The organism is Faecalicatena sp. (assembly GCF_058819085.1).
On record NZ_JBZUUL010000018.1, the window covers coordinates 57,672 to 115,342 of the forward strand.

Below are 57,671 nucleotides of genomic sequence, written 5' to 3' on the forward strand. Positions count from 1 at the left end.
TTTCCCCAAAATGATTCTGATAGAAAAATCTCACCGACAAGCGTGCCGCATTAGGAGCAAGTCCAAGGAGATAGAATCTTTGCTCCGGATTAATTTGGATCCCTTCTATGTCGATACTGCGGCCTGTCTGCAGGTTAGAAAAGACCCCTTTTAACATCTCCTGATTATCTTCTGCTGGTTCCATGGAATCCATGAACAGCCTCTGGTACATCTCTTCTCCATCTTCCGCCCAGAATACAATCGTCGTATCCCCCAGCGTGAAAACATATTCCCGGTTAGACAGTAAATAGTTCAATGCTGTCGTATAAGCAAACATTGCATATTTCCCTACCGGGGCATTGTAGCTCTGCCCCTTCCCATAAGACTCAAAAGCCGGAGCATTAAACGATACCAGAGCTGCTCCGCTGGACTGTGCCCCCTGAACCCCTTTGATCGCAGTATGGATCCTGGATATTTCCGTTTTACTGCCAGTGACAAGGCAGACTGCCCCCGCCTCACCGCCTTGTGTCTGCAGGCTTTTCTCCCATATTTCACGTATCGCATGATCCTCATGGGCAAATCGAGCCCCCACATTGAAGATCAGATTTCCTCCTGCCGTGATGTCTTCCCACTTTTCGAGAATCTCTTCATTTTCTTTGGCCTGTGAAGGATCCCACTTCAAAAAGAAATTTTTAACAGCCAAGGCTGCCTCACTATGTACTGTTTCCAGCAATTCGCAATGCTTCTTTTTTGCTGCCTGAAAACACTCCGTGATACGTCTGCCTGTCCCATCCTTGTCGATTCCCAGTATATACTTTGAATTGTCACACAGAAAATTGGCAGCTACTCCCGATGAGCGGGATACCATCTGCGGGACTTCGATCAGCTGTGGTGTCCATGCAGTCTTTTTACCCCGCTGTACTTCCTGTTTCAGCGAAATAACGCCCAACAGATTCCCCTCAACATCAAGATCCAATGCATAGGAGACCTTTGCCTGACACCATCCTTGTCTCGACACTTTACCCTGTTCTGCCAAGGTCTCATAGTGCTTTACCAAAGCATTCAGTATCATCGAACCACCTCACAGTCTCTCAAATCCAATACACCCCCGCGCATGACTGCCCTAAAAAACATAGGCTGTATATTCTCTGGATCTGAGTAATCCATATCATATAGCATGAAGCCTAAATCCTTTTCTTCCACCTTGTCATAAGCGCCATGCGGCTCTTCTTCGCAAAGGCAGAAATTTACCGGGAATTCACGGCAGCCAAAATAGGGTGTGTGATAGCATTCCCCACGCTTTAACCGCCTCATAATAATGTCCTTGAATTTTCCCGGGTTGTCAGTCTCATTGGCTTTGTCCGTCATCTCGAAGTGGGCCTCAATGACATACTCAACATCTTTTAACAATAGTGAGGCTCTCTGCACGATATCCTCTTTACTGCTGATGAAAAGTTCCTTTTTAGCACCATTGTAGACCGATAATGCATTGTTTGCAGAGATCTTGCTTTTCACCTCATTTCTGCGGATCGATGTAAACTGTATTGGTTTCAATACATGGATACAGTCAATCTTCCAGCACATGCCCGGATGCCAGTAGATAGCTTCCAAAATCCCCCGCGCTGCAGAGGGTGTCATCACATCGTAGCTGCAGCGTTCTACCTTCATTTCGGGTCTGCTAAAAAGGGCATAATCCCCCCAGACCTTGACTTTAACTCCGATTCCCATTTCTGATCTCATCTCCTTTCTTCGCTCTTGATTCTTATGAATTCAAAACATTTTAAAACCACAGATCACTTCCCAGTTCTACATCGATCCGCAGTCCAGTTTCCTCTGAATAATCTTCACAGCTTCGCAAGACGAAAAATTCCTCTTTCAATTCTTCCGATACTTCTGTAACCATCCCTGCACTATACAATTTTTGAAAAAGATTGTCATACACATTCACACAGTATTGCGAGGCTTCCCGCATCAGGTCCTTTGCAGCCCCTTTATATTTCAGCTCTTCCGCTATTTCTACTGCACGCGCATCTCTTGGGATCAGAATCGTCTTTGCAGCCTGCTCAATCAGCTTGAATTCTTGTCCAACCTTGGCAAATGCAAATCTCCCTTTTTGAAATTCTCCCAGTATATTCTTCCTGTCGAGGGCTTCCCCTTTAAAGCGGTAGAGTCCTGCAAAATATGCCTCTATAGCATCAAGTGACGATAGATCTTCATATTTCCTGATGATCTGTTTTGCTGTATCTATCTGCTGCTCCTGTCCCGGAATCCTCTGCGCATCCTCCATTTGAAAGATATAAGTAAAGCTGTCTGAGAGATCCCTTTTTCCTTCCCTGTTGCATCGTCCTGCTGCCTGGATCATAGAATCCACTCCGGCGAGCTGTCTGTATACCGTCTGAAAATCTAAGTCGACCCCCGCCTCCACCAGGCTGGTAGCGATCACAATACATTTCGTCCCTGATTTCAACCCTTCCCGTATAGCAGCCAGCCTCGCTTTCCGATGTTTGGGATACATAAAAGTCGAAAGATGATAAACCCCTTCGCCTTTTAATTCCTCATACACCTTTCTCACGCCTTTTTTCGTATTTAAGATACACAATGCCTGGTTTTCAACTTTTAGCCGTTCCAAAAGCTCTTCTTCTGAGATTCTCCCTAAATCTTTTAGCGTGGATCTCTTGAAAAAGTGGAACTGCTCTTCCATACGAGGACACAATTCCAGGCAGTCCATATCCGGTGAGAAAAAAGCCCTGAGTGATGGCTGTGTTGCAGTACATAACACAATACTGCTCTGATAGTGCCGTATCAATTCTTCCATGGCCGCAATACATGGCTTTAAATAATCATTGGGCAGCATCTGGGCTTCATCAAAAATAATAATGCTATTCGCAATGTTATGCAGTTTCCTGCATTTGGATGATTTATTGGAAAACAGCGACTCAAAAAACTGTACATTTGTTGTTACCACTATCGGTAAATCCCAATTTTCAGCTGCCAGCTGTTTAGGCTTGAGTTCTTCCGAGCTTCCATAGTCTATATTGCTGTGATGTTCCAATACATTGTTCTCCCCTAGAATGTCACAAAAAACTTTCGCATTCTGCTCAATAATGCTGGTATAAGGAATCACATAAATAATACGCTTCATTCCATGCACTGCCGCATGATTCAATGCAAACGCCAGTGATGCAGCTGTTTTCCCGCCTCCGGTAGGAACGGTCAGACGAAACAGGCCCTTTTTCTCACTTCCCTTTTTTATACAACTCTTAAGGATCTCCGTTCTTCGCCCGTTGATCGTATCTCTGTCTTCATTCACAAGCCAGCCGGATATGTAACGATTTAGTTTCTCCAAAAGTACAGGAATCTCCTCACCCGCTGTTCTTTCTGTTTCTCCATCCCTCATAAATCCTTCCGTATCAAGATAATCCGCATCTACAAGGCAGGAATATAACATGCGAATCAAAAAACTCATGGCAAAACTAGGATCTTTTCTGTCAGCTGTCCGGAAAAACGGAGTCTTCAACAAAGGAATCGTGATCTCTTCTTTATATGCTTGATAAGGTTCCACCTTCTTTTTCATTCTGCCCATAAAGGTTCCCCGCACTCCAGTATCCACACTTGTGCCTGTATCCGAAAGACCGGCATGATGACCGGCAATGCAATAAGCCAGCGCTGTGTAAAAACCGCCTTTTTCTTTCCCTAATTCCTGACATAATTGGGCTCCTGCCGTGGCATGATCCACTTTTGCCTCATTACCTCTGATACGGTTTTGAAATCTTTCCGAGTATTTTCCTATATCATGAAGCATACCGCAGCAATATCCCCAGTCTCCATAACAGAATTCTGATGCGAATTCCCCGGCTAATTTTGCCACACCTTCTAAATGTTCTTTTACACTTTGTTCCCGCAGACCGTCTTCACTGATATGTGCCACATATTTCATTTGCTTTTCATTTCTTTCATTTTCATGTGATTATGATACCTCAAACACGCTATTTTTCCGCTTTTACACTTTCTATAATTATACCTCAAATCCTTGCTTTTGGATACTGGATTCCTCATTTAAAACAGAATACCTTAAAACAAAATATCTCCCTGAAACAGCCAGCATCAGAAAAATGTATATAAAGAAAACGGCTGATTAACAGTTTTTCCTCTGTTACTCAGCCGTCTGATTTTGGAGCAATTATTTTGTTTCTTTTCCTAGTCGTACATGTTCCATTTTCTTCGCTAGATCCTGACTCATGTGATCAAAGAGATAATTCCGATCTTCCGGGATCTGCCCCAGGAATTCACTTCGAATCTCTTTCATCATCAGTTCTACCTCTTCTTTTAATCCCAGTGCAGAAAGGCGCTGCGCTCCCTGCCCTAAGATGATCACCTGTTCCAGTGCATCGGAGGTGGCCACAGTAACCTGATATTTCCTGTTCATCCTGCGCACAGTCTTCTCGATGTACTGATCCGCGGTCTCCGCCTCTTTTGTGTAGACCACGTAAATATTGTGGTACTTTAGGACCTCTCCCGGATTTCCCTCTACCTTATATGCATCAAAGACCAGAATGAGGGTACATTTTCTATACCCCTGATAATTACACAGGATGTCCATCAGCTTATCTCTGGCACTCTCGATATTGATCTGGGCCAGTTCCTTTAACTCCTCCCATGCGAAAATAATATTATATCCGTCTACGAGCAGGTACTCCTCCTGCTTTCGCTTCTCATTCTGCCGCTCTGCCCATTTCGGATCCGGAGTCCCCTTTTCCTTTGCATGCACGGTTACCGGAGTGGAGCTTACATTTCTCCTGACCGGATCCGGAGTCTTTCTATAGATCGCATCCAGCTCCTTTTCCGTCAATTCGATCCGGGAGGATGACTGGCTTTGCAAAGGTATATAGGCAGTCTCCCTGGTCTCATCTCCAGACTTCCATGCATGCTCAAGATGCATGTATTCCTCCACCTGGTCCCACTTAACTACGAATCCGGCACCGTGTGCACAAAAAACAGAACCGGTCGGATTCTCAAGATCCGCTTCCGAATCATATCCCACAGCCTCAATGATCTCCTCCTGGTTATGGCAGGGCTCATATCCTTTTAAGCTGCAGAACAAACGCCCGTGGCCGCCGGTATAGGAGAGAAATTCGCTCTGGTATCCTCTCATTTCTGATACCGGAGCGCTCCCCTTTAGAACAGACATTTCCCCGTCAGTCTCAGGATGCTCGAACTGACCATGCATTTTCTGGATATCCGCCATGGCTCTGCCGATATTGGCAGAAGGTACCTCGATCCGAAATTCATACCATGGCTCTAAAAGGATGCTCTTCGCCTTCTTTAAGCCCTGGCGCACAGCGCGGTATGTTGCCTGTCTGAAATCCCCGCCCTCCGTATGCTTGAGATGGGACTTTCCGGCGATCAGTGTCATCTTCATATCAGTAATCGCAGAACCTGTGAGAACTCCTTTATGCTCTTTTTCCTCCAGATGTGTCAGAATCAGCCGCTGCCAATTCCGATCCAGAACATCTTCACTGCAGTCTGAGAAAAATTGAAGGCCTGTCCCCCGCTCTCCCGGTTCCAGCAGCAGATGGACCTCCGCATAATGGCGCAGTGGTTCAAAGTGTCCAACACCTTCTACTGCCTCCTCGATCGTTTCCTTATATACGATATTTCCGGCGCCAAATTCAACTGCCACGCCAAATCTCTTGAAAATGATATCTCTCAGTATCTCGATCTGTACCTCTCCCATCAGCTGTGCATGAATCTCCCCTAACTGCTCTTCCCATACGATATGGAGCTGAGGCTCTTCCTCCTCCAGCTGCCTTAGCTTCAACAGCATGCTGTGCACATCACAGTCCGACGGCAGCTGGATCTGATAGGTCAGAACCGGCTCAAGGAGAAACATGTCTGTGGCTTTTTCAATCCCGATCCCCTGCCCCGGATAGGTGGTGCTAAGCCCTGTCACCGCACAGACGCCTCCTGCTTCGACCTCCTGTGCCAGCTCATACTTCGCACCGGAATAGATACGGATCTGGTTGATCTTTTCCTCCATCCCCGGAAGCATATCCTTCACATGAAGACATCCGCCCGTCACTTTTAGATAGGTCAATCTGTTTCCCTGATCATCCCTTGCAATTTTATAAACCTTTGCCCCGAATGTTTCTGGATATTCCCGGCAGTCCGTAAACTCTCTCAGTCCATTAAGGAGCTCTTTTACACCATCCAGACGCAGTGCAGAGCCAAAGTAGCAGGGAAATACCTTACGGTCTTTAATCGCACTTATCACAGAATTTTTCTTAACCCTTCCTGTCTCAAGGTACTCTTCCAGCATCTCTTCCTCACAGACAGCCAGATTCTCAAGCCATTCACCGCTCATAAATCCCGGAGGATTCGAACCTTCTGCCTGGCCCTGACTATTTAAAGTTTCCAGACTATCTACATCTTTCAGACTCTCTGCATTTTCCAAACTCTCTGAATATTGAAGACAGGTTGCTTCTCTAAAGTCTATGCATCCGTCACTTAATCGTTTCTTTAGTTCTTTTAGAGTTACTTCTCGGTCAGTCCCATCCTGATCCATCTTATTAATGAACAGGAAGACCGGGATCTCATACTGCTTAAGTAAACGCCAGAGCGTAGCAGTGTGTCCCTGTACTCCATCGGCACCGCTGATCACAAGAACCGCATAATCCAATACCTGCAGTGTCCGTTCCATCTCTGCTGAAAAGTCTACGTGTCCCGGTGTGTCTAGCAGAGTAATGTCAAGATCCTTCCAGGAAAGAACCGCCTGTTTCGAGAAAATCGTGATTCCTCTGGCCCGCTCTAACTCAAATGTATCTAAGAAAGCATCCTGGTGATCTACCCTGCCAAGTTTACGGATGCTGCCGCTTGTATACAGCATACTTTCGGATAATGTTGTTTTACCTGCATCCACGTGGGCCAGTAGACCAACGCTGATATGTTTTGAAAGTCCCTTTTTATAGATTTTATTTTCAGACGCATTTTCCATGAAAATACCCCTTTCTGCGCTATAATTATACATTCGTAATCATAGCACAAAAAGGGGGATAAGTCGATAAGTATTGTTTCATACCCAACTCTAACAAGGGGGCTTATGATAGATAATACCGACACGAAAACATTTCTTTAATTATCTGCCTTCTATCAGCTCTTTGGCCTTCTGTACCACAGCTTCCCCATTCATTCTTCCATAATCCTTCATATCAATTACAGCTACAGGCACATCTCCTGCGATTTTGCAGATATTCTCCTTCTCAAAACGGATCTGTGGTCCTAAAAGTATACAGTCAGCATTTGGCACGATACTTTCTGCCATAGGTATGCCTACTGCCTGGATCGTACACTCGAATCCATCCTTTAAAGCCGCCTTTTTCATCTTTTCAACCATCATGCTCGTCGATAATCCTGCTGCACAAATCAAATATATATTTTTCATTACTTTTGCCTCCTGTATAATTCTATTATCTCTTTTGAAAGGTCTACGAACGTTATACTATTCATCAAATGATCCTGAGCGTGGATCAGAAGCATACTAAACTGAGTTTGTTCTCCATTTGCCTCCTGCACCAATAGTTCTGTCTGTGCATTATGCGCCTTTAATTGTAATTGTTTTGCTTCATTTAGCTTTTCCTCCGCTGCATCCAATTGTCCCTTTTTAGCTAACTGGATCGATTCAAAGGCCAGAGATTTTGCCTCACCTGAGTTTACGATTATATTTAATAAATTTTCTTCATTGTTTTCCATTACTGTATACGCTCCTATTCATCACCCTCTAATATAAACCTTTTATACCAGAATCCACTTTTCTTGATGCTTCGTTTTAATGTATTATAATTTACTCCTATTAAGCCATATCTCTTCTGGTAGCCGTTTGTCCAGGAAAGCAGATCAATGGCTGACCAGACATAATAAGCAGAGATATCATAGCCCTCGCCACAGAGCTGTTCGATAATCTTAATATGCTGACGCATATACGAGATCCTTTCATCATCCTGGAACTGCCCTGATTCGTCGACCTGATCGTCAAAACCAATCCCATTTTCTGCTATGATAATCTCGATCTTTCCATAATCATTATAGATTCGTTCCAGTAGATTTGCAACTCCCTCAGGATAAATTTCCCAACCCCACTTTGTGTATTTTCCATCCGGTACTCTGACAAAAGAGTAATTTTCTTCTATGTTTTTACTGGTTAGGTCCTTCGCCTCAACAACCCTGCGCATATAATAGTTCACACCAAGATAATCTCCTGTGTTTTCTTCCATCAGACGGTAATCAGATTCCCGGAGCTTAGGTGAATCAAATGTTTTCTGGCAGTATTCCAGCATCTTCTCAGGATAATGTCCTGTCAATGCAGGGCTTAAATACCAGTCTGACAGGAAATCATATGCAATCTCTCTTGCTTTCAGATTATCCGGCGTCTCTTTAAGAACGTCAACTGGCATCGGATTGAGGACGATTCCTATCTTCCCCTCCATTCCCATTTCCCTAAACAGTTTTATCGCTGACGCACTTGCCAGATTATAGTGGTGTGATACCTGCAGTGCATGTGCATAATTCTTTTCCTGTGGCGGATGAGTTCCCTGAATATATCCTTCTATCACTTCGGAAGCAGGCTCGTTAATCGTGCCCCAAATCCGCACCCTCCCCCGGAAATGTTCAAACAGTATCCTGCAGTATTGAAGATAATCATCAATCACCTCTGGATTCAGCCACCCGCCTTTTTTCAAAAGCGGAAGCGGCAGATCCCAATGATATATGGTCAGATACGGTTCTATTCCATAGCCGTTCAGTGTATCCACAATAAAATCATAAAATTCCAGCCCTTTCGGGTTTATCTCTCCTGTTCCCTTAGGAAGGATTCTGGACCACGAAACAGAGAATCTATATGTTTGGAGACCAATCTCATGCATTAGTTTTAAGTCCTCTGCAACATGGTGATAATGGTCTACTGCAACAGAGCCATCGTATCCCAGGGCATTGATTTCATAATATTCGTCCCAAGAATTTTTCCCTTTGCCATCGCAAAATGCCGCACCTTCTACCTGATAGGCAGCTGTTGCTGCCCCCCATAATATATGTCTGTGAATTTCTTCCTTTGTCATATTTATGCATCTGCCTCCATCTCTTCTTTTTCCTCAAGGATCAGCTGTTTCTCATAAGATTTAAAGAATGGGAACCAGATAATAAGGTCAACTATAATTAATAGAAGTACCCATATGAATGCCTTAAAATCCATTGTTGAAATGGCCGCACCGATGGGGGCTGGCGTAGTCCACGGAACATATGTGAAAGTTTTTCCTATGATATCCACATACATAATCAGATAGGTCAGCAGCCCATTCACAGTCTGAGCCAAAATAAACGGGATAGCCAATGTAGGATTCAGAACAATTGGGGTTCCAAAGATCAGCGGCTCATTAATATTAAAGATCGACGGCACAATTGCAAGCCTTCCCAGTGTCTTTAGCTGTTTTGACCTACTTCTGAGCATCAGAATATTCAAACCGATCGTTGCACCTGCACCTCCCAGTATCATAAAAAATGCCCTGAATGGCTCAGTATAGATATACTCTGGTGAAAGCCCCTGAGTAACAAGTGCTGCATTAGCAGTCAGGTTCCCTAACTCGAAGGCACCTACGACCCCGCTGACGATCGATGAACCATGTAGACCTACTATCCACAATACCTGCGTAACAACGGAAATTAAAATGATTCCAAACGGTGAGTCCACTGCAACTACCAGTGGTTTAAATATTGATTTGATCAATTCCGGGATCAGAAGCCCTCCGCTCATGTTTTGTATCAAAAGACTGATAAGAAAAATCCCTACGGCATTTACGATCAGTGGAATGATTGATGCAAAAGATGCTTTTACCGGCGCTGGAACCGCATCCGGCATTTTAATAAACATTCCTCTTTCATGCATGATCCTGGTCACTTCTGTCGTAAGCAGGCCCAGAATGATTGCTGTAAATATCCCTTCTGCCCCGAGAAAACCTGTAGGTATTAGCACTGACTGATCCGCAAGAATCTGTTCCCCTGTCATCTTGGCCGTTATTCCTGAAGACATTACACCTAAATCGGAAGGTGCAGAGGTGATCATGAAGCATACCGCCGAAACAATCATACTTCCCACTGGATCCATTTTATAGGATTTAGCAAGTGAATGTGCGATCGCCAGACATATAAACATAGCCATCAGCCCCATGGATGCACGGTAGAGCAATTCAATCTGCATTCCATTTGCTATCGCCCATTTTTTCCATGCAATCAAAAATTGGAACAGAATATTTGTAGGTTTCATAGTATCCAGGTTTACCGGAGGTGATGTTACTATCAAGGTCATGCCTCCCAGAAGTGCCAGCGGCGTCGCCGCAACCATTCCGTCCCTGACAGCCTTTAGATGCCTCTGCTGGGATACTTTATTTCCCAGTGGAATCAGCTTTGAGTCTAAAAACTCCTCAAATCTACTTACTTTTGCAGTACTCATTTCTTTTCCTCCTCTTTTCCGTTTACATTCCCTGTAATTTTAACAACAATCGTACCAAATCTCTCGAGAGATCGGTAAAGTCCCTCCTGATTGTCTACCTTGATGCACATCCTCCCGCTTTCAGACTGGTATGTACAGTGATCTTGTATCCCGAGAATACTGATACTTTCTATTTCGCCCTTCGGCAATGTTAGACAAAGCTCTCCTGTTTCTGCTCTATTGAGAAAAACATATCTATTTCTTTCTCTGAAAGTTGATGGGTAATCATTTTCCTCTGACAGATACGGTTTGGTATTATAAATCGCTTCCCCACAGACTGCCAGCCAGGTTCCGATTTCTTTGAGTCGTTCCACCTCATGAATAGGGATTGTTCCATCAGACATTGGCCCAATATTCAGTAATAGATTTCCTCCTTTGCTCACCACACGGACCAATTCCCTAATCAATTCTTTGGAGGTACAGTAGTCCTCCAATCTTTCAGCCCGGTTATACCCGTAAGATTTTCCTACTCCTCTGCTTTCTTCAAAAGGATGATCGTCAACCTGTTTATCCTGGTATTCTGTGGAATAATAGTCCCCATGATGTCCAGGCATTTCTTTATAGAACCGGTCATTTACAACCACTTTATCTTTTACAGGGGATTCTTTATAAAGCCAGCTCAAAAACGGGCGAACCTGGCTTTCCTCTTCAGTCAGATCCCATTCACCGCCATCAGCATAAATCACTGCCGGTTCATATTTCATAACAAGCTCCCTTAGCTGCGGTTTCAGTATCTCTTTTAGATATGTTTCTTTAGACAGCCCGTATTTCTTCACATCCTTTTCTGGAATAAAATATCCACCGTTGCATCGATGGGACGGAACACTCTCCCAGTCAATGATGGAATAGTATATTCCAAACTCAAGTCCCTTTTTCACAACTGCGTCTCTCAACTCTCCGGTCACATCCCTCCCCGGTCCTGTTTCGATCGAATTCCATTGGGTTTTGTGTGGATTTTCCGTGGACCACATGCAATATCCGTCATGATGTTTGGTCGTAAGAACCACATATTTTGCTCCACTATCCCGAATCAACTCAGCCAGATAATCCGGGTCGAATAACTCTGCACGGAACCATTTAGCAAAATCTCTGTACTCCGTCTGTTCTCCATACATATTACAATGGTAATTATCCCCCTGATTTTTATGATTGCCATATACAGAAGCATAATACCATTCGGCATAGGAGCCAAATTGTTCATCATTCACAGAGCGATATGCCGGTACGCTGTATGGTCCCCAATGTATAAATACACCGAACTTAGCGTTTTGAAACCATTCCGGTATTTTCCTTTGATCCAGAACCTCCCAAGATTCCGTCATAAATATTTCCTCCTTTTGTATAATTTGTTGTTGATTTCATCTTATCATATACAATTTTTATCTCCAGACATAAAAAATCCACATTCAATCTGGTAAATTTGAATGTGGATTTATCTACTTTTACTTAATCTGTCTCAGAAAGGCATCCAGGTTCTTTTCCTTTATGAACCCTTGAATAATATCTTTATCCATTAACAGCCTCATGACCTCCTGATAAAACCGCTGTAAGTTCCGATCTTCACGGCTGCCGATAGAAATCAAAAATACAACCTGTACCTGATTGCGCCCCCAAAAAACGGGTTCTCTAAGAATACCTGCTATGACAGCTGTTTCAGTGCCCATAGCCTTATATGGATGGGGAATTGCCACTAAATTTCCATAATCCGTAGATGAAAGCTGTTCTCTATACAATACGGATTCCTCAAATGCTGTCGGAAGCTTTAGAACTTCTCCCGCTCTTTTGCACATTTCCTGGATGACCTGCTCCTTTGTGTTACCGGGAATATCCGGATAGAACAGCTCATCCGAAAAATAAGTTTTTAAAAAGCCGTTATTTCCTTTTTCCAAAATTTTTCTGACATGAATGATATCCTCTCCATTGAGAAACAAGCTCACCTCATAGACTGGTACCGGTACCGGAACATCGATCGGCACAGTAGTAAAAACATAATCTATGTCTCCAAAGTCTATCTGATTTAACTCAAATAGATTACATATCTTAATCTGGTCAATATATTCTCCAAATTCCTGCCTGTATTTATAAGTCAACAGTCTGGAACTTCCTTTGCCTGAACTACATACGATCAGAATATTACTTGGTTCCACAACCGGCTTCTGTTTTTCAAGCCCCAGAGCAAAGATAAGTGCGAGGTATCCTATCTCTCCATCTGGAATCTCTCTGCCATAAAACTCCTGTAAGATAACGGCTGCACGCTCTGCAATTGTGTATGCTAAGGGATAATTTTTCTGTATATCCTCCAGCAGCGGATTTACCAGGGGAATGTTATATTTTAACCGGATGTCCAATGGTACCATATGCTGGTTCAAAAGCATGATCAGATCGAAATTGCCTCGCATATCTAAATTGAATTCCTCAAATGTAATCTCCATCATCTGTGACACCAGACTGTTGAGCTCCTCTTTGTACACCAGATTCCCTTCCCCATTATTCCCGATAATTCGTTTTCCTGCAAGTTGGATAGCCAGATATTCTTTCTCATTATCCGGTAACTCCATTGAATAGCACTGCCGGATCCGCTCCTCCAGATGTTCTATAAAAGCCATGTTAGAACCATCGATCTGTACCTGGCATTCACTTTGGAAACAAACCGCTCTCCCCTGTTTTATCCTTCTTATCGTGATGTAGATATATTTTACAAAATTATAAAATGCCGTCTCGGGAATAGAAATCTGCCGTTCTTTTATCAGTTCTGCCACAATTCGTGCCAGCTGTTCCATTTCCCGATTTTGTGAATCGCGAAATACCTCTATATTACTTTTCTGCTCCATAAGCAGATCAACAAGACAGGCTCTTATATTTGATTCCTCTCCAACCGCTAATATCCCATATCCGGGCCTTCTGGCTATATGGATCCCGTACTGTTCCAAAATACGTTCTGTATTCTTTAATGCAGTCTTAACCACTCCATCCGATACATAAAGCTGTTCCGCTAGTTCTGAGATCGTCACATAATCATCCCTATCCAGCAGACAGAGCAAGAGAAAATTAACGCGCTCTCCCGGTGTTATCGGAATATTCTTCTCCCTCTCCCCCTCAAGCAGACGGCAAAGGGTGGCAATATCTCCTCCCTGTTCCGAGACCAGCCTGAATCCAAAGCGCGGTTTTGACTCTACAAACGTCCTATTGCCTGGAATCCTTTTTAATGCCTCATTTAGTTCCTTTATTCGTTTACGCACTGTTTTACTGCTGCATCCGGCTTTATCCGCAAGTTCAGATGCTGTTACATACTCACTTCCCAACAGAATATCCAGAAGCAGCATGGCATCTTTAGTTATCATTTTTTCTTAATCCTCTTATTCATCTTTTTCATTGAGAAACAGCCATTTTCGTTCATAGACAGCCTTATAGATAGTAACATATTGCCATCATTTAAAGGTCAATTCTCCCAATATATTTTCCATCATCACTCTAATATTCAATCTTGTCAACCAGTTTAACAATATTATTTGATGATTTTTCACGTATCAATACATAATTTTCCAATCTGAAATCTCCTATCATACTGACCTAAGTATCTCTATCCAAATTATATGACAGCATACCTTTTTTCAAAAAAACACCTTCTTTTGCAAGAAAGTGTCTTTTTCTATTCCGTTATTATATTGATGGCATTCCTCTATTCCAATGATTCAAAATATTTCTCAATAAAACTCATCGCGATTCCCACAGCCGATACTTCTTTTTTAAAACTGCAGGTCTTCAGATAGGTTGTATCATTTTCGAACCCATTATACTTTATTACCTTTTTATTTAATTCCGGCATATATTTTCCCATATATCCGCCGACATATCCGCCGAGAATGACATCACAGTCGTACGCCATGCGCAGGTTCGTCACCGTGATTGCCAGGTATTCCAGATATTCCTCCCATACCCTGCTTATCTCCTCATCCCCTTCGTCCAGCTTTTCAAAAAACTGCTCCAGGCTTCCTTTGGTCTTTTCCGCCAGCACCAGAGCTGAACAGTAGGCATCCACACAGCCCTTCTTCCCGCAGTAGCATGTGCGGCCGCCCGGAACGATCACCATATGCCCGAATTCAGAACTCCGGTAATCATCTCCCTCATAGATCCCGTTGTGGATATAAAAGGAACCTCCTACGGAATTACTTAAGGACAGATATACCGCATTCTTTTCCAGCCTGTACATTTCGGCCATAGCCGCGCTGTTGGCATCATTCTCATAGCAGACCTCATGCTCAAAAAGGCTGCTTAAGTTACGCAGACTTAAGTTCTGCACCTTCAAAATATGCGAGATGATCAGAGTCTCATTCTGCTTATCAATAATCCCCGGAAATGAGATCCCCACACCAAGTATCTGATCCTCTGCGATCCCTGATTTCTTCACAAATTCCCGGAAATGCCGGTACACTGCCTCATTATATTCCAGGGAATTCTCAAACTTCTCCCGAACCCTTATCTTATCCACCAGCTCCCCTGTCAGGTCAATCATCACATAACTGATGTGATTGCTCGTGATATCGATCCCTGCGGCATACTTCAACCCCGCATTCACACAAAGGGCCTTGGCTTTACGTCCTCCCGTGGATTCATACTCCCCACGCTCAACGATGATCCCCCGCTCCAGAAGCTCCTTCACGTTCTGCAGTACAGTCGGCATACTTAATCCCAGAGTTGCAGCGATCTCTGGTTTTGACGTCATCCGCTGATGCAAGATAAACTTCGCCACCTTGATTAGATTCATTCTTTTCTTATCAACATTGCTGAGGGTTTTCATACTTTTAATTCCTTTCCGGTATACTTGTTCTATAAATCGTTTTATAAAAGTATATTACCCCTTTTCGGTAGGATTTGCAAGGGGGTCAGACCCCTTTGCAGTCCATTGACAGAACATTCTGTCTTCTCATTAATTCCGCCCACGAACATCCGTCCCATACCGCATTGTTTTGTATACTGTGGTTGCAATTTCCAATATTGATGCAAATACGATGATTGCCAGGACAATATTGGATAGGGAATCTCCCTGTAACCCTACAATCTGCTTATTCTCCCAGAATACTTTCAGTTTGAAGCTGTCGTCGAACTGTTCTGCGATCTCTTTTGCAAAGTTTTGATTCCAGAATGGCATTACTTTTAGGATGATAAAGGAGAATATGATTCCTAATATATTGGTGATAATGCTGCTCACCATGACGATACGGCAGTAACAGCCTGACACCAGGCGGATGATCTCGTCTGCAAACCCTGCAGCCATTCCCATCAGAAATACGGGAAGTATAAACTGCCACCTTGCCATATTAAATATCGGCACATACAGCACCTCTCCATCCTTCACGGAATATGCACCAAACAGCTGAGGAGCAAAGATCAGCAGGCAGCTGAAAAGGATGAGGAACACGATCGAGACAATACAGTCTCCTCTGCTGATCCTGGCCTTCTTATCCGGGATCGGATTCAGCATTTCCGGCCTCCAGACCTTTTCTCTCTTTAAATCAACTCTGATCTTTTGTCGCTCCAGAATCACAAAAACCAGTGCCACACATCCGAAGGCACTTACCGGGGCCATTATTATATTCCCCAGGAAAGAAGCCATCGTCTCCACCATTCCGGAAGTGTCTACGATACATTTCACTATGGTTGAGACCAGAAGCCCGCCCCATGTACAGATCAGGACAATCTTCATCACCCACATAAAGTTGTCATAGTATTCAGGACCAATGATATAATTCTTATCTTCCCTGTACTTTCTGGCAAATACTGCCGGATCTCCCAGCTTTATAAATACCTGCTCCAACGACAGGTTCTCTGTCATATCATCGATCAGCTCACGCAGCTCCAGTTCAATCTCCGCTCTCTGTTCCTTTGGCACGCGCTTAGTCACTTCATATACATATCGGTTGATTAATTCGTGTTCCTTCTCCGGTATCCGGCTTATATCTTTCTCATTCCCTGTCATCTCAGCCCCTCCTTCAAAATCTGTTCCATATTCTTCGACATGATCTCCCACTGCTCCTTAAGTTCCCGGAAAATGTCATCACCCATGGATGTTCTCGTATAATACTTCCTTGGTTTAGATTCACCCACATCCCACTGGCTGCTTAGAAGCCCCTGCTTCTCAAGGCGCCGCAGGAGCGGGTATAATGTATTCGGATCGATCTCTACTCCCTTTTCTTCCAGGCTCTGTACAAGGGCATACCCGTACTTTGCCTCACCAAGCTGGCTGAGCACGCTTAAAATCAGGGTTCCCCTTCTTAACTCAGATACCAGATTGGTCATTAAATCCTTTTCTTCTCCCATTCTACTGCCTCCTTGTGTATTACATCATACTGTGTGTTACACACTATTGTCAATAATATATTATCATAATCTTCACAATATAAAAACCTTTCGGGGAGGGGCACTCATAAAACAGCATAGGAAAGTTTTCGGGAAACGGCGTAGCTGAAGTAGTTGATGCTACACTAGGAATATGCTACACTAAATCTGTACCAGTTTTTAGAATAGGACCAAAGGAAAGAAGTGATTTCTATGTGCATTTGCACTCAAAAAAGAAACAAAGGTTTACTCCATGCAAAGCCAGTAGATTGCGACGATTGCATGGAGTAAGATAGTCGCAATATAAAAATACTGGCTTTGCAACTTGATTTTTCTATCAAGGAGGGAGCCTGTATGAAATATTTGAACGCACAAGCTATTCTTCCAGACGCATTAGTAAAAGAATTGCAGAATTATGTTCAAGGTGGATATATTTACGTTCCTGTTGAGCAGGAACAGCAAAAGCGTTGGGGAGAAGTTTCCGGCTACCGGCAAGAATTAGAGAAGCGTAATCAGCAGATGAGAGAGGAATACCAGAGTGGTATTTCTATGGTATGTTTGTCTGAAAAATACGGATTATCTTTATATGCCGTTCGGAAAATTATATATCACAAGTAATCGTAAGGGGGTGCCAAGTTGCAGCCCCTTATTTTTATACAAATTGGTTCGGTATCATACGGTGTATAGAATATCTGGTTCAATAGCTGTAATATAAAAGAAAAAATACAAAGATTTTTTGAAAGGTCATTATTATGTGTACGAGATTTGTTTATCACGGAAATGATATTATTACAGGGTTTAATTTTGACATTGACCTCACCGTATGGAAGCACAGAGTGATTGAAGAAAAGGAACGTTTCTATATTGGAATTTTGCGTCCAGACCGAATTTATCACTCTTATCATGGCGTTAATCAAAACGGAAATGTTGGAACGTTACTATATGTGCATGGCAATCCTGACGGAGCATTTAGGGACAACCCAGACTGCATGACGATCGCAGATTTGACAGAACAATTTATCAAGGCGCAGATTTCCTTCGATGATGCGCTTCGGATCGTAAAAACAAAGAAGATTACATATGCGCTGGATGCCACCATGCAGGCTATGCTGTCGGATGCTCATGGACGAGTATTGGTAATCGAGCCGGGGATTGGTTATCGGGAAGAACATAGAGAATATTCTTTGATAACGAATTATTCTTTGCTGAAACCGGAAAGCACAAAGAACTATATTGTGCCGGGTGATGACAGATACGAAAGAGCTTTGCCGTTATTGGATCACTTCGAAAACGATTTCTCGGTTTCAGACGCATTTACATTTCTTCATGCTATCCGGCAGGAGGGGGCATGGGCTACCAGAGTTTCTTTTGTTTACTCCGTAAAAGAACATTCGGTGTATTATGTGGAAAATAATCAATTTGAACATATCAAAAAGTTTGTATTTCCGTTAGCAGGAAAGGAGAAATTATGACCGAGAAAATTTATCCACATTCTGAAGATAAAGAAACAGTTTATCTGAAAAATACTATTTCTAATCCTAATATCATAATTGGTAAAAAGAAAGACCCCATACCATTTTGATATGTGGCCTTTTATGCCCCCTGTATGGCAGCTACCCTGTTTCAGTTTTTTGGTTGATACTGTTTTATGCGTGGCCCCCTTTCGGAAACCTTCTCTGCTTATTTTACTGCTACTTCCTTGAAACACTAAAAATATACTCTCAACAGATAAGCAGGCGTACAACTCCACGCATGACAATAGCTGTTCACACAATCAGAACCATAAGGGCTTTCGGATTCATTTTCCGGGTTATACAGTTCCCAGAATGTATCAGCACCTGCATGGATCATACCGCCCCAGTATGATTTCATATGTTCTGCCGCCTTTTCCTCCTGCGCAGAATTTATCAGAGCCATCAAGTAAAAATGATGCATATAAGGTGTTACCATCGCAATTCTACTTTGTTCCCCACGATCCAGTACTTCCCTTGCCTCAGAACCTTTGACCACTCCCGCCAGCACCATCCAGACCTGGCTTGCCAGCGAGATCTGATGTTCCTTTCCACTGGTAAAAGCCCGAAGTTTCTCATCCCAGAATGCATCTCTTGCTGCACTGGACAGTTTTTCTTTTGCCCTGAAGCACTGCTCTTCTCCTGCCACGTCTCCTAAAAGCCTGCACAATTCTTCTGCATACCCAAGCGCGTAGATAATCACCGCCTGCATACAGCACTGCTTATCCAGTTCCTCATTCCAGTCGATAAAGCAGTAATAAGTACCATGAGCACATGCTGCACCTTCCTCACACACACCCCCTGTTTCATCTACATACTTCATCGCAATCTCAAGCTGATGCAGTGCGATAGACGCTAATTCTGTCAGAGTCTCCCGATCCCCGGTATTCTGGTAGTATTCCACGAGCGCCGGGATAAAGAACAGGGCATAATCCAGAAGAAATGTATCATCCATAAGAGGCTGCGGTTTTTCAAACACGCACGCAGGAATCATTCCCTCCTGATTTGGCATCCCTGCAAACAAATACAGACATCGTTTTACCAGATCCTGATTCTGAAAGGTCTGATAATTCGCCAAAGCCTGCAGCCTCAGATCTCCCAGCCAAAGCCGACGGTCCCTCTTCGGTCCGTCTTCAAAGACCGTCTGCATACAGTTAGCCAATGTACGCAGTGATGCTCTATCGATAGCCTTAAGCAGAGAATCGTTTGTCCTGATCACTTCCGCCTGCTCTTCCTTAACGGAAGAAACACATTCCCTCTCCACCTGTTCCAGTGAGATCCGAAACTTCTGAGAAGTATCTAATACTGTCACCATCACATAGCGGAAGGCATACCTTCTCTCCATCTTCACCAGCTTTGGCAGCTCATCCAGATGCAGCCATTCCTCCTGAATCCACCCCTTGCTGATCCATCCCTGATAGTCAGCACAGTCCTCATAAAGTTCCTTTTCAATCTCACAGAATTTCACATGCAGAAATGCTGGTGCATCCTGCGGGCTGCCAGTGCTTCTACACAAAAAGCGGAAGTATGCGGCATGATTATGACCGAAATCGAAAATAATCCTCTCCCCTTTCCCATAACTATGAACTTGCCCATTCTCCATATCTACAGGAAACTTTTTTCCTTCTTTGTAATCATAGCAGTTTACAATTTGTTCTTTTATATGATACAATTTTGGAATCAATCCCTCTGCTTTCTGTATAAATTTATCGTTTTTCACCATGACAGCCTGTTCCACAGCCCAATTCGTTGCCATACTTTTTCCTCCTGCCCGCTATTGATAACCACTTAATTTTTATTAATTTCCCTGATCATCCGTTCAATATCACAATCCATAAGTGTACTGTCCACCCTCTTAAGTGTGTTGAACGTCATCAGAGATCCCATCGAGACTGCCCGCAGGGGATCTTCGTCCTTAGTCATTTCCAGGAATCCCAGAGAGACTGGATGTCCGGCAAATGCCCGTTCCAGCTTTTCATACATTCCCGGTATCCTGAGCATATCCCCAATACTGCTGTCCGGCGTAATCTGCCCTGCTTTACGGATCTCTACCGGCTCTGTGAGTCTGATATCCTGTATGGAACCACCCACGGTCACTTCATATACGCCGCCATCTCTTTCCCAGTCATGACTGTTCACATCGTAATGCATAAAGGCCTTTTCATCAAGCCGGATGACAATCTCCTTTTCCTCTCCCTGAAGTAGAAAAACCTTTTCAAATCCTGCCAGTTTTTTGGGACTGATGCCCTCAGAAGGAGTTTTCTTCTGCACATACACCTGCACGGTCTCTTTTCCTTCTCTATCGCCTATATTCTTCAATCGAAGCCTGACCCTCTTTGAATCTGTATCTGTCAGAGGAAGGGCCTCTTCCTTTTCACAAGTGGATTCATAAGCAAATTCTGTATAAGACAGCCCGTGTCCAAACGGAAATGCCACCTCTTTATTCAGCGCGTCATAATGCTTATATCCAACGAAACGTCCCTCGCCATACACCACCTTCTTACGGTCACCCGGAAAATATAAGTAGCTTGGATTATCCTCAAGGCGGATCGGGAATGTCTCCGCAAGCCTGCCGGAAGGATTTACCTCTCCAAACAGAATCCTGGCCGCCGCAGATGCTCCTGCCCCGCCGCCCAGATAACATTCCAGGATAGCCGAGACCCGGTCTTTCCATGGCATTTCCACGACAGAGCCATTGGCAAGAACCACGATGACCGGACAGCCGGTCTGTACAAGCCTTTCGATCAGCTGATTTTGTTCCCCCGGAAGCTCAATGGAACTGCGGTCATATCCTTCTGACTCGACCAGATCCGGGACTCCTGCGAACACGAGCACCTTATCATATAAAGGAGCTGCATCCAGAACCTCCTGCACCTGGCACTCCCTGTCAGACACGCACTCTGCCCCCTTATCTGCCCCAATCCGGTAACCAGGCAGATAATCCACCACATCTCCCAGCTTTCTCATTTCATCCAGTGGTTTTTCCAGCTTCCAGGGATTCACATGGGAACTGCCCCCTCCCTGGAACCGCGGATGAACCGCCAGTTCTCCCACCAGCAGGATGCGTTCCTTCTGTTCAAGTGGAAGCACTTTTCTTCCGTTTCTGCTCTCATTTTTCAGAAGCACCATACTCTCTTCCGCCAGCTTTCCGGCAAAAGCATGATGTTCTTTCCTGTCATACTGATATCCCGGTGTCCGGCATTCTTTGGCATCCAATGCAAAGGCGATGTTGCGAAGGATTGCAGCATCCAATTCTCCCTCCGTGATTTCACCCGATTCCAAAAGCTCTTCCACCCGCTCTGTGATCCGCTCCTCAGATTCTCCCGGCATCTGCAGAGTCAGTCCGTGACGGATCGAATTTCCCAGATCGTGTGCCGCATAGCAATCCGTTACCACCACGCCCTCATATCCCCACTTCTTCCTAAGAAGGTCAAGCAGCACTAAATTACTGGCACAATATTCTCCATTTACCTGGTTGTAAGCTGTCATGACCATCTTCGGCTTTCCCTCTTTTACCGGCTCCTCGAATGCCGAAAGATAAATCTCGTGCAGTGTCTCCTCGTCGACCTGTACATCAATATTCATCCGCCGTGTTTCCTGGTTATTGACAGCAAAATGTTTCAGACATGCACCCACACCTTCTTCTTGAATACCTTTAATAAATTCCGTGGCAAGTTCTCCTGTCAGATAAGGATCCTCAGAATAATATTCAAAATTTCTTCCTCCCAGAGGGCTCCGCTTGATATTCACCGCCGGGGCAAGCATGGTATCTACTCCCTCCTGCCGTGCTTCTCTGCCCATATATCCACCCAGTTCGTGAATCAGTTCCCGGTTCCAGGAACAGGCATAAGTGCCGGGCGATGGATAACAGGTGCCAGGCTTTGTATTATAGATATCCTCATCAAAATACTCCTTAAGCCTCCTGATCCCAGCCGGACCGTCGGCCAGCAGAAACTTTTTAAGGTCGTCATGCAGCCTCGATATGTCTGTTGTTTCCCATATGATCTGAGATAACAGCATGGCTTTTTCCCGCACAGACAAGCTTTTTAGAATTTCCTCTGCTCTCTTTTTCTGCTCTTCCATTCTCTACTCCTCCCACATCATTTCAGGATTTAAACGCACCCGGACCACCTGCCCCGGGTGGATATATAACTGATAATTCGCCTCGTCTCCATTGCGTTTATACTCGCAGACCCATTCGTTTCCCTCGAAATGTCCCTCTTCAATGGACAGGAAATTCAGCTGGCCTGCAAGCTTTGACGCCAGATGAGCATAGGGTGTTTCATCTGACACTTCCGGCCTTCTGACAAAAGACAGGCAGACTCCGGTTCCTGCAGCATAAAATTCTCCATTTCCACAGTCTGCCAGCAGGCATCTCCCCCGCTGTGTCATACTATAGTCATTCTCCGGGACATTCAGATTCATGCGGGAGCCAAAGTAGTGCTGCGGCTTCGGATCATTGCTTATGAATCTGGCCGTCACATGATACTCCCGGGTCTTCACATACTGCCAGGATGAAAACTCTGCCTGTGTAACCGCGTGAACCCGCCCGGTCCCCCGGTATTTGATCAGAAGCGGCGCAAGAGAGGCAATCGCACGCATGGAAACCGCGGTGTGTACCGCCTCCGGCAGAAGCTTACCGTCGAAAATCCCGCTTTCTGCACCGAAACAACAGATCCCGATGGCACCGTAATCCGCCACAGCGATCATCATATTGCAGGCTGCACCGATGCCTCCGTTTAAAGACTCCGGGATAAAAAGTGGATTGTCCTTACGTGCATAAGCCTCACAGGCCTCCCGGTAATCCCTCTCCGCCGGAAGATAGATATCCGGTCCGAACAGGCGGATTCCCGGTGCCGTCAATTTCCAGATGTCTAAGACCCTGGAAACCGGGCCTCCTGAAATATAGCACAGTCCCGGTTCGCGAAACTCATTTATTTCTATAGAAACATTCATAATGTAAGGAATATCAAACTTTTCCTGTCCTGCTTCCACCATCTCCTGAATATAGCAGGCATGTTTCCAGGCACAAAACGCTTCCTGTGCATATCTTCCGAAGAGCTGTTTCCATGACAAAGCCTCCGCCTTCTTACACTCCTTTTCGCAAATCCCGCTGTCCGGGATCCTCACGTTTCTCAGATATTCAGGGACAGGCCTTCTGTATTCCGCCTCTGCCGCCGTCGAATAATCCCGGTCTGTATGAACGAGCCCAACCTCATTCTCTACCTGCACTGCGATCACGGTTCCCTCTTTATCATATTCAGCCAGGAATTCCATCACCCTGGCAAATGCCTTCTTATCCCGTTCCAGCGTCTCCCGGCAGTGAGGTGACAGAGATTCTACCGGAATCCCTGCCGAATCTCTGGCCCTTTTATAGATATCGCAATTCTGCTTGATATAGTCCGGCGCATAGGTAAACAAGCCGTTCTTGCTCGCCCCGAACCACAGCGGGATCAGATACAGTCCCGCCGCTTTCGCCTGGTCCACCAGATCTGCCGCCATGCTCATGTCATAACAGTCTTTTTCCTTTTCCACCTCGCACCAGTATATGGGGGCTTCTAACAGATTCCCGCCATGCAGCCGGACAGCCTCTATTGTCTGTCCGATCATATCCGTCCCGCCGGAAGAATTATGGCACTGAAGTCCGGTCAGAAACACAGGCTCCCCTTTCCGGTTTCTGAAAAAATCATTGTTCTGTCTTTCCATCTGTCTCTCCCTCTTCGTACTCAAACCCTTTCGCTTCGATCATCTTCGCATACCACTTTCCACTGTCCTTCATGACCCGCTCCTGGGTTAAAAAGTCCACATAATTCAGCCCGTATCTGGAATAGAATCCACTGTTCCACTCCCAGTTATCGAGAAGGGACCACACATAGTACCCCCGGACATCAAAGCCTTCTTCCATGGCCTTTGAGATCCAGTGCAGAAATCCCTTGATATAGCGGATCCGGTTTTCATCGTGGATACACCCGTCTGCGCCTGGCTTTTCCTCGTAAGCGGGAGTTCCGTTTTCGGTTACATACACAGGGATCTCAAGCTGATAATCCTCCTTTAACAGGTGAAGCGCATCATAGACCGCTTTTGGATAAAATTCCGCCCCGTTGTCCTGGAAGTTGCCGCCCGTCCGCTTTTGTTTTCTGTCTTCCTTAAGCAGCTGCTCATCTGCACAGTCTACCACCCGGTTATAGCAGTTCAGCCCGAAGAAATCGACAGGCTCATGTATCTTTTCAAAATCTCCGTCCTGTATGTCAGGCATACAGTGGTTTTCCTTCATATACTGAAGCAGCGCATCCGTATATCCGCCTTTGAAGATCGGATTGAGATAAGAGCGGAATGTCTTTTCATTCTCCAGTTCTGCCATCTTAATGTCAGCCTCGTTGTCCGCCCGGTAAGGATGGTGTTTCCAGATATCCACCACGATTCCGATCCTGCAGTCTTTGAGATTCTCCTCCCGGAATCTGCGCACCCCCTCCCCATGAGCCAAAAGCACATGGTGATTAGCCTGCCGCCCCTCTGCCTCGGATGTATGTCCCGGTGCAAAGATCCCTTGGGCATATCCAACGTAAGTGGCGATCGGCTCGTTGATTGTCGCCCACATGGGAATCCGGTCACCAAATTCCCGGAAGAGTGTTGACGCATATTCGCCGTACCACTCTGTCACATCCCGGTTCAGCCAGCCCCCCTTTTCCTCCAATGCCTGGGGAAGGTCCCAGTGGTAAAGTGTGGCATTCGGGATCATCTCATGCCGATACAATTCATCAATCATACGTTTATAGAAGTCAAGCCCTTTTGTATTCACCTTCCCATATCCTTCCGGGAAGATCCTGGACCAGGAAAAAGAGAACCGAAAGCTCTGTATATTCATCTTTTTTGCAAGAGCAATATCCTCCTGATACCTTCCATAGAAATCACACGCAGTCTCCGGGGTGCTATGATCTGCGATCATCCCGGGCCTTGCTGCAAATGCATCCCAGATGGAAGCGCCTCTTCCATCTGTAAATGCGGCCCCTTCAATCTGTGCGGCACTGGTTGCCACACCAAATAAAAAATCTTCTGGTAATATAATTTGTTTCATCGTAACCTATCCTTTCACTGCTCCTGCTGTCATGCCTGCTACCACCTGTTTCTGTAAGATCAAGAAAATAATCACGACCGGAATCATTGCAATGACTGCCGCCGCAAATGCGGTATTATAATCCGCTCCGTACGCCCCAAAGAAGACATACTGCTGCATGGGAATGGTCTTGATCGCTTCATCCTGCAGAAGCAGAATGGAAACATTAAATTCATTCCACACTGCCAAAAACTGCAGTGTTGCCACGGTTGCCAGGATCGGCTTTAACAGAGGGAAGATGATGGAAAAGAAGATCTTAAATCTTCCTGCACCTTCGATCTCTGCTGCTTCCTCCAGTTCCAGAGGGATTCCTCTGACAAATCCGATAATCATGACCGTGGAATAAGCGATTGCCAGCCCGGAGATCATAATGACTGCCCCAGTTCTTGTATTTAACATATTCAGGTTTTTATACATCCGGTAGACCGGAACCATGATCACCTGGAATGGCAGCATCATGGAACCGACCAGAAGCGTCTCATAAAAACGGTAAAATCTTTTCTTATACTGCCTTCCGATGGCATACGCCGCCGTGGAAGCTACCAGAAGGATAATGATCACGCTGCAGATGGTAATGATCAGACTGTTTTTCATGGAGAGCAGGATCTTGGCCTTCTCCATCGCTGTGGTAAAGTTCTCCCAGTGGATCATCTTCGGCAGTGACAGGATCCCCAGGGATGTCTCCTGTTTTGATTTGACGGACATCAGGATGCAGATCAAAAACGGAAAGAGGAAGATCACGGTCAAGACCGCCAGAATTATTTTTGAAAAAATACCAACCCGGTTCTCACTCATTATGCCTCAACCTCCTTACTTCTGAAAAATTTGGTCAATACCAGGCCGATGATCACGAGGAATGCCATGAATACAAGTGAAATCGCCTGTGCATAGCCCGCCCTGGAATATTTAAACATGTAATCGTAGATCAGAATTGCAACTGTCTGGGAGGAACCAGCAGGACCGCCGCCCGTCGCCGCCAGTACAGTACCGAATTCTCTTAAGGATGAGGTCAGTGTCAGCGTCACACAGATGGTAAAGGACGGCATCAGCATCGGAACCGTGACATTGAAGAACCGCTGTCTTCCGTTTGCCCCGTCGATCATAGCTGCCTCCTCATAATCCTTGGAGATACCCGTTATCCCTGCCATATAGATCATCACATTGGACCCTAAGTTGTTCCACAGTGATATGATAATGATTCCGATCAGAACGGTCTCACGCCTTCCCATCAGGGAGTTTCCAAGGATCGTGGAAAGCAGATTGGAATCTATGTATTTCCATACGAAGGAAGCGAGCACGGCGCTGATCGCCAGCGGAACAAAGAAGGAGGTCTTAAAGAAGGACTTTCCTCTCAGTTTCTTACTTAGATTCACTGCAAGAAACAATGCAAGCACGTTGTTCAGCGCGGTTACCCCTACGCCGTAGACCACTGTTGTTTTGATCGGCTGTACCACATTTTTATCCGACAGAAGCTTTACAAAGTTATCCAGCCCCACATAATCATAAGTTCTTGAGATTCCGTCCCAGTTTGTGAACGCCAGTGAGATTCCGGAAAGAAACGGATAGACCACACAGAAGATAAACAGGATCAGGGAAGGGATCAGAAAAACAAAATAGCTCATTTCTCTTTTCAATCGTTTCATAGCTGCCCTTTCTTTTTCAAATAAATAGCTGCCGCACATCTCAAATTCCCGGGGACCTCTTTTTCATGCCCCTTTTGACCGGGTATCTGCTTTCTATGCGGCAGCTCCTTTTTCAAGCTGTTTACATGTTACTCTCTATTTTGCAAGATTATCAAACTCCGTATCCAGTGTTTTCAGTGTGCCGTCGATATCCTTGCATCCATCCAGGAAGAAGCTGGAAACATCGTTGATAAATGCATCTTCATTCGCACTCGGGAAGCTCTTGGAGGAGATCAGCTTTACTTCACCGCTGTTCATGATATCTGCCGCATCTTTGAATGCGCCCTTTAAGTTGGAAGTATCCACGCCCTTTACGATCGGGATGCCTGCACCTTTTTCTGCATACAGGGAAGCAGATTCAGGGGACATCATATACTCAAGGAACTTCACTGCCTCGTCCTTATGAGGGCTTTCCGCTGCAACAGCCACTGCTGACTCCGGCGGGATCATCGGCATCAGATTGTCCGCCTCGTTATCGGATACAGGCAGGGCGAAAATGCCAAATTCTGCGTCCGGGTTCATCGCGGTTGCATTCGTTACCGTCCAGGTACCGTTCAAGATCATCCCCGCCTCTGCATTTGCCAGCATGGAATAGCAGGTATTCTGATCAGTTCCGAATGGATCGTTATTCATATAAGGGTAGATTTCCTGCAGTTTTGTAAAAAAGCCTTTCCACTGATCGGTATCTGCAAATTTACTTTCCCTGCTCACCAACTCTGCCAGTGCCGGCCCGCCGTTTGCCAGGACCTCTGCACAGTAAACCGTCTGTGAAGTTCCGTTTACCACCCACTGCTCTGAAAAACCGGATGCAATCGGAACGATATCCTTTTTCTTAAGCTTCTCACATACATCCAGGAATTCACTCCATGTCTTCGGAGCTTCCTTGATCCCTGCCTCCTGAAAGGCTGCTTTATTATACGTCACACACATAAAATCATTCGCAATCGGCAGTGCGTATACTTTTCCATCCTTTGTAAATGCATCCAGCATTCCTTCGGAATAATTCTCAAGATTCTGACTTTCGCTGATGTCAAGTACATATCCGCTCGGGACCATGTCCTCCATATCGTTTGCAGAGAAGGAAAACAGATCCGGTACATCCCCTGCCGCAAATCGGGTCATAACCGTCTGGTTAAAGCTGTCAATGGAGGTCTTCTGGATCTCAATGCTGATATCCGGGTTTTCCTCCTCAAAATTGGCGATCACTTCATCCAGCCATGCCACATACTGTTCCTCCGCGGAGCCATTGATGAATTCCAGTGTGACCTTTTCCCCTTCCTCATTGGAAACGTCTTCTGATTTCACGCTCTTGTCTGAATCTGCTTTCCCCGCACATGCCGTCATTCCCAGTGCCATTGCACAGACAAGCATCACTGCAACTGCTTTTCTCTTCATAACCTTACCTCCATAAGTTTGTTTCATTTGATGTACTTATTGTACCTCTGCTTTACTTACCCGGCTGTTTGGATTCTTCTGGTTTTGCCAAAAAAGCTATGGTATTTTCTCACCAAAACACCATAGCTTTTCCCACCGAAAGCAGATTCTATATAAAATCAATCTCATTTTTTCAGGTTTCTTTCAAATTCTACTGATTCCTCTTCTATTTCCTTCTTTCTCAGAAGCATCTGCCTGTACTCCTGAATGGTCATCCCTGTCTGCTTCTTAAAAATCGTACTGAAATAGGACGGATTGCCAATCCCGACCTGCTCTGCGATCTCATAATTCTTTCCATTCGTCTCTTTGATTAGCTCTTTGGCCTTCTCGATCCTGATCTGGTTCAAATACTCCGGAATGCTTTTCTTTGTATCCTTTTTAAAAAGCCCTGAAAAGTATGTCTCATTGAGTGCAACAAACTCAGAAATATCTCCAAGAGATAAGTCTCTCTTATAATTCTGCCTCATATACTGAATCCCCTGTAATACACTGGGATGCATCATATCTGCTTCCCGGTTTCCAAAAAGATGTTCCAGGAACAAATGACATACCTTATGTTTCCTTTGTATCAGCCGGACAGAACCAAGACGTTCTTTCATCTCTGCAAATTCCAGCTTCCCGATCTCATAATGCAGATTTCCTGCTGCCCCATTTAAAAGGAGCAGATAATTCTTCTGGATATTCTCTTCCGAGGGCATTGCCTTTACGATCTCTTCCGTCAGTTCATTCAATGCAGCTGTCGCATCCTCTAAAGTGTAGATTCCCTCGAAGTCCTTCTTTTCTTTCAGAAAATCCTCCTTCCGCTCCTCAAAGCCTTCCTTCACATAATCCCAGATCTGGATCCCTTTCTTTCTGGAAAATCGCCCACATTCTTTGGCCTTTCCGGCTTCCATATACATCTGGTGCAGATCCTTCATCTGAGACCTTTGTCCGCTCACACCGCCCAGATAGTCCTCCTCCTTAAGCAGCAGTTCCAATTTCTTGATGAAACAGTCCCGCTCCTCCATCTGTCTCTTTCGGCTGTGTGCCTCTTTCACCGGAAGTAACAAGAGCCGCTCCCCTTTCACCTGAAGCTCCAGAAGACTCTTCTCCAGCCACTGCTTCTTCTGACCGCCCCCTTCTAACAGATTCCGGGACTGCCAGATCTCATTTAAGTTTTCAATCCTGAACAGATATACTCCTGACTGTGAGCCCAGGTATAACTCCAGAAATACCTCTGCACGCTCATCCACATCTCCTGTTTCCAGACAGGTTAAGATCCGGGAATGCATATGGCTGTCTTTTGCCAGATTTTCCATATGCTTCTCCCAGACATTCTGGATCGTCTGCCCCACATCCTCCTTCTCGATGTCCTGTTTCAGGATATAGTCCTGTGCCCCCAGCTTCATAGATTCTTTGACAAATTCAAAATCATCATAGGCTGACAGCGCAATGATCAGGATGTCCGGGTACTTCTCCTTTAACGCTTTTGTCAGCTCAATCCCGTTCATTACAGGCATGCTCATGTCCGTAATGACCACCTCCACAGCCTGTCCTTCCAGAAATTCCAGAGCTGCCGCCCCATGGACCGCCTCTCCCACAATCTCAAATCCATAGGTATCCCAGTGGATCACCTTTTTTACTGCAAAACGAAAAAACTTATCATCTTCAACTATCAGTACTCTCTTCTTCATCCCCAGATATCCTTTCCGGAATCATCAAAGTAATGGAAGTCCCCTTCCCGGCTTCACTCTCTATCTGATACTCAAAACCGGAGCCGTAGATCATCCTGAGCCTCAATATAATGTTTGTCATCCCGATCCCGTTAAATCCTTTATATTTCTCGGTCTTATTTTCCTCTATTTTTTGCTTCAGGTCAAGCAGCTGCTCCGGCTTCATCCCCATGCCGTTGTCCGCAACACTTAGGCACAGGCGGCCATCTGCAACTTCTCCCCTGACCGCTATCACGCCGTCCGTCCTCGCCGTATCCAGGCCGTGCAGGATACTGTTTTCTATAAAAGGCTGCAGGACAAACCCGACGATCTCAAAAGCCCTCGCTTCTTCCGTCACCGAAATATCCACACGGAAGGCATCCTCATATCTGGCCTGCTGGATGTAAATATAATGCCCGGTATAATCCAGTTCCTCTCCCAGCGTGATAAACTGGTTGGCATGCTTTACCGTAAAACGCAGCAGATTGATGATCGCATCCGCCAGAAGTGCGATCTCTTCCTGCTCCTTTTCATAGGCAAGCCATTTCAGCGATCCCAGTGTATTATACAGAAAATGTGGATTGATCTGTGCCTCCATCACCTGATACTTAAGTTCCTGTTTTTCCTCCTCTTCCTTTAGAGTGAGTTCATTCAATTCATTGATCTTGAGACCCATGTGGTTAAACTGCAGAATCAAAAGGCCGATCTCGTCATAGCAGGCCGGAGATAACCGCCTGGAATAATTTCCCGTCTCATACTGCCTCATTCCCTGCTCGATGATCTCCAGGTTCTTTTTCAGCATCTTATATAGGAAGAAACCAAGCAGCAGTCCGACTCCTAAAAGCACCAGCGTTGTAACCGCCACTTTGGGGATCACGCTGTTCGCCCGCTTCAGGATCAAAGAATAGGGTATGAAACAGATGATATTCCACCGGAACCGCACCGTCCGCATGGGCACCACCAGATAATTCTCCCCGTCCATCTCCTGCCTGGAGGTATACACATAATATCTGCCATCCCGGTAGGAGGTATAGTACTTGAGGGCTTCCTCATCCTGATTCAGACTGTTATTCTTATAAATGGAACCGTCCTCTCCTGTCACAATCAGGTTCTCATCCGATACATAAGGATTGTCCTCATCTTCCAGTTCAAAGAACTTTTCCGATACAGCAAAGACCATTGTGCCTAAGGAACGCATCCCCTTTGTCCCGTCCGGGCGCACTACTCTCCTGATAAAGTAAATCCGGTCCCCTCTCTTCATCCATTTCACCGGCGAAGTTTCCTGCACCTCCCCTTCAAGCGAGGAGAGAATCTTCTGAGCCTCAGTCAGGGAGATCTGTGACCTCTTCGGAGACTGGTCATAATAGTATACTTTCCCGCTTTTCGAGCCCATAATGACAAAATCTGAATATTTGTGCAGGACATTGAACATCAGAAACGTACTGCTTAAGGCAGCCTGGTTCAAGGTATTCTGCCATTGACTGATCTTCGCATCTTCATCATCAAGCAGTCCGCTGATCTCCTGACGGTAAGCCAGTGAATACGAGGAATCCTGAAACTCCCGAATCCGCTCCTCCGCCCGCGCTCCCGTCTGCTTTAACAGACTGACGGCAGAGTCTTTTGCCGTGTCAATCAGTGATTCCTTCATTGTATAGTAACTGATCCCGCCGACCGCCGCGTTACTGATGATTGCAACCAGGACTACATACACCATGAGCTTCGTGCGTATCTTCGAGTCACGCAGCTTTTTCCAGAGATACAGGAAATAGATATGAACTTTTTCATTGATAAAATACTTTACTTTATTCACAATGGATACTCCTGATTATCTTCATAAAAGTTTCTAGTATAAACTACACTAATTTGAATTATACATGAAAGTGATGTGATTTAAAAGTGTTCGGTTACAGTTCACGCGTCTGTTATGGGGCAGCAGATTTGTGCTTGCACAATGGTCTGCTGCCCCATAACAGACGGAGGGAGCGCCAGTTTATGAGCAAAAAGAGCCGTGAAACGGCGAGGAAGCATCGAAGATGCGTTTTGCGAATGGCGCGTGTGAACTGTAACAGTGTTCGCGGCCAGCCTGAAAACATATGTAAAAATCTATTGACTTTTTCTCCCTCTCCCGCTAAAATAAACTTGCTCATCGGAGGGCAGATACTCGTTATAGAAGCGATTTGCCGGATAAGATGGCAGGCTGAAATGTCTGCTCTCTTATCCTTTTTTATTATATAGAATTTAAACTAAATTTTAGGAAGTCTTTCGCCAAAGATAGAACTAAAGTAAGGAGGATCCTACGCATGAAACAAAATATTGACTTAACAAAGGGCCGCATCTTAGGTCCGCTGATGCGCTTTACCCTTCCCATCATGGCCGCGCTGGTCCTGCAGACACTTTACGGCGCAGTCGACCTTCTTGTCGTAGGACAGTTTGCCTCCCCTGCATCGGTTTCAGCCGTTGCCACAGGAAGCCAGGTGCTCTATTCGCTGACCGTCATTATCACCGGACTGGCGATGGGGGTTACGATCCTCATAGGACAGCAGTTCGGACAGCGTAAGGAGGATGAGATCGGGAACACGGTAGGCGCCGGCATCTGTCTGTTTGCGGCACTCAGCCTGGTTCTGACCTGTATCATGCTGGTCATGGCACCGGTTTTTGTCCGCCTGTTAAAGGCGCCGCCGGAGGCCTTTGACTATACCGTTCAGTATGTCATGATCTGTTCCGCAGGAATCCTGTTCATCGCCGCCTACAATACTCTGGGGAGTATTTTCCGGGGGATGGGGGATGCCCGGACACCTCTGATCGCAGTTTTGATTGCCTGCATCGCCAATATCGGCCTGGATCTTCTCTTTGTCGCTGTATTCAGGATGGGTGCAGCCGGAGCGGCCCTGGCCACCATACTCGCCCAGGCATTCAGTGTTGTGCTGTCTCTGATGATTATAAGGAAACGCGGGCTGATCTTCCCCTTCTCCCGGAAACAGATCCGCTTTCACAAAACCATCATTCTGCGGATCATTAAGATGGGAGCCCCCTGTGCACTGCAGGATCTCCTCGTGAGCATTTCCTTCCTGGCAATTACTGCGATCGTAAACCAGCTGGGTGTGATCGCCTCCGCCGGGGTCGGAGTTGCCGAAAAGCTCTGTGGCTTTATTATGCTGGTGCCCTCTGCCTATACCCAGTCAATGTCCGCATATGTGGCACAGAATATCGGAGCCGGACAGCCAAAACGCGCAAAAAGAGGTCTGTACTACGGAATGCTGACCTCATTTTGCTTTGGCATCATCATGAGCTATTTTGCATTTTTCCATGGTGATCTTCTCTCAAGAGTTTTTGCAAAGGACAGTGCTGTTATCCTGGCATCCGCAGAATACCTGAAAGGTTATGCCATAGACACTCTGCTTGTATCCTTCTTGTTCTGCTTTATCGGATACTTCAACGGGTGCGGATGTACCACCTTCGTTATGATCCAGGGGCTGATCGGCGCTTTCGGTGTCAGAATCCCCGTTTCCTACCTGATGAGTAAAGCAGCAGAGGTATCCCTGTTCCATATCGCACTTGCCACACCCTGCTCAACCGTGGTGCAGATTATCCTGTGTTTCATCTTTTTCAGATGGAAAAACAGAAAAATTCAGAAGAAGTTTTTGTAAAAAGTACTGGAGTTTCCTGTAGAAATTTGTTACAATATTTGAGGCACAGTTGAAAACACTGTGCCCCATATGCAGCAGTGGTCGAGTTGGCTGATGGCATCTGCCTCGAAAGCAGAAGAGCGGCAACGCTCCGGGGGTTCAAATCCCTCCTGCTGCGCTTACGCTAAAAGGCACGTTCGGGAAGGAGACTTTTCCTCAACCTGAACGTGCCTTTTTGTACTGTATATTCAGTTGCCTTGTATCACTTTATACCCTCGGTTTTGTCACAATCTTTTCTATCCGGCACTCATGGTGCTTGTCCTGATCATACCTTAATCTGCGGCTTGCCGCAGACCCGCCCGCAGGGCATGAGTTACGGGATGCCCTTTGGGTATAATTAATCCCCACAAGCAATACTTCCCGGCAGTCTTTTACTCTCTGAATATAATTTTTCGCCTTGATCTGTGTGATTGCATCTTCACAGGACTTTCCCATTTTCAGTTCCAGTATGATTGCGCGGATCCCCGCTTGGTACACATTGTCATCGTCCAGCTTGCGAAGGTCATCGGAAAACCACTCGTCTTTCACGGCCAGCAGCCGGAAAAAGGTGGATTTCCCGGCTCCCTGACCGCCCACCAGACAGAGCATGACTTCAAATTTGCAGCCGGGATGAAATGCCCGGTGGATGGCTCCCAGCAGGAACAGCCGCAGGGATTCATAGGTGTACTGGTCGCTGTCGGCTCCTAAAAAGTGGTGCAGACAGGTACGGATACGCTCGGTTCCGTCCCATGAAAGGCCGTTCAGATAGTCCCGGAGATTGCTCACTTCCTTTCCACAGTCGATGATAAGGGCTGCCCGTTCCTCCATGTCCGGGGAGAACAGCACATCCAGCAGATAGTCCACATAGTCCTGCTTTTGCAGGGCTTCCACAAACAGTGGGTAGAAATCCTCGTCTGGCGTCTTGGGGCATAGTCCCGTTTCCAGCAGCGCAGCAGGTTTCGATAGTCGCACAGCACCCGGAAGCAGTAACGCTCCATGCGGCGGAACCGCTGTTCCGGGGTTTCCTTCCGGGGCTTCCTGTGGCGGGGCGGCTCCTTGTCCTCATAGGGGATGGAAAACACCTGCGCCAGCATAAGGGCGGCTTCCTTGGGGCTGACAGGCTGACAGCTTCCAGACGGGAAACAAAGTCGATCACATCCCCGTCTGCCTGACAGCCGAAACAGTGAAAGCGCCTGTCAACCTTCATGCTTGGGTTTTTGTCGGCATGGAAGGGACAGACGCACATCCCGTTCCGTCTCACCCGGATTCCGAAATGCTCGGCAGCCTGCCGGGTGGTAACAGACTGCTTGACAGCTTCAAATACATTCAACTAAATCCTCCTGAAAATAAGAAAAGCGCCTGTCATTCTCGAAAAGAAAATGGCAAGCGCCTGTTAAAGTTCAGTCATTTTCAATATGCTCGGCATGGATTTTTATAAGCTGCCCCCTGATGAACAGAAAACATTCAAAAAAGTTTTGTCAAAATCTCCAGCTATTAAAAACAGCCTGGTCAACTTCCGGCGCAAGAGAAAATGAAAACAGCCGTTGCGGGAATGACTCCTACAACAGCTGTTTTCCCATAGATATCTCATAACTAATGGATAAAATAGGACTTTTTATTTCAGGCACTTTGAAATAGCCCTTGCCAATCCTTTCGGGTTTTCCCATGCCATTGAATGTCCCGCAGCTGGGACGATTTCAACATGAATATTATGACGTTGCAATTCCTCATAATCTCCATCTGGCAGGGATTTTTCTCCAAAAATAAATCCTTTTTGAACTGGTAGTTCATATAACAATGTCCGCCACGATGGATTACCGCCATAAAGTGCGCATTTCAACAAGCGATATATCGCAAGAGGAGAACAGTTGGACAATGTGGCAGCCCACATTGTGTTTCCATGCAGAGCGCTTTCGGTTATCAATTGTGTAAATTTCTTTGCTACAAACTCTCCTTCACAAAACTGTGCTATTTGATAGCTACTGGTACCCTCTTTGCTTGGATCAAGATTTGATTCGCTAAGGATCAAAGCCCTCAAATGGCTTTCACAGAGTTTTGCTAGTTCAATTGCCACTGGGCCGCCTAGGCTATGTCCAAAAAGGATAAACTCATTGATGTTTAAACCATCAACAAAAGATTTCAAATAAGATACATGTGAATGAACACTATAATCAAAGTTTTCAGGCTTATCACTATATCCGGCTCCCAACAAATCTACCAAGATTCGCCGATGACCTTCTAGTTCACTTTGGACTGCCACTTGCGGATAATCAAATGAACCTGCACATCCCAACCCATGAAAAAACAAGATTGGAATATCATCTCCCGGAAAGTCGTTATATCTCATATGACAATTTAATTCATTAATATAATACTCTTCCACTATATTTTTCTCCTTATGAATAACTGATATTATGTGTCCTTGTCTATTTTTTCAGCTCAATAACGTCTGAAATGTTACAATCTAAAGCATTACAAATGCGCAGTAATGTTTCCATACTAATATGCTTTCCTTTGCCCATATTGGTGGTCAGACCTGCGGCAAGCCGCAAGTCCTCTTTCCTCATGCCGCGCTCCTTTAGGGTGTCTCATAGCGGCTGGTAGCTGATGTACATAGGCTCCGCCTCTCTTTCCATCGTCAACTGTTCTGCACCCATTATAGCAGAAATCTTGTGTTTCCACGATATTTCTTGACCGCACCGCCGGTTCCGTCTGGATTGTGCTTTTCCTTTCTTGATTTTGTTACATCTACTTCGCCATTAACTGGATAATCCCCATCATACCAGTACTTTAACTCTTCATAGCTTACGCTCTTATTTTCCTCGCACAGTTTCCTGACTTCCTCTTCACTCAGCCCGAAAAATACTTCATAAATATAGTCATTCATAAAGTTATATTCCCGGAACATGTTCAGTTCAGATCCGCTTGAATACTTAGCAATAGGCAGAATTCCTGTCAAATATGCCAATTCTACATATGGCTGGTCTTTGAGCAGACTCTTGATAAACTTAAGATACTGTGTCTGATCGTTTACTCTTCGTAAGAACTGCATCCATCCGGCATTCTGCTGAAATCAATATAAATAACATGATGCTTATTTAAGTGTTCCTCATAAGTCTGATCCGCAGCAATAGACAGCTGATCGAATAATGCATGACTGTCCAGATCTTTTGTATAATACGCTCCCAGCATGTTTGCATTCGTCGTCTTCCCGAAACGTCTCGGCCTGGTAATGCATACATAGCAGTCATTCGTACCGATCAGCCGGTTCAGTCTGCTAATCATCATGCTTTTATCTACATAAATCTTCTGATTCCGTACTTTTCTAAAATGAATCATTGGATATGGTGTGTTCAGATAATTCATTCCATACACCTCCCTTTTCATCATTATAGACAATTTCCCGGATTTCAGCAATGTAAAATTTTACTCTTCCGGGTAAGCCCTCACCTTCACCTCATAAGTCACCAATTCCCCTGGTTCTAGAAACTTCAGCATCCCATTTCTGCGCATCACGTCCCTTCCGTCCGGGTAACAGTTCCCGCATTCCAGACCAAGCACATAATCCCGCACTCCCATCATCTTCCATTCCACGAATCCATCCAGCACCTTGGGATCAAAAGTGATCTCCAGTCCCTGCCCGATCTTAGGCTGGTAGATAGAAGCCTTTCCTTCCTTGTCAAACTTATGGTAATAACATCTCTCCACATAGCCCGCCTCTGGTTTGATGATGTGCATCCAGTTCTCAAGATCCTCTGCCGCATGCTCATCACGTGGCAGCACCTCAGCAGAAGGGATCTCCAAGATGCTGTCCTCATCCAGCAGCGGATACCCCATATTCATATGATACAGAATCTCCAACGGCTGTTCAGTATTCCCGGTATTCTCGATCCGATCCCTGATCACAAACTCATTTTCCTCAAGGCTCACCCTGATCTCACGGTTCAGGCGGTACTTTTTGGCAAACAGATACTCATCCCTTATCTCCGCCCTGACAACCAGGTGCTTCTCCTCCTCAAACCAGTACACATGGTCTGCCGGAGTATTCGCGATCGTACCATGTAACGGAAGCTCTTCCCCTTCATCTACACAGGGAGACCCGACTGCCTGAAGACCGCAGGTCGTCAAAAATCCCGCCGTAAATGTTTTCAGCCAGTTCGAACCAGTGCTGTCATAGTACGCGGGAGCAGCATAACCACAAGGTGAAAAATATGACATATTGATCCCCCTGTACCGAAGTCTTGAGATATCCGCGCATCTGTCCAGGGAAAGCGTCAGCTCCAGCCCTTTCCCATTATGAACTTCCAGAAGACGCATCCCGTCCCCTTTTCCTCCGACAAGCCTGTGTTCCTCGATACCATAAATCTGTGAATCATGTCCTATATATGGGTTCATAACACAACTTCCTTTCTTTCGCAATTAAATAATTTCTATATCAACGGCCGCACCGCTTTGTACAACTCACGGTAGCGCATATAAACTTCCATATATTTCTCATGCATCTCTGTATCCGGCTCATATACCTTCTTTTTCTCTACCATATGTGCTGCCGCATCCTCCAGGTCCCGGAAGCACCCTGCTGCAATTCCGGTAAGCATTGCACTTCCCACGGTACCAGCATCCACGGTATTGAGCGCCGTGATCGGAAGCTTTAGTATATCCGCCTTCATCTGCATCCACACCTCTGACTTTGCACCGCCCCCGGTCGCATGGAGCATCTGGAAATGAACTCCCGAATCTTTCAGGTATTCCATATTCAGGAGCATCTCATAAACGACCCCTTCCATACATGCCCGGTAAATCTCACTGACTGAAGTATCCGTCGTAAGTCCCACGATCACGCCTTTTGACCCGGTATCCATATAAGGAGTCGCAGCTCCGGCAAAGTGTGGAAGGACCAGAAGCCCAGTGGGCTCCTTTACAGTTCCCTCCAGCATCTCATTCACAGAGATTCCCTGTTCCTGTGCCAGCTCCTTTTCCTTCTTAGCCAGCGTATCCACACACCACTGGATCAACGCGCCGCCTGTATAGGAAAATGCATAGCAGACATATTTCCCCGGGATGACGTAAGGCACAACCGCATAGTTTCCTTGATACATGACCTCCAGCTCTGGAAGGCCGTCATAGATCGGTGTGATGCACTCCACGGTTCCCGCACCATCCACCGCCTGAGCGGAATCAAAAACTCCTGCCCCGACCGCTGCTGCCACCTGATCATGGCTGATGGAGATGATCTGCGTGTCCGGTGCAAGACCTGTAAGCCTGGCGATATCCTTAAGGATGGGCCCTGCAGAAGTCCCCGCAGGCACTGCCTTTGACATGAGATTTACATCGATTCCTGCCTTATCAAAGATCTCGTCACTCCACTTCAGAGAAGTGATGTCAAACGCCATCGTTCTGGCGGCCAGAGAGTAATCGATCTGGGCGGTTCCTGTCAGATGAAACACCACATAATCCTCCATCAGAAAAATATGCTCTGCCTTTTGATATATTTCCGGTTTGTGCCGTTTCATCCACATGAGCTTCGAAATACTGTACATAACATGTGGCTTCACTCCTGTGATAGACGCGATATTCATCCCGCCGATCTTTTCGATCAGCTCTTCACATTCCCTGGCCCCGCGGGGATCTGTATAGAGCATGGCCAGATGCAGCGGACTGCCTTTCTCATCCGCCAGCACAAAAGTCTCTCCGAAGCTGGTCACGCCGATTCCCGCTATATCCGGATACTGAGCGGCCATTTCCTTCATCACTTCCAGAACCCCCGCCAGGATCGTCCCGGCATCAATCTCATGCTCACTCTTATGACGGGCAGCCGGGTAATCCCGGTATGCCTTATCCAGGTATCTGCCATTCGAGTCAAATACTGTCAGCTTGCAGCCCGTCGTCCCTATATCTAAACCTACGATCTTCATATTCTTCCCCTCTGGACCTATCGGTCAATCTCTACCCAGTCATAGTGCAGATAAGTTGTAAATGCTTCCTTCAGGATCTCCTTCATATGCCCCATGCCCACAGAGGTATGGTGTTTGAAGCCTCCCCGTGCAAGCCTGATCAGCTTCTCCTGCAGATCCGGGATCTCAGCAACACCGCCGCATCCGAAGAAGCTCTCCTCGATCGGATCGTCCGTGAATCTCGCCTCACTCGCATATACGATGATCTTCCCGTCTTTTGTCTGGCAGTTGGAGAAGGTCATGTCAAATGGCCTGATCCTTCCTTCGTTGCTTCCCCATCCGGAACCCGGATCGCCCTTTGCAAACATCTTATGCTCTGTCACAGTTCCTTTTCCTGCCATCAATGTCTGCGGAACCGGACCGCAGTGGAAGAGGATCACCTTGTTTTCATCATCACCGTAATTATTGTTCCAATCCAGAACCGTCGTCGGATTTTCGCTTGCCAGACTCATGGCACGCATGGTCAGGGCGGAGCACATGTCGATCTCACAGGATGCCGTGATTCCTCTGTCGTTCAGCTCACTGAGCAATACACATGGACAGATGCGTAAAACCGTCTCCATCTCATTCCAGCAGCGCAGTGTCAGGGCGTCTAACTGGTATTCCTCAATATATTCGTCGATCACAACCGCCAGCTTTGCAAGTGTGAGCATATTACTTTGAGGCACTTTAGAAAAGTCTGTATAATTTTTCAGCCGGTCGATCTTCGCCTCAACTGCCTCGTCATCATCCGCCTTCTGCCCTACCTTGAAAAATACCTCGGAAAGGTCGAAGGACTCCACATTGATTCCATATTTCTGCAATGCGATCTCATCAAACCGGACCGTCTTAAACGCCGTTGTCCTTGCTCCGATGCAGCCTACATTGAAGCGCTTCATCCCATTTACCACACGGCAGACAGCCGCAAAATCTTTGAGATTTTCCGCAAAAGCAGGGGACAGCGGATGTACCACATGAGGCTTCATCACAGTAAACGGAACCTGATATTGGGTGAACACATCCGTAACGGAAAATTTGCCGCAGTATGCATCTCTTCTATGTGCAAAGTCCATTTTTCCGATCTCATCCGGGTATGCCTGCATCAGGATCGGAACCCCTGCATCCCGAAGTGCTGTGATGGCTCCATTTTCATCTGCAAAGATCGGCATAGAGAAGATCACTCCGTCATACTCCCCGTCATGTTCTTTCAGCCAGTTTGCATATAAAAGCCCTTCTTCCCTGGTCTCCACACCGCCGTATCTGGTAAGCTCTGCATCCATAGCGATATAATCATATCCGGCATCTGTCACAGCCTTGATCATATCCTCCCTTGCTCCGTAGATCAACTCTCCCGGCATAAATCCGCGATTACAAAAACATAAGGCAAATGTCATTTTCTTCATCCTTTTTTCCTCCTGATATTACAATATGTACATACGTTTACGTTATCTTTATTGTACCGAAACAGCTCAATATAAATATATAGTATTCTGTTCTTTTTTCTTTGAATTTGTTCGCCGCTATGATATGATGATACCAAAATCCCCCGTGCGGTGCGCCCCACAGTGATTATGATTCATTAAAAAGGAGGAGACCCATGATTTCAACCTTTAATCTGACCAAGCTGAATTCACTTTTGAAAGACTTTTTTACGATCACACAGATCCGGATCACCGTATTTGATGAGACCTTCCGCGAGCTCGCCTCCTACCCGGAGCAGATCGCTCCCTTCTGCCAGCTTCTGCGTACAGATGAAAATGCAGGAAAGGAGTGCCGCCGCTGTGATGCCATTGCCTGCGAGACTGCATCCAGGCAGCATACCTCCTACACCTACCGCTGCCATGCGGGTCTGACAGAGAGCATCGCTCCGCTTTACATGGGCAATCTCGTGATCGGATACTTATTGTTTGGACATGTCTTTTCCTATTCCTCCCACGAGGAGGGCTGGAAGATCATCAAAGAATTGTGCAAAGGCTATCATGTTGATATGGGCGAATTAAAAGAAGCCTGCTGGGAACGTCCCGTGATCTCAGAAAACTATATCGAATCTGCCTCCCACATCCTGCAGGCTGTTGCATCCTACCTCTGCCTGGAACGGATGGCGATCCTGGGTCAAAAAGAGCTGCCCGTGCTGATCGACGAATATATCATGGAGCATTACACCGAGGACATCGACGTGAGGTCCATCTGCGAGCATTTCAAGATTGGAAAGACCTCCCTTTACGAGATCGCAGACCAGAACTACGGGACAGGGATCGCCGCCCATATCCGAACCCTCCGCATCGAGAATGCCAAATCGCTTCTTGCCACCCACCCGGAGATGAATATCAGCGAGATCGCATCCGCATGCGGCTTTAATGACTATAATTACTTTATTACGATCTTCAAACGCCTGGCCGGTATGTCACCAAAACAGTATCGTCAGTCCAGCCGGAAAGACTTCCTGTAAGCCACTGCTAAAAGAGCTGCTTCTTTGAAAAATCCATTGCTAAAAAGAAGCCATCGCTAAAAAGATGTCACCGTTTATAAAGGTCATAACGAAAAAACAGGAGAGCAACCCATTTCGGAACGCTCTCCTGTACACTTTTTTATTTCATTGAAAATATTTCCATTGCTTTTTTGCAGTTTTCTTTCATTGCCTGTGTTCCCCACTGCACAATATCATGATACATGATCGGGGTATCCTTACCACTCTCCACTAAGGAGTAGCAGTACTTATACTTCTTCCCATTCTTCTCGACCGGAATACAGCCCATCCGAAACTGATCTGCCACAGTCTCGCCGCCTGCGATCGCCATGTAGGTATAATAATTCACCTTCCGCACGCCCTTTGAGATAGCTGTCCTGAAATCTTCTCTGCTCACGCCGGAACCGCCGTGCATAACAACCGGGATATGTGCCTTTTTCCTGACATTCTCCACCACGCTAAAATCCAGCTTCGGTTCACTGATATAGACTCCATGGGTTGTCCCAAAAGAGCAGGCCAGTGCATCGATCCCTGTCATCTCCACAAACTTCTTTGCCTGGTCCGGATCCGTATAGATCTTCTCCGGGTCTTTCTCCGCCTGGGCAGTTCCTGCTCCTGTCTCTCTCCTTCCCATACATCCGATCTCGGCCTCCACGGATGCCCCCGTCCGCTTCGCCATAGAAACGACCAGCTGCGTGTTCGCCGCATTTTCTTCAAAGGAAAGGGTAGATCCATCATACATCACGGAAGTAAAGCCCATCTCCAGAGCGCGGTACACGTATTCCACCGTCTCACCGTGATCCATATGTACAGCCACCGGCACCCTGGCGCGCTTTGCCAGTTCCAGCATGATCGGTCCGATCGTATCCAGAGGCATGATGGACTCGTGCGCCTGCGCATGCTGGATGATCACCGGAACGTTCAGCTCCTCCGCCGCACCAATGACAGCCATGATGGACTCCAGATTCGGAGTATTAAAAGAGCCTGCTGCGCAACCCCTTGCCTCACATAAGTTTAATATTTCCTTCAAAGTTACTAACATTCTTACTTCCTCCTGTCATCCTTCAAACCTTCTCTGCATCCATCATATACCTTTTCTGATCCCGGATGATAGTGGAAAACGTTCAAATAACTTTGAATTTGTTCGATATTTCGATCCACAGTAAACATAGATCCCTGCATACGGAAAAAGTACTTTATCACAATACCAGCCGCATCTGATGCCAGACGACACCTCCATGAGAGGAATCCGAGACACCCTCATCCACAAACCCGAACCTTGCATAATAATGCACCAGCTGTTCCTTGCAGGTGAGTACCACTCCGGACCTGTGATGAGCCTTAGCATCCTCGATCATCTGCTTTAAAAGCATCCCTGCACAGCCCTGTCTTCGATAAGGCGGGATCACATCCAGTCCAAATATCATCTGCCATTTTCCCTTTTCATCATGAAGGCCGGCATTCTCATACATCTCGTCACGCAGGTCTTTTTCATTCGTCACCATCCCGTTCACAAACCCGATGATCTCGCTGCCGTCAACAAGCAGCCAGTAATGATCCGGGTACACAGACAGTCTGTGTGCAAAGTCTTCCCTTTTAGCAGCCTCCGCTTCCGGAAAGCATTGGGACTCAACAAGCGTGACCGCATCTAAGTCCTCCATTAATGCCATTCTAATCTCCATGTTTTCCTCCGCAGACTTTATCAGTAAGTTATTCTCTATCCTTTTGCAAAGCGGTTCAAAAGATTCGGGATCATACTTTTTGCGATCACCGTATTCATTCCCTGAGGATTCACAACAACTCCCTCAACACTCTTTCCCAGTACCTTCTCGATATTCACAAACTCTATGATGTTCGCCTTAAACTTCCCTTCCTTGTTGAACTTCTGGAATTCGCTGTAATCTGTAAAGATCGGCTGGAACATCTTATCTTCCTTATTCTTCACACACGGGATCTTAATATTAGATCCATCCGGCCGTATGGTCTCTCCTTCGACCTCGATCGGCATGAAGAACTTGGAACGGATCAGGTTCACCACCATCTCCTCCTCCAGCTCGGGCAGCTTCGGCTTCTCATTATTAGGCACTGCCCTAAGCAGCTCCTGCATAAAATACAACCCGGTCAACTGCATCTGGGGATTCATAAGAGGCTGTTTTTCCTTCGGAAGCTTCGAATGATCCGGTGCCTTGACCAGCTGCTCCAATAAGATCTTCGTGGTCTGCTCTTCCTCCACAAACACGATCTCATTGACTCCCAGCAGATAAAGCCCGCTATAGAACCCGAGGAGCTGTTTATTCTCCAGACGCACCACCATCAGGATATCTTTCATCTCATCTCTTCGTTTTTCTCCGAACTCTTTTGCCTTATCTTCCGTAGTGAATACCCAGATCTGATCGTTAAAAGACTCCTCATCGCATGTAATGAAGGGCATTCTGGTTCCCTGACTGAAAGCTACATATGTTTGGTCAAGCTTCTGCATCTTCCTGACCTGGATCTGATAATTATTTTCCATGATAAACCTCGATTCATTTGTTTTCCTTAAATTATACTATAGGATTTCGATGGAATCAAACCAAAACCCTAAAGTCCCCTTCTTTTCTCTTTTCACACGGTAAAGGACCTGGCTGATCTTCGTATCAAAAGTAGAAAATTACTGCTGTTCCGCTGACCTGGCCGAAAAATAACAATTAATAGCCAGGATAGAAAAAATGGCTGCAGCACTATACCGTAACCTCACCCGCTAAGATCCTTTTATAATCTTCGTAATTCTTTCTCAAAAGTTCCGGTGTGTTCAGTTCATAAGGACACTTCTTCCTGCACTGTCCACAGTTTATGCAGTCCTCGATCTTCTTCATATTCTCCTGCCACTCTTCTCCCAGCCAGCCTGCAGACGGGGCCCGCCTAACCATCAGTGACATCCTTGCACAGTTGTTGATCTGAATCCCCGCCGGACATGGCATACAATACCCACATCCGCGGCAGAAATCTCCGTTCAGCTCCTTTTTCTCCTTCTCGATAAACGTAAGGATCTCATCGTCCAGCTGCGGTGCATCTGTCATATAAGCCAGCCATTCCTCAAGCTCCTCCATTCTCTGCACGCCCCATATCGGCACCACATTATCAAACTGTGACATATAGGCAAATGCCGCTTTCGAATGGTTGATCAATCCTCCTGCCAGTCCCTTCATAGCGATAAATCCCATATTTTTCTCCCGGCACATCTTGACCAGATTCACTTCTTTCTCCGCCGACAGATAACTTAAGGGATACTGCAGCGTCTCATACAGCCCGGATTCCACACATTCCTTTGCCACCTCCAGCTTATGCGCCGTCACACCGATGTGCCTGATCTTCCCCTGCTCTTTCGCTTCCAGCATACACTCATACATTCCCGTCCCATCTCCCGGCCGGTAACACACATCTACACAATGGAATTGATAGATATCGATATAGTCTGTTTTCAACAGCTTCAAAGAGGTCTCAAGCTGACTTTTAAACTCTTCTGGTGAACGGGCCATTGTCTTGCTTGCTATGTATATCTTCTCGCGGATCTCCTCAAAAGCATGTCCCAGCTTTTCCTCGCTGTCACTGTACGCTCTCGCGGTGTCAAAGAAAGTCATACCGCCCTCATAAGCCCTTCTCAATATCTTGACTGCCTGCTCCAGATCCACCCGCTGGATCGGAAGTGCTCCAAACCCATTCTGGGGTACCGTGATCCCCGTTGTTCCCAACGTAACCTGTTTCATATCATTCACTCCTTCATGTGATCCTTTGGATCGCTGTTTTTCGTACTGTCTGTTTTTACCAGTTTCTTCTATTATACACACTTTCCCTGCAAAACAAAAGGAAAAGCAGGCTCCATACCTCGGCTTGTCAATTCACTGGAAATATCGTAAAATAGACTTTTAGAACAAACGAATCATTTAGGAGGTCTATTTTATGCACGTCGGTGCAAAAGCTCAGAAAAAAGAAAAATCTGCCATGACTGTTTCACTTTACGGAAACATTGTGTTCGTTATCCTGGAGCTTGTCATGGCCGTGTACACCAGCTCCCAGGCCGTGCTGCTGGATGCAGTATATGACGGCGTCGAGTTTTTCATGCTCCTGCCGTCCATATTTCTGATCCCTCTGCTCTATCAGCCATCCAATGAGAAACATCCCTTTGGCTATATGCAGATCGAATCCATGTTCGTTGTGGTCAAGGGAGTAACAATGGCCGCCGTTACCATCGGATTGATCTTTAATAACATCGATATCATGCTCCACGGCGGGCGCACAGTCTCCTTCGGAACGATCGCCTGGTTTGAACTGGCTGCCTGTATCCTCGGTGTCGCAGTGTCCATTTACCTGCGCAGAAAAAATAAAGTAATGAACTCCCATCTGGTAGAGATGGAGATGAACGGGTGGCAGATCGACAGTGTGGCGTCCCTTGGTATGGCCGTTGCCTTTTTCCTGCCCGTTGTGATTCCTTTCGGGCCTTTGAAAGGCATCATCCCTTATCTGGATCAGCTCATCACTGTTGTCCTGTCCATTTTCATGATCCCGACTCCGATCAGGGCGGTGATCTCCGGGCTGAGGGATCTCTTCCTGCTGCCGCCGGAGGAAGAGACTGTGGAGGAGATCAAGGAGACCGTGGAGCCGATCCTGGAAGCCTACGGTTATGAAAAGCTGTACTATGACATCGTCCGCACCGGACGCAAGCTGTGGATCAGCGTCTATATCACATTTGACAGGGATGAAGTCTCCATCAGCCGGTTTAAGATCGTACAGAATTTCTGTATCCAGGCACTCGCAAAGAAATATTCCGATTTTTACTTTGAGCTCCTGCCCGATATCGAGTTCGTGCCGAATGAAAAAAAGAAAGAAGGGGTATAGATCATGGATTCCTTATATACCATCAATACCATTGCCCGCATCCAAAGCGATTTTCCTGAAAAATTCGGGATTCCCCGCCAGAGTGGACTGATCGAGGAGTTAAAAGCGAGGATCATCTTCGAGCCAGATTACCGCAGCCCGGATGCCCTGAAAGGACTGGAAGGCTACTCACATCTCTGGCTCATCTGGGGATTTTCCAAGGCCGTCCGTAAGGACTGGTCTCCCACGGTCCGTCCGCCCCGCCTCGGCGGCAATCAGCGGATGGGGGTGTTTGCCACCCGCTCTCCGTTCAGGCCAAACCCGCTGGGGCTCTCCTGTGTAAGGCTGGATAGGCTGGAACCCACAGAGGAATACGGCACCATTCTCCATGTATCCGGTGCCGACCTGCTCAATGACACTCCTATTTTTGATATCAAGCCTTATCTGCCTTATGTGGACAGCCATCCCGATGCGCGCGGCGGTTTTGGCAGCACCCGCAAGGATTACCAGCTAAACATAGACTGTCCGCCGGACATCCGAAAACAGATCCCTGCCCAACACCAGGACGCCCTTCTTAAGGTGCTCGCCCAGGATCCCCGCCCATCCTATCAGGAGGACCCGGCACGGATCTATGGCATGAAATATGCGGGAATGAACGTGAAATTCTATGTAGAAGGAAACACGCTGCATATCATAAGGATCGAATAAAAAATATCCCTGTCAGGTAATGCCCCTTCCCCAAAGTGCATCATCTGACAGGGATATTTAAAATTTGTCCCCAAATTCGCTTTTTTCCCTCTCCCTGAGCGCCCGCAGCGTATTATCGTGGAGCGTCTCCTTCTCATATTTATTCTGTTCGAGAAAATAGGAATAAATAATATCAAGCATCACCAGCACCGGGAACTGCGGTGAGATCACATTCCCGTGGTTTAAGTGCTTCAAAGAAGGGAGAAGCAGTACTTCATCGCAGAATTCCTCTAAAACCTCCCTGTTCTTTGCAGTCACCATTACTGTCCTTGCCTTCCGTTTATGCGCTTCCCTCAAGAGATAAAGCACTTCCTCCCTTTCACCGCTGATGCTGACCCCGAACACAAGACACGCCTGGTTCTGAAAAACTGCCTGCATCCGCATCAGGTCACTGTCCTGTATGGAATCGATATCCACACCGATCCTCATGAACCTCAGCTTCATCTCCCTTGCCGCCAGGCCCGAACTTCCCATGCCGCACACAAATACCCTGGAAGCCTGGTTTAAGTAACGGCTGATCCTTGCGATCTGCGCCTCATCCACCAGACTGTAGGTCTTGTTCAGCAGCTCCTGGTATACATTGAGCACCATCCTCGTATTCCCCGTGATCGATTCCGGTTTCTCCACAAATGTCTCCTCATACTGATAAACGAACTCGCGATACCCACGGTATCCGCATTTCTTTGCAAAACGGGACAGAGAGGCCTCTGAAACAAAAAGCTGTTCTGCAACTGCTTTTGCCGAGAAATCCATTTTTCTCCTGTTCTGGATAAAGAAATCTGCGATACTTTTCTCTACCGTTGTAAAGTTATCATAATTCGACTCAATAATCGGTACTACGGACTTCATGTAATACTCCATAACCCACCAATCCTATCTTAGAACTTATAATCCCGGCCGCAACAAGGCTGTCCCCTCTCAATTTGACATACCACAGCTTTGTCTTTTTACTTTTCTATATTACCACGCTTTTCCACAAAATGGTAGAATGCTCCCAACATTCCTGCATCATTTCTATGCCGGGCAAACTTGATCGTAGTATGAGACGCAATACTGGGCACGAGATATTTGGCTGCTGCCGCCTCGATCCTCTCCTTCAGATAGGCCTCCTGGGCCATGATCCCGCCGCCTAATACAACCGTCTGCGGGTTTAATACATAGCAGATATTCGCGATTCCCCTGCCGAGAATATCGACCATCTCATCGATCGCCTGAATACAGATCTCATTGCCGGCCTTTGCCTCTTCAAAAATGTGATAGCCATTCCAGAAATGCACCGGCTCTCCTTTTCTCTCCGCCACCTTCTTTGTCAGAATACTGGCAGCACCAAGGGTCTGAAAATCACTGTCAAACATATGCATATAGCCTACCTCGCACGCGCTGTTGCTATATCCATGGAAAACCTTCCCGTCCAGCACGATGCATCCGCCGATCCCGGTCCCGATGGTCAGCATCAGAGTACTTGTACTTCCCTTTGCCGCACCTGACACACTCTCTGCCAGACCTGCACAGTTCACATCGTTCTCCACCTCACAGGGGATACCAAAGGTTTCCTCCATGACCTCCTTAAACTTTGTCCCGGCATAATTGGGAATCAGAGGAGCAGCATAGAAGATCTCTCCTTTTTCAGTATCCACCATCCCCGCCGTGGAGATACAGATCCCGCTGATCTCTTCCCCGTTCTTTAATTCCCGTACGATTCCGACCGCCTTTTCCAGAATAGACGGCCCGCCCTTCTGGGCCTCTGTACGCATCTCGCTGCGGCTTAAGATCTTCCCTGTGCCAGTAATGATCCCGTACTTGATCGCAGTGCCTCCGATATCAATACTCACATATTTTTTCACTGCTGCAGCCTCCTTTGCATTTTCGAATGTCATATCACCCGCTCCCTTCATGTCGAAAAGGCCAGACTCCGGCAGTATATCTGATGATCAAAGTCTCCTTATCACCAAACACACCCAGCCAGGTGCCTGACCCTCTTTCTATTATTGTACTACTGAATCCGAACTTTGAAAATCGCTTTTTTTATCGCTTTTGGCTCTTTCACTTTGACAGCCGTACGGTGTGCATCATGCGGATAGCACACAAGGAAATCTCCTTCATTCAATACGACATGGCTGTTCGGCTCTCCCTCCAGAGGCAGGAAATCCCCCTCCGGCTGGAATTCCTTCTGTTCCATATTCTCAATGAAGTTGACATCGATCTGTTCCGGCCCGTCCAGCATGACGTGGATATCCAGGTACTGTCTGTGTGCCTCCCAGAAACGTTCCTCCGGTGTCGTGGTAGTGTACTCCACGATATTCACAAACAGCCTGTCCCCGTCTATTTCATGTGTTCCCTTTTCAAATGACAGTAAATCATGTTCTTTTGCAAAAGCAAAGCATTCCTGGATCTGACTGTCCAGAAAACTATACTCGCTTAAATTTCGGATATTTCCAAAAATCATAGCCCACAATCCTTTCTTGAAGCCGCAGGACCGGAATCTTTTCCAGCCTGCGGCCCGCTGATATCTTATATATGTTTTATACCTCTGATCAGTCCTTGTAGATCGTTGTATTCGGTGCCGGTACAGAAGTATCTCCCTTGATCTTTCTCCAGATCAGACTGGCCGGGATACCGACCACAAGTGATACCGTAATGGTGATCACTGAGTAGGACCAGATCGTAACACTTCCTGCCGGTGTGAAATACTTCACGCTGACGATCACGATGGTTGCTGCGATAAATGCCAGGGTAGCTCCAAATGTATTGGCAATCTTTGTAAATGCTCCCAGGATAAATGTTCCTACCAGGATACCAAGTACGAGTCCCATGAATCCGTTAAACCACTCGTATGCAGATTTGACTCCGCCGTTTGCAAGCACCATGGCAACTACGATTGAGAAGATACCTACGATCAGGGATACATACTGACCGATCTTTGTCTGTTTCTCAAAGCTTAATTCCTTCTTGGACAGACGGGACTGGATGTCCAGTGTCCAGCTGGATGCTACGGAGTTCAGGCCTGTTGACAGGGTGGACTGGGATGCGGCATAGATCGCTGCAAGCAGAAGTCCTGTGATACCGACCGGAAGCTCGAACGCAATGTAGGATGCGAAGATCTGATCCTGTGCTGCTGCCGGCGGAAGTGCATGCTGCTGATAGAATACATACAGTCCTGTACCGATCAGGTAGAATACCGTTGCGATGAAGATGGATAATGCTCCGTTTGTAAGCATCATCTTATTCAGTTTCTTTGTATCTGTTGTTGTGGTAAAACGCTGTACAATATCCTGGCTGGATACATAAGATCCCATTGTGTTAAGACCTGCACCTACGATCAGGATAAATACACTGTCTTTGAAAATGTTCGGGTTAAAGAGCGGCTGATCCACTGCCAGGAACTTATGCTCTGCTGTAAAGGATGCAAATACTGCCCCGAGCCCTCCATCGATGTGTGACAAGAGGAATACCAATGCAAAAGTAACACCGATCAAAAGGACGGATCCCTGGATGAAGTCTGTCCAGAGTACGGATTTCAATCCGCCTGTGTAGGAATAAATAATTGCAATGATACCCATGATGATGATCAGGATATTGACGTTGATCCCCATCAGATTTGACAGTACCATACATGGCAGATACATAATGATGGACATACGTCCGACCTGATAAATAATGAACATCACCGCACCCAGAACACGCAGTCCCTTGCTTCCGAAACGAAGCTCCAGATAATGGTACGCCGTATCAATGTCCAATTTACTGTAGATCGGCAGGAAAAACTTGATCGTCAGCGGGATCGCCACAAGCATACCTAACTGAGCGAACCACATGATCCACGTTCCTGCATATGAGTTTCCTGCCAGCGACAGGAAAGAAATCGGACTCAATAATGTTGCGAAAATAGATACGGAAGTCACCCACCACGGCACCGTTCCGTCCCCTTTAAAATACTCTTTTCCCTTCATTTCCTTTTTTGCGAAATGAAGTCCGGCAAATAAAACTGCTGCCAGATATACAATCAAAATGATTAAGTCAATGACTGTGAAGCCTTGCATATCATCTTCCTCCTATCGTTTTCTCTCATAATTCCTTTTTCTATCTTACAGATATTTCGCTTTTGCATCGCGGATCATCTTTGCTGCTTCTTCCACGATCGGCATATCTGAATCGATCAGGGACGGCAGCGGTCTGTGTACTCCGCCGAGCTCCAGTCCTTCGTTGATCTTTAAGATTGCCTTGATCACACCATACATATTTCCGTGTCCTGAGCACATCTTGTAGATGATGGAGTTGATGGCATACTGCAGCTCTCTTGCTTCCTCCATTCTGCCTGCTCTTACGTGTTCGTCCAGCTTCAAGAATAATTCCGGCATTGCACCATAGGTTCCGCCAATGGCGCCCTCTGCACCGATCACACGGCCGCTCATGAACTGCTCGTCCGGTCCGTTGAAGATCACATAGTCCTCTCCTGCTGCATCCTTGAACATCTGGATATCCTGTACCGGCATGGAAGAGTTCTTCACACCGATGACTCTTGGATTCTTTCTCATCTCTGCAAACAGGCTCATAGTCAGAGCAACCCCTGCCAGCTGAGGAATATTGTAGATGACAAAGTCTGTGTTAGGAGCTGCATCGCTGATATCATTCCAATACTGTGCGATAGCATACTCAGGCAGGTGGAAATAGATCGGCGGGATCGCGGCGATGGCATCTACCCCAAGGCTTTCTGCATGTGCCGCCAGCTCCCTGCTGTCCTCTGTGTTGTTGCAGGCAACGTGGGCGATGACAGTCAGCTTCCCTTTCGCTTCCTTCATTACATTTTCCAAAACTACCTTCTTGTCCTCAACACTCTGATAAATACACTCTCCTGAGGAACCATTTACATAAACACCCTTTACTCCTTTTTCGATGAAGTAGCGTGTCAGTGCCTGCACTCCTTCCGGGCTGATTTTTCCTTCTTTGTCATAGCATGCGTAAAATGCCGGGATAACGCCTTTGTACTTTTCCAAGTTTCTCATGATACATTCTCCTTTTCTTATATGAATATACTGACAATTGTTACCTCTTCCAATGACTTATACCTAATCCAATGCTTCTGCGAAAGATTTTGTGATAAGCTGCGGCCTTGTGATGATGGAGCCGACCACTACCGCAAATGCTCCAAGTTCGATCACACGTCTCGCCTTCTCTGGTGTATTCACATTCCCCTCTGCGATCACCGGATGTTTTACCTTAGAAACGATCGTCCGCAGGATTTCAAAATCGTTTTCTTCTATCTTTAAGTCTTTGCTCTGATCAGTATATCCAACCATTGTTGTCCCGATGAAATCAAAGCCGATCTCATCTGCATGAACTGCCTCCTCCACAGTAGAGCAGTCAGCCATAAAAAGCTGATCCGGGCACTTTGCCTTTACCTCTGCAAAAAATTCGTCCAGGCTCTTATCCCCCGGCCGGCGGTCAATCGTCGCATCCATAGCGATGATCTCCGGTTTTACTTCCATCAGCTCATCGATCTCCTTCATCGTAGGCGTAATATAAACCTTACTGCCCTCATAGTCGCGTTTCACGATACCAATGACCGGAAGGTCAACCTGGGACTTGATCTCTGCAATATCTTCCTTCGTGTTTGCTCGGATACCGGATGCACCGCCTTCCTTTGCAGCCAGTGCCATTCTTCCCATAATAAAGGAAGAGTGCAGCGGCTCATGAGGAAGTGCCTGACAGGATACGATCAGTTTACCTTTTAACTGTTCTACACGTTCATTCATCTCTTTCATCCTCCTTGCTTGATCTGTTATCAGTATAATCTTCAATGTTTTTAATTTCAATAGATGACAATTCTATTGAAAGTTCTTTCAAAGTTTTTTCTTTCAACATGGCATTATACCCATTTTAGTACCTTCTCATTTGTTAAATTTGCACAATTCAACGTTGCTTCTTTCCGAAAAATGCCCCTATCTATAAGCTTTTTATGAACACGGAATCTTATTTTTCTAAAATCTCGAAAAAAATGTAAAAAAATGAATATTTCTTATTGACAAATAGACCCCCTATGAGTATAATAATCAAGTGACTGATAACTGAGTCACACAAACATCTATAGGGGATTGGTCAAATGGTATGATAGGGGTCTCCAAAACCTTTGGTGGGAGTTCGATTCTCTCATCCCCTGCTATTTATTATAACAAAGAGTAACCGGAATTTTCTTTCAGAAAATTCCGGTTACTTTTTATTTATATTCTATTTTTTACGTTTCAAACTGACCCGTTTCCAATTGATCCTCAGCCTATTCTCCGATATCCGTTGACAATGTCAGTGCATCCAGTGCCCTGAAATCTGCTTCCGGGATCTCATATACCTTATCCTTGTTTAACTCTACATGTACCGTAATGGTCTGTGCCTCACCATAATGTACCCCTGCGTCTAAAGATTCCCGAAGAACGTCATAATACATTTCAACCTCTTTATTTAAGATCTCTTCCTCTGTCGGAATAGCCCCGCCATTCTGCACATCCGCCTGCAATTGCTCTGTATACTCCTGGATCTTTTCCATAAAAGTAGTATAAGTCTCTGCCAGGTTCAGGATCGGCTCTACAGTTACCTCCACTGTAAAATTACCCTTTTTATCTTCCTTGGCCTCTCCTACTGTATACTTCACATTTTTGTTCAGATCTGCAAAAAAGTCCCTGTACTTCTTTAAGATATCGTCGGATAAATCCCACTGTGAAAATTCCTCTACCATATAGTCCAGATTTTCCGAATAAACAGCCTCTGCCTCTTCCTTCGTGGACTCGGTAAGCTTCATGTACTCCTTTGTCTCCCCCTTATAGCAGAGATCCAGGATTGATTTGGTGTACCCGCTTGCATCAAACTTCTTTGCGCAGCCTCCTAACAAAGTCAGCGCCATGACAAACAATAAAACCGCTGCGATTCCTTTTCTTTTGTTCATAAGTCTTTCCTCCTCATTATGATTGGCAGGCCCTTTAAGAAAACCTGTCCTATTAGGACGATTATACCATTTAATCACACAGAAATAAAGAAAGATCTTATCCTTTTGATATTTTTTTAACACGTGCTGTTTCCAGAACTATATACTGGCCAGTTTCTCATGTCATTCTATTGGAGTACCTTCCGGGACAGCATCTTATCATCCAGCGCTTTCATATCCTCCCCCGGAATCTCATAAATGTCTCCCTCTCCTTTATTGACATGTACGGTAACCGTCTCCGGCTCACCATATGAAAGCCCCTGCTCAACCACTTCATTGAGGATGTGGTAGTAGAGATCATAGATCTGATTCTGCATTTCCTCCTCTGACGGCATTTCGGCCCCATTCATCACATCATTGCTGACCTGTGTGGCATACGCCTTTGCCTGCTCCTGAAACTGAGTGTATGTATCGTCAAAGATAGTGATCGGCTCCACGGACACATCCACGGTAAAATTCCCGTTGTCCTTCTCCTTCGCCTCCGCTACCGTATACCTGACACTTTTCATCAGGTCTGTGAACAACTGCCTGTAATTCTTTTGAAGTTCATCCGGCAGATTTAATTTTTCATAATCCTCCATCGTGATATCCAGACTCTTTGTAAATATTTCGTCCGCCGCCTCTTTTGTGGAACCTGTCAGTTCCATGTACTGCTTTGTTTCATTCTTATACGTGACATCCAAAAGTGCCTTCGTATATCCGGCTGCATTAAACTTGCCGGCACAGCCTCCCAGCACCGCCAGCAGAACTGCCGTCACAACCGCCGCTGTGATCCTCTTTTTTTTGTACATATACTCTTCCTCCTTATGGGCTTGTCAGGTTTGTCTGATTCCCTGCCACAAGGATTATAACACTGTCCCTTTGTTGAAAAAGGAAGAAGCATGTCACTCGTTTTCGATATGATCTTACAAAGTAAGACTCTTTTCTGATTCTTGAAACTATGCTTTATGATAACATTTTTGTTTATGATGCTGTCATCCGAAGCAGAAAGCCTTCGATAAACTTCTTCGAACTGATCCGTCCCTGCTCTGCTGCCGGATCCTTGAGGTACCGCATCCTGGCCCTCACCTGTCCAAAATCAAACAAGAGATTTGCGTAATCTGCAAATACCGGGTCATAATAATCCTCAGCTCCCATCTGAGCGATATTATCCAGGGCTTTCAGCATAATCCTGCGCACCCGCTGCTCCAATGCTTTCTTATTAGAAGCAAGCTGCTCCATACCGTACAGCTCTCCTGCAACCTTTTCATAAATATCTTTCATCTGATAGGGCTTTTCCGCTTTCTGATATTCCAGGATCATGTAAATGATCTTACGAAGCTCGTCGATCCCCTTCATTCCCCAGATCCCGATATCAGAACAGATCTTCCGAAACCGTTCTCCAAGTACATTTTGATTCACGGACGGAACTGCCTGGATCCCAAGCAACGCTCCCTGGATCGTATCCATTGACTTCTGGAGATGTACCAGCTTTGCCACATTGGAGATGACACTGACAACCTCGATCGCATTCAACGGCTTATTAATATAGAACATAATGCCTCTTTCATACGCTTTTTCCATCATCTGTGCATCGTCCACCTGGGAGATCATGATGACCTTCCCCTGAAAACCGCCCTGCGTGATCTCCTCCAAAACATGAATTCCATCCTTTCCGGGCAGCAGCAGATCTAAAAGCACGATATCCGGCTGTACAAAAAGAATCTCCTCCGCCGCATCTGCCCCTGAATCCTGGATTCCCGCGATCGTCCCCAGATCTTCTTTCCTGATAAAAAATTCAAGCATCTTCTGTATGTTTTTGTCATCATCTACAATAAATATAGAAGGTTTCACATCTTTCCCTCCTGATCCTTTTTCTTTGATCTATAACGCGGCTATTGGCAGCTTGATCTGAAACTCACTGCCTTCCCCCGGACGGCTCTTTACTTCCACTGTCCCGCCGAGATGCCGGATGATATTCGCTACATGACAGAGTCCGATCCCGGTTGACATCTGCCCGGTCTCTTTATCATATTTTGTGGAAAATCCGGCTCCCCAGATATACTCCTGCATATCAGGATCGATCCCGCAGCCATTGTCTGTGACTGTGAGCACAAGCAGCTCCGCCTGCCGCTCCGCAGAAAGGCAGATCTGCCCTCCCTCCTCACAGGCATCCATACTGTTGACAAGTAAATTATTTAAAATGGTAAAAAGATCATAATAATGCTGGACCTGCAGCTCCGTCTGGCAGCGCACCTTAAAAGCAAGTTTTTTCCCCCGCTGTGTCATTTGGCGCTTCGTGTTATCCTCTATGATACGAAAAACAGCCGACAGCTTCATGCTTTTCTCCTCATGCTCATGGATCAGGGCAGCAAATCCCTCCGCAACCCTCTGATAATCCTTTCGGATTTCATGTGCCTCCCTGGCGATATCTAAAGCAGGCTGTCCGTCCTGCCCTCTGCTTTCCAGATCCTCATAAAGCTGATGGCTCTTCCTTGTCAGTTCATTTAGATCCTCCATGGATTTTTTCAGATAGAAGGACTCCGCATAAATATCCGTCACGATCTGATTGAGCTGTGCATAATGGCTCTGATGCTCCTTCTTCCTGAGATAGAGATGCTCCCACTCATACATCCAGTATACCATCCAGACAAAGGCCCCGCGTATCACAGCGATCAGCACGGAATATATGACAGCCTTTCCCTCCGGATGTCCCATCAGAGCAAGCTGTACCGCATTCGCCGCACAGTCGCAGAAGATCATTCCCATCAT

50 protein-coding genes, 2 tRNA genes and 3 pseudogenes (2 of these 55 cut by a window edge) are annotated in these 57,671 nt (G+C 46.1%); 10 read left to right on the forward strand and 45 right to left on the reverse strand.

Going from position 1 to position 57,671, the window contains the following annotated elements; genetic code table 11:
• From cas8c to AC4OGX_RS08550, 13 genes are all read right to left on the reverse strand, one after another.
• Positions 1–1,051: the 5' portion of a type I-C CRISPR-associated protein Cas8c/Csd1 gene (gene cas8c / locus AC4OGX_RS08490; protein ID WP_493329789.1), read on the reverse strand. 698 nt of this gene lie to the left of the window's left edge; only the first 1,051 of its 1,749 coding nucleotides appear in the window; it begins with the start codon at positions 1,049–1,051; its stop codon lies off the left edge, out of view.
• On the reverse strand, positions 1,048–1,707 hold the full coding sequence (gene cas5c / locus AC4OGX_RS08495) for a type I-C CRISPR-associated protein Cas5c (protein ID WP_493329790.1): 660 nt from the start codon (positions 1,705–1,707) through the stop codon (positions 1,048–1,050). The genes cas8c and cas5c overlap by 4 nt, the downstream gene beginning before the upstream one ends.
• 52 nt (positions 1,708–1,759) lie before the next feature.
• On the reverse strand, positions 1,760–3,916 hold the full coding sequence (gene cas3 / locus AC4OGX_RS08500; RefSeq protein WP_493329792.1) for a CRISPR-associated helicase Cas3': 2,157 nt from the start codon (positions 3,914–3,916) through the stop codon (positions 1,760–1,762).
• 243 nt (positions 3,917–4,159) lie between these two features.
• Complete coding sequence (locus AC4OGX_RS08505; RefSeq protein WP_493329794.1) at positions 4,160–6,970, reverse strand: NYN domain-containing protein; 2,811 nt, start codon at positions 6,968–6,970, stop codon at positions 4,160–4,162.
• Between the two features lie 141 nt (positions 6,971–7,111).
• Entirely contained in the window at positions 7,112–7,417 is a 306-nt protein-coding gene (locus AC4OGX_RS08510; protein WP_493329795.1) for a PTS sugar transporter subunit IIB, read from the reverse strand.
• A complete protein-coding gene (locus AC4OGX_RS08515) occupies positions 7,417–7,725 on the reverse strand; it encodes a PTS sugar transporter subunit IIA (RefSeq protein WP_493329796.1) in 309 nt (102 codons plus the stop codon). Before AC4OGX_RS08515 ends, AC4OGX_RS08510 begins: the two co-directional genes overlap by 1 nt.
• Before the next feature lie 14 nt (positions 7,726–7,739).
• Positions 7,740–9,086, reverse strand: a complete 1,347-nt coding sequence (locus AC4OGX_RS08520) for a glycoside hydrolase family 1 protein (RefSeq protein ID WP_493329798.1) — start codon at positions 9,084–9,086, stop codon at positions 7,740–7,742.
• A 2-nt stretch (positions 9,087–9,088) separates the two neighbouring features.
• Positions 9,089–10,474, reverse strand: a complete 1,386-nt coding sequence (locus AC4OGX_RS08525) for a PTS sugar transporter subunit IIC (RefSeq protein ID WP_493329799.1) — start codon at positions 10,472–10,474, stop codon at positions 9,089–9,091.
• Positions 10,471–11,835: an alpha-L-fucosidase gene (locus AC4OGX_RS08530; RefSeq protein WP_493329800.1), complete on the reverse strand. Its 1,365-nt coding sequence runs from the start codon at positions 11,833–11,835 to the stop codon at positions 10,471–10,473. The genes AC4OGX_RS08525 and AC4OGX_RS08530 overlap by 4 nt, the downstream gene beginning before the upstream one ends.
• A gap of 120 nt (positions 11,836–11,955) precedes the next feature.
• On the reverse strand, positions 11,956–13,854 hold the full coding sequence (locus tag AC4OGX_RS08535) for a BglG family transcription antiterminator (RefSeq protein WP_493329801.1): 1,899 nt from the start codon (positions 13,852–13,854) through the stop codon (positions 11,956–11,958).
• 338 nt (positions 13,855–14,192) lie between these two features.
• A complete protein-coding gene (locus AC4OGX_RS08540; RefSeq protein ID WP_493329802.1) occupies positions 14,193–15,311 on the reverse strand; it encodes an ROK family transcriptional regulator in 1,119 nt (372 codons plus the stop codon).
• Positions 15,312–15,440: 129 nt separating this feature from the next.
• Complete coding sequence (locus AC4OGX_RS08545) at positions 15,441–16,490, reverse strand: hypothetical protein (protein WP_493329803.1); 1,050 nt, start codon at positions 16,488–16,490, stop codon at positions 15,441–15,443.
• Positions 16,487–16,831 carry a PadR family transcriptional regulator gene (locus AC4OGX_RS08550; RefSeq protein WP_493329804.1) on the reverse strand — a complete coding sequence of 115 codons (345 nt, stop codon included), beginning with the start codon at positions 16,829–16,831 and terminating at the stop codon, positions 16,487–16,489. The genes AC4OGX_RS08545 and AC4OGX_RS08550 overlap by 4 nt, the downstream gene beginning before the upstream one ends.
• A gap of 372 nt (positions 16,832–17,203) precedes the next feature.
• Between AC4OGX_RS08550 and AC4OGX_RS08555 the strand changes: the two genes are divergently transcribed.
• Positions 17,204–17,467 (forward strand): CD3324 family protein, encoded by a 264-nt coding sequence (locus tag AC4OGX_RS08555; RefSeq protein ID WP_493329806.1) that lies wholly within the window; start codon positions 17,204–17,206, stop codon positions 17,465–17,467.
• A gap of 134 nt (positions 17,468–17,601) precedes the next feature.
• Positions 17,602–18,321, forward strand: a complete 720-nt coding sequence (locus AC4OGX_RS08560; protein WP_493329808.1) for a C45 family peptidase — start codon at positions 17,602–17,604, stop codon at positions 18,319–18,321.
• 235 nt (positions 18,322–18,556) lie between these two features.
• Here AC4OGX_RS08560 and AC4OGX_RS08565 read toward each other — a convergent pair whose 3' ends face one another.
• From AC4OGX_RS08565 to AC4OGX_RS08605, 9 genes are all read right to left on the reverse strand, one after another.
• Positions 18,557–20,116 (reverse strand): alpha-L-rhamnosidase-related protein, encoded by a 1,560-nt coding sequence (locus AC4OGX_RS08565; RefSeq protein WP_493329810.1) that lies wholly within the window; start codon positions 20,114–20,116, stop codon positions 18,557–18,559.
• A 32-nt stretch (positions 20,117–20,148) separates the two neighbouring features.
• Entirely contained in the window at positions 20,149–22,443 is a 2,295-nt protein-coding gene (locus AC4OGX_RS08570; protein WP_493329812.1) for a beta-glucosidase family protein, read from the reverse strand.
• 3 nt (positions 22,444–22,446) lie between these two features.
• Positions 22,447–24,066: a DUF5597 domain-containing protein gene (locus AC4OGX_RS08575; RefSeq protein ID WP_493329813.1), complete on the reverse strand. Its 1,620-nt coding sequence runs from the start codon at positions 24,064–24,066 to the stop codon at positions 22,447–22,449.
• The gene (locus tag AC4OGX_RS08580) at positions 24,047–25,435 is read right to left on the reverse strand and encodes a GH1 family beta-glucosidase (RefSeq protein WP_493329814.1); all 1,389 of its coding nucleotides are present in this window, start codon (positions 25,433–25,435) and stop codon (positions 24,047–24,049) included. Before AC4OGX_RS08580 ends, AC4OGX_RS08575 begins: the two co-directional genes overlap by 20 nt.
• 6 nt (positions 25,436–25,441) lie before the next feature.
• Positions 25,442–26,269, reverse strand: coding sequence for a carbohydrate ABC transporter permease (locus AC4OGX_RS08585; RefSeq protein WP_493329816.1), 828 nt, complete (start codon positions 26,267–26,269; stop codon positions 25,442–25,444).
• Positions 26,269–27,117 (reverse strand): carbohydrate ABC transporter permease, encoded by an 849-nt coding sequence (locus AC4OGX_RS08590; protein WP_493329818.1) that lies wholly within the window; start codon positions 27,115–27,117, stop codon positions 26,269–26,271. The genes AC4OGX_RS08585 and AC4OGX_RS08590 overlap by 1 nt, the downstream gene beginning before the upstream one ends.
• 135 nt (positions 27,118–27,252) lie before the next feature.
• Positions 27,253–28,551: an ABC transporter substrate-binding protein gene (locus AC4OGX_RS08595; protein ID WP_493329819.1), complete on the reverse strand. Its 1,299-nt coding sequence runs from the start codon at positions 28,549–28,551 to the stop codon at positions 27,253–27,255.
• A gap of 164 nt (positions 28,552–28,715) precedes the next feature.
• Positions 28,716–30,263 carry a response regulator transcription factor gene (locus tag AC4OGX_RS08600; protein WP_493329820.1) on the reverse strand — a complete coding sequence of 516 codons (1,548 nt, stop codon included), beginning with the start codon at positions 30,261–30,263 and terminating at the stop codon, positions 28,716–28,718.
• The gene (locus AC4OGX_RS08605) at positions 30,238–32,091 is read right to left on the reverse strand and encodes a sensor histidine kinase (RefSeq protein WP_493329821.1); all 1,854 of its coding nucleotides are present in this window, start codon (positions 32,089–32,091) and stop codon (positions 30,238–30,240) included. The genes AC4OGX_RS08600 and AC4OGX_RS08605 overlap by 26 nt, the downstream gene beginning before the upstream one ends.
• Before the next feature lie 490 nt (positions 32,092–32,581).
• On the opposite strand from AC4OGX_RS08605, the gene AC4OGX_RS08610 reads away from it, so the two are divergent.
• Together AC4OGX_RS08610 and AC4OGX_RS08615 are read left to right on the forward strand one after the other, a co-directional pair.
• Positions 32,582–33,928, forward strand: a complete 1,347-nt coding sequence (locus tag AC4OGX_RS08610; RefSeq protein WP_493329823.1) for an MATE family efflux transporter — start codon at positions 32,582–32,584, stop codon at positions 33,926–33,928.
• A 71-nt stretch (positions 33,929–33,999) separates the two neighbouring features.
• Positions 34,000–34,085, forward strand: a tRNA-Ser gene (locus tag AC4OGX_RS08615).
• Between the two features lie 89 nt (positions 34,086–34,174).
• On the opposite strand, the pseudogene AC4OGX_RS08620 reads toward AC4OGX_RS08615, so the two are convergent.
• Positions 34,175–34,723, reverse strand: a pseudogene (locus AC4OGX_RS08620) (VapE domain-containing protein); the annotation flags it as partial.
• Between the two features lie 119 nt (positions 34,724–34,842).
• Here AC4OGX_RS08620 and AC4OGX_RS08625 point away from each other — a divergent pair.
• Positions 34,843–35,118: a hypothetical protein gene (locus AC4OGX_RS08625; protein ID WP_493329976.1), complete on the forward strand. Its 276-nt coding sequence runs from the start codon at positions 34,843–34,845 to the stop codon at positions 35,116–35,118.
• Between the two features lie 8 nt (positions 35,119–35,126).
• Here the strand turns inward: AC4OGX_RS08625 and AC4OGX_RS08630 are convergent.
• Positions 35,127–35,192, reverse strand: a pseudogene (locus AC4OGX_RS08630) (CHC2 zinc finger domain-containing protein); the annotation flags it as partial.
• On the opposite strand from AC4OGX_RS08630, the gene AC4OGX_RS08635 reads away from it, so the two are divergent.
• Complete coding sequence (locus tag AC4OGX_RS08635) at positions 35,172–35,384, forward strand: hypothetical protein (protein WP_493329977.1); 213 nt, start codon at positions 35,172–35,174, stop codon at positions 35,382–35,384. The pseudogene AC4OGX_RS08630 and the gene AC4OGX_RS08635 overlap by 21 nt on opposite strands.
• Positions 35,385–35,561: 177 nt before the next feature.
• Here the strand turns inward: AC4OGX_RS08635 and AC4OGX_RS08640 are convergent, their stop codons facing one another.
• The 7 genes and pseudogenes from AC4OGX_RS08640 to AC4OGX_RS08670 all read right to left on the reverse strand — a co-directional run bounded on the left by AC4OGX_RS08640 (position 35,562) and on the right by AC4OGX_RS08670 (position 41,282).
• On the reverse strand, positions 35,562–36,329 hold the full coding sequence (locus tag AC4OGX_RS08640; protein ID WP_493329825.1) for an alpha/beta fold hydrolase: 768 nt from the start codon (positions 36,327–36,329) through the stop codon (positions 35,562–35,564).
• Positions 36,330–36,372: 43 nt separating this feature from the next.
• A pseudogene (locus tag AC4OGX_RS08645) lies at positions 36,373–36,561 on the reverse strand (helix-turn-helix domain-containing protein).
• A 41-nt stretch (positions 36,562–36,602) separates the two neighbouring features.
• Positions 36,603–36,998: a hypothetical protein gene (locus AC4OGX_RS08650; protein ID WP_493329827.1), complete on the reverse strand. Its 396-nt coding sequence runs from the start codon at positions 36,996–36,998 to the stop codon at positions 36,603–36,605.
• Positions 36,977–37,312, reverse strand: coding sequence for an AAA family ATPase (locus AC4OGX_RS08655; RefSeq protein WP_493329828.1), 336 nt, complete (start codon positions 37,310–37,312; stop codon positions 36,977–36,979). The genes AC4OGX_RS08650 and AC4OGX_RS08655 overlap by 22 nt, the downstream gene beginning before the upstream one ends.
• Before the next feature lie 60 nt (positions 37,313–37,372).
• Positions 37,373–38,341, reverse strand: coding sequence for an aldose 1-epimerase family protein (locus tag AC4OGX_RS08660; protein ID WP_493329829.1), 969 nt, complete (start codon positions 38,339–38,341; stop codon positions 37,373–37,375).
• 35 nt (positions 38,342–38,376) lie between these two features.
• A complete protein-coding gene (locus AC4OGX_RS08665) occupies positions 38,377–39,861 on the reverse strand; it encodes an FGGY-family carbohydrate kinase (RefSeq protein ID WP_493329830.1) in 1,485 nt (494 codons plus the stop codon).
• Between the two features lie 17 nt (positions 39,862–39,878).
• On the reverse strand, positions 39,879–41,282 hold the full coding sequence (locus AC4OGX_RS08670) for an L-fucose/L-arabinose isomerase family protein (protein ID WP_493329831.1): 1,404 nt from the start codon (positions 41,280–41,282) through the stop codon (positions 39,879–39,881).
• Between the two features lie 194 nt (positions 41,283–41,476).
• Here AC4OGX_RS08670 and AC4OGX_RS08675 point away from each other — a divergent pair, with 194 nt between their 5' ends.
• Positions 41,477–42,328, forward strand: a complete 852-nt coding sequence (locus tag AC4OGX_RS08675; protein WP_493329833.1) for a PocR ligand-binding domain-containing protein — start codon at positions 41,477–41,479, stop codon at positions 42,326–42,328.
• A gap of 139 nt (positions 42,329–42,467) precedes the next feature.
• Here AC4OGX_RS08675 and AC4OGX_RS08680 read toward each other — a convergent pair whose 3' ends face one another.
• The 4 genes from AC4OGX_RS08680 to AC4OGX_RS08695 form a co-directional block, all read right to left on the reverse strand.
• On the reverse strand, positions 42,468–43,388 hold the full coding sequence (locus AC4OGX_RS08680) for a class II fructose-bisphosphate aldolase (protein ID WP_493329834.1): 921 nt from the start codon (positions 43,386–43,388) through the stop codon (positions 42,468–42,470).
• Positions 43,389–43,545: 157 nt separating this feature from the next.
• Positions 43,546–44,028, reverse strand: coding sequence for a GNAT family N-acetyltransferase (locus tag AC4OGX_RS08685; RefSeq protein WP_493329835.1), 483 nt, complete (start codon positions 44,026–44,028; stop codon positions 43,546–43,548).
• A gap of 35 nt (positions 44,029–44,063) precedes the next feature.
• Positions 44,064–44,858 carry an SseB family protein gene (locus AC4OGX_RS08690; RefSeq protein WP_493329836.1) on the reverse strand — a complete coding sequence of 265 codons (795 nt, stop codon included), beginning with the start codon at positions 44,856–44,858 and terminating at the stop codon, positions 44,064–44,066.
• A 208-nt stretch (positions 44,859–45,066) separates the two neighbouring features.
• Entirely contained in the window at positions 45,067–46,092 is a 1,026-nt protein-coding gene (locus tag AC4OGX_RS08695; RefSeq protein WP_493329837.1) for an aldo/keto reductase, read from the reverse strand.
• Between the two features lie 193 nt (positions 46,093–46,285).
• Here AC4OGX_RS08695 and AC4OGX_RS08700 point away from each other — a divergent pair, with 193 nt between their 5' ends.
• Together AC4OGX_RS08700 and tsaA are read left to right on the forward strand one after the other, a co-directional pair.
• Complete coding sequence (locus AC4OGX_RS08700) at positions 46,286–47,221, forward strand: cation diffusion facilitator family transporter (RefSeq protein ID WP_493329838.1); 936 nt, start codon at positions 46,286–46,288, stop codon at positions 47,219–47,221.
• 3 nt (positions 47,222–47,224) lie between these two features.
• Positions 47,225–47,908 (forward strand): tRNA (N6-threonylcarbamoyladenosine(37)-N6)-methyltransferase TrmO, encoded by a 684-nt coding sequence (tsaA, locus tag AC4OGX_RS08705; RefSeq protein ID WP_493329840.1) that lies wholly within the window; start codon positions 47,225–47,227, stop codon positions 47,906–47,908.
• A gap of 57 nt (positions 47,909–47,965) precedes the next feature.
• Here tsaA and AC4OGX_RS08710 read toward each other — a convergent pair whose 3' ends face one another.
• The 6 genes from AC4OGX_RS08710 to AC4OGX_RS08735 form a co-directional block, all read right to left on the reverse strand.
• Positions 47,966–48,808 carry a MurR/RpiR family transcriptional regulator gene (locus tag AC4OGX_RS08710; protein ID WP_493329841.1) on the reverse strand — a complete coding sequence of 281 codons (843 nt, stop codon included), beginning with the start codon at positions 48,806–48,808 and terminating at the stop codon, positions 47,966–47,968.
• Positions 48,809–48,894: 86 nt separating this feature from the next.
• Positions 48,895–49,791 carry an ROK family protein gene (locus AC4OGX_RS08715; protein WP_493329963.1) on the reverse strand — a complete coding sequence of 299 codons (897 nt, stop codon included), beginning with the start codon at positions 49,789–49,791 and terminating at the stop codon, positions 48,895–48,897.
• Positions 49,792–49,940: 149 nt separating this feature from the next.
• Complete coding sequence (locus tag AC4OGX_RS08720) at positions 49,941–50,393, reverse strand: NanQ anomerase/TabA/YiaL family protein (protein ID WP_493329842.1); 453 nt, start codon at positions 50,391–50,393, stop codon at positions 49,941–49,943.
• 88 nt (positions 50,394–50,481) lie between these two features.
• Positions 50,482–51,987, reverse strand: a complete 1,506-nt coding sequence (locus tag AC4OGX_RS08725; protein WP_493329843.1) for a sodium:solute symporter family protein — start codon at positions 51,985–51,987, stop codon at positions 50,482–50,484.
• Between the two features lie 45 nt (positions 51,988–52,032).
• Positions 52,033–52,950, reverse strand: a complete 918-nt coding sequence (locus AC4OGX_RS08730; protein WP_493329844.1) for a dihydrodipicolinate synthase family protein — start codon at positions 52,948–52,950, stop codon at positions 52,033–52,035.
• A 63-nt stretch (positions 52,951–53,013) separates the two neighbouring features.
• Positions 53,014–53,700 carry an N-acetylmannosamine-6-phosphate 2-epimerase gene (locus tag AC4OGX_RS08735; protein ID WP_493329845.1) on the reverse strand — a complete coding sequence of 229 codons (687 nt, stop codon included), beginning with the start codon at positions 53,698–53,700 and terminating at the stop codon, positions 53,014–53,016.
• A 333-nt stretch (positions 53,701–54,033) separates the two neighbouring features.
• Here AC4OGX_RS08735 and AC4OGX_RS08740 point away from each other — a divergent pair.
• Positions 54,034–54,104, forward strand: a tRNA-Trp gene (locus tag AC4OGX_RS08740).
• A 114-nt stretch (positions 54,105–54,218) separates the two neighbouring features.
• Here the strand turns inward: AC4OGX_RS08740 and AC4OGX_RS08745 are convergent.
• The 4 genes from AC4OGX_RS08745 to AC4OGX_RS08760 form a co-directional block, all read right to left on the reverse strand.
• Complete coding sequence (locus AC4OGX_RS08745; RefSeq protein WP_493329847.1) at positions 54,219–54,881, reverse strand: hypothetical protein; 663 nt, start codon at positions 54,879–54,881, stop codon at positions 54,219–54,221.
• Positions 54,882–55,048: 167 nt separating this feature from the next.
• Complete coding sequence (locus tag AC4OGX_RS08750) at positions 55,049–55,711, reverse strand: hypothetical protein (protein ID WP_493329848.1); 663 nt, start codon at positions 55,709–55,711, stop codon at positions 55,049–55,051.
• A 172-nt stretch (positions 55,712–55,883) separates the two neighbouring features.
• Positions 55,884–56,753, reverse strand: a complete 870-nt coding sequence (locus AC4OGX_RS08755; RefSeq protein ID WP_493329850.1) for a DNA-binding domain-containing protein — start codon at positions 56,751–56,753, stop codon at positions 55,884–55,886.
• 30 nt (positions 56,754–56,783) lie between these two features.
• Positions 56,784–57,671, reverse strand: partial view of a sensor histidine kinase gene (locus tag AC4OGX_RS08760; RefSeq protein WP_493329851.1) — the 3' portion only. 357 nt of this gene lie beyond the right edge of the window; the window shows 888 of its 1,245 coding nt (coding positions 358–1,245); the start codon falls outside the window, past its right edge — the gene reads right to left on this strand; it ends in the stop codon at positions 56,784–56,786.

Excerpts from the sequence above, each read along its gene's own strand:
- AC4OGX_RS08710 (WP_493329841.1), bottom strand. The coding sequence starts at position 48,808 with ATGGAGTATTACATGAAGTCCGTAGTACCGATTATTGAGTCGAATTAT.
- AC4OGX_RS08695 (WP_493329837.1), bottom strand. The coding sequence starts at position 46,092 with ATGAAACAGGTTACGTTGGGAACAACGGGGATCACGGTACCCCAGAAT.
- AC4OGX_RS08580 (WP_493329814.1), bottom strand. The coding sequence starts at position 25,435 with ATGAAACAAATTATATTACCAGAAGATTTTTTATTTGGTGTGGCAACC.
- AC4OGX_RS08600 (WP_493329820.1), bottom strand. The coding sequence starts at position 30,263 with ATGAAGAAGAGAGTACTGATAGTTGAAGATGATAAGTTTTTTCGTTTT.
- AC4OGX_RS08735 (WP_493329845.1), bottom strand. The coding sequence starts at position 53,700 with ATGAATGAACGTGTAGAACAGTTAAAAGGTAAACTGATCGTATCCTGT.
- AC4OGX_RS08670 (WP_493329831.1), bottom strand. The coding sequence starts at position 41,282 with ATGAAGAAAATGACATTTGCCTTATGTTTTTGTAATCGCGGATTTATG.
- AC4OGX_RS08595 (WP_493329819.1), bottom strand. The coding sequence starts at position 28,551 with ATGAAGAGAAAAGCAGTTGCAGTGATGCTTGTCTGTGCAATGGCACTG.
- AC4OGX_RS08515 (WP_493329796.1), bottom strand. The coding sequence starts at position 7,725 with ATGGAAAACAATGAAGAAAATTTATTAAATATAATCGTAAACTCAGGT.
- AC4OGX_RS08565 (WP_493329810.1), bottom strand. The coding sequence starts at position 20,116 with ATGGCAACGAATTGGGCTGTGGAACAGGCTGTCATGGTGAAAAACGAT.
- AC4OGX_RS08510 (WP_493329795.1), bottom strand. The coding sequence starts at position 7,417 with ATGAAAAATATATATTTGATTTGTGCAGCAGGATTATCGACGAGCATG.
- AC4OGX_RS08610 (WP_493329823.1), top strand. The coding sequence starts at position 32,582 with ATGAAACAAAATATTGACTTAACAAAGGGCCGCATCTTAGGTCCGCTG.
- AC4OGX_RS08585 (WP_493329816.1), bottom strand. The coding sequence starts at position 26,269 with ATGAGTGAGAACCGGGTTGGTATTTTTTCAAAAATAATTCTGGCGGTC.
- AC4OGX_RS08680 (WP_493329834.1), bottom strand. The coding sequence starts at position 43,388 with ATGTTAGTAACTTTGAAGGAAATATTAAACTTATGTGAGGCAAGGGGT.
- AC4OGX_RS08650 (WP_493329827.1), bottom strand. The coding sequence starts at position 36,998 with ATGCAGTTCTTACGAAGAGTAAACGATCAGACACAGTATCTTAAGTTT.
- AC4OGX_RS08505 (WP_493329794.1), bottom strand. The coding sequence starts at position 6,970 with ATGGAAAATGCGTCTGAAAATAAAATCTATAAAAAGGGACTTTCAAAA.
- AC4OGX_RS08520 (WP_493329798.1), bottom strand. The coding sequence starts at position 9,086 with ATGACAAAGGAAGAAATTCACAGACATATATTATGGGGGGCAGCAACA.
- AC4OGX_RS08575 (WP_493329813.1), bottom strand. The coding sequence starts at position 24,066 with ATGGAAAGACAGAACAATGATTTTTTCAGAAACCGGAAAGGGGAGCCT.
- AC4OGX_RS08660 (WP_493329829.1), bottom strand. The coding sequence starts at position 38,341 with ATGAACCCATATATAGGACATGATTCACAGATTTATGGTATCGAGGAA.
- AC4OGX_RS08665 (WP_493329830.1), bottom strand. The coding sequence starts at position 39,861 with ATGAAGATCGTAGGTTTAGATATAGGGACGACGGGCTGCAAGCTGACA.
- AC4OGX_RS08550 (WP_493329804.1), bottom strand. The coding sequence starts at position 16,831 with ATGGGAGAAGAAAAGGATTTAATGACCAATCTGGTATCTGAGTTAAGA.
- AC4OGX_RS08700 (WP_493329838.1), top strand. The coding sequence starts at position 46,286 with ATGCACGTCGGTGCAAAAGCTCAGAAAAAAGAAAAATCTGCCATGACT.
- tsaA (WP_493329840.1), top strand. The coding sequence starts at position 47,225 with ATGGATTCCTTATATACCATCAATACCATTGCCCGCATCCAAAGCGAT.
- cas3 (WP_493329792.1), bottom strand. The coding sequence starts at position 3,916 with ATGAAATATGTGGCACATATCAGTGAAGACGGTCTGCGGGAACAAAGT.
- AC4OGX_RS08535 (WP_493329801.1), bottom strand. The coding sequence starts at position 13,854 with ATGATAACTAAAGATGCCATGCTGCTTCTGGATATTCTGTTGGGAAGT.
- AC4OGX_RS08530 (WP_493329800.1), bottom strand. The coding sequence starts at position 11,835 with ATGACGGAATCTTGGGAGGTTCTGGATCAAAGGAAAATACCGGAATGG.
- AC4OGX_RS08560 (WP_493329808.1), top strand. The coding sequence starts at position 17,602 with ATGTGTACGAGATTTGTTTATCACGGAAATGATATTATTACAGGGTTT.
- AC4OGX_RS08720 (WP_493329842.1), bottom strand. The coding sequence starts at position 50,393 with ATGATTTTTGGAAATATCCGAAATTTAAGCGAGTATAGTTTTCTGGAC.
- AC4OGX_RS08690 (WP_493329836.1), bottom strand. The coding sequence starts at position 44,858 with ATGGAAAATAATTATCAGATCCAGGTCAGGAAGATGCAGAAGCTTGAC.
- AC4OGX_RS08635 (WP_493329977.1), top strand. The coding sequence starts at position 35,172 with ATGGAAGGGACAGACGCACATCCCGTTCCGTCTCACCCGGATTCCGAA.
- AC4OGX_RS08540 (WP_493329802.1), bottom strand. The coding sequence starts at position 15,311 with ATGAAAACCCTCAGCAATGTTGATAAGAAAAGAATGAATCTAATCAAG.
- AC4OGX_RS08685 (WP_493329835.1), bottom strand. The coding sequence starts at position 44,028 with ATGGAGATTAGAATGGCATTAATGGAGGACTTAGATGCGGTCACGCTT.
- AC4OGX_RS08750 (WP_493329848.1), bottom strand. The coding sequence starts at position 55,711 with ATGTACAAAAAAAAGAGGATCACAGCGGCGGTTGTGACGGCAGTTCTG.
- AC4OGX_RS08725 (WP_493329843.1), bottom strand. The coding sequence starts at position 51,987 with ATGCAAGGCTTCACAGTCATTGACTTAATCATTTTGATTGTATATCTG.
- AC4OGX_RS08545 (WP_493329803.1), bottom strand. The coding sequence starts at position 16,490 with ATGACAGGGAATGAGAAAGATATAAGCCGGATACCGGAGAAGGAACAC.
- AC4OGX_RS08570 (WP_493329812.1), bottom strand. The coding sequence starts at position 22,443 with ATGGAAGAGCAGAAAAAGAGAGCAGAGGAAATTCTAAAAAGCTTGTCT.
- AC4OGX_RS08730 (WP_493329844.1), bottom strand. The coding sequence starts at position 52,950 with ATGAGAAACTTGGAAAAGTACAAAGGCGTTATCCCGGCATTTTACGCA.
- AC4OGX_RS08590 (WP_493329818.1), bottom strand. The coding sequence starts at position 27,117 with ATGAAACGATTGAAAAGAGAAATGAGCTATTTTGTTTTTCTGATCCCT.
- AC4OGX_RS08675 (WP_493329833.1), top strand. The coding sequence starts at position 41,477 with ATGATTTCAACCTTTAATCTGACCAAGCTGAATTCACTTTTGAAAGAC.
- cas5c (WP_493329790.1), bottom strand. The coding sequence starts at position 1,707 with ATGGGAATCGGAGTTAAAGTCAAGGTCTGGGGGGATTATGCCCTTTTT.
- AC4OGX_RS08745 (WP_493329847.1), bottom strand. The coding sequence starts at position 54,881 with ATGAACAAAAGAAAAGGAATCGCAGCGGTTTTATTGTTTGTCATGGCG.
- AC4OGX_RS08655 (WP_493329828.1), bottom strand. The coding sequence starts at position 37,312 with ATGAATTATCTGAACACACCATATCCAATGATTCATTTTAGAAAAGTA.
- AC4OGX_RS08555 (WP_493329806.1), top strand. The coding sequence starts at position 17,204 with ATGAAATATTTGAACGCACAAGCTATTCTTCCAGACGCATTAGTAAAA.
- AC4OGX_RS08525 (WP_493329799.1), bottom strand. The coding sequence starts at position 10,474 with ATGAGTACTGCAAAAGTAAGTAGATTTGAGGAGTTTTTAGACTCAAAG.